Annotated in this window: 48 protein-coding genes (2 of these 48 cut by a window edge); 25 read left to right on the top strand and 23 right to left on the bottom strand. The window is 68.7% G+C overall.

The window, feature by feature from the left end; translation table 11 throughout:
* The 3 genes in view from ACFWF2_RS03385 to ACFWF2_RS03375 are tightly spaced (at most 26 nt apart) and all read left to right on the top strand, a layout consistent with a single transcriptional unit that may run on beyond the window.
* Nucleotides 1-126, top strand: partial view of an NAD(P)/FAD-dependent oxidoreductase gene (locus ACFWF2_RS03385; RefSeq protein WP_379304152.1) — the 3' end only. 417 nt of this gene lie to the left of the window's left edge; the window shows 126 of its 543 coding nt (coding positions 418-543); its start codon lies off the left edge, out of view; the stop codon is at nt 124-126.
* Complete coding sequence (locus tag ACFWF2_RS03380) at nt 123-1607, top strand: flavin-containing monooxygenase (RefSeq protein WP_379304150.1); 1485 nt, start codon at nt 123-125, stop codon at nt 1605-1607. The genes ACFWF2_RS03385 and ACFWF2_RS03380 overlap by 4 nt, the downstream gene beginning before the upstream one ends.
* Nucleotides 1608-1633: 26 nt before the next feature.
* On the top strand, nt 1634-2356 hold the full coding sequence (locus tag ACFWF2_RS03375) for an HAD family hydrolase (RefSeq protein ID WP_379304148.1): 723 nt from the start codon (nt 1634-1636) through the stop codon (nt 2354-2356).
* Between the two features lie 5 nt (nt 2357-2361).
* Here the strand turns inward: ACFWF2_RS03375 and ACFWF2_RS03370 are convergent, their stop codons facing one another.
* The 8 genes from ACFWF2_RS03370 to ACFWF2_RS03335 all read right to left on the bottom strand — a co-directional run bounded on the left by ACFWF2_RS03370 (nt 2362) and on the right by ACFWF2_RS03335 (nt 12873).
* Nucleotides 2362-2790, bottom strand: a complete 429-nt coding sequence (locus tag ACFWF2_RS03370; protein ID WP_379304225.1) for a cupin domain-containing protein — start codon at nt 2788-2790, stop codon at nt 2362-2364.
* A 236-nt stretch (nt 2791-3026) separates the two neighbouring features.
* The gene (locus ACFWF2_RS03365) at nt 3027-5180 is read right to left on the bottom strand and encodes an MMPL family transporter (protein WP_379304146.1); all 2154 of its coding nucleotides are present in this window, start codon (nt 5178-5180) and stop codon (nt 3027-3029) included.
* Nucleotides 5177-6382, bottom strand: coding sequence for a peptide synthetase (locus tag ACFWF2_RS03360; protein WP_379304144.1), 1206 nt, complete (start codon nt 6380-6382; stop codon nt 5177-5179). The genes ACFWF2_RS03365 and ACFWF2_RS03360 overlap by 4 nt, the downstream gene beginning before the upstream one ends.
* A 25-nt stretch (nt 6383-6407) precedes the next feature.
* Nucleotides 6408-7451: an NAD-dependent epimerase/dehydratase family protein gene (locus tag ACFWF2_RS03355; protein WP_379304142.1), complete on the bottom strand. Its 1044-nt coding sequence runs from the start codon at nt 7449-7451 to the stop codon at nt 6408-6410.
* Nucleotides 7448-9109, bottom strand: coding sequence for a fatty acid CoA ligase family protein (locus ACFWF2_RS03350; RefSeq protein WP_379304140.1), 1662 nt, complete (start codon nt 9107-9109; stop codon nt 7448-7450). Before ACFWF2_RS03350 ends, ACFWF2_RS03355 begins: the two co-directional genes overlap by 4 nt.
* Nucleotides 9106-10011, bottom strand: coding sequence for a hypothetical protein (locus ACFWF2_RS03345; RefSeq protein ID WP_379304138.1), 906 nt, complete (start codon nt 10009-10011; stop codon nt 9106-9108). The genes ACFWF2_RS03350 and ACFWF2_RS03345 overlap by 4 nt, the downstream gene beginning before the upstream one ends.
* Nucleotides 10012-10019: 8 nt before the next feature.
* Nucleotides 10020-11069: a 3-oxoacyl-ACP synthase III family protein gene (locus ACFWF2_RS03340; protein WP_379304136.1), complete on the bottom strand. Its 1050-nt coding sequence runs from the start codon at nt 11067-11069 to the stop codon at nt 10020-10022.
* 796 nt (nt 11070-11865) lie between these two features.
* The gene (locus ACFWF2_RS03335) at nt 11866-12873 is read right to left on the bottom strand and encodes an LLM class flavin-dependent oxidoreductase (RefSeq protein ID WP_379304134.1); all 1008 of its coding nucleotides are present in this window, start codon (nt 12871-12873) and stop codon (nt 11866-11868) included.
* Nucleotides 12874-13019: 146 nt separating this feature from the next.
* Here ACFWF2_RS03335 and ACFWF2_RS03330 point away from each other — a divergent pair, with 146 nt between their 5' ends.
* The 3 genes from ACFWF2_RS03330 to ACFWF2_RS03320 all read left to right on the top strand — a co-directional run bounded on the left by ACFWF2_RS03330 (nt 13020) and on the right by ACFWF2_RS03320 (nt 15550).
* On the top strand, nt 13020-13448 hold the full coding sequence (locus ACFWF2_RS03330; protein WP_379304132.1) for a DUF779 domain-containing protein: 429 nt from the start codon (nt 13020-13022) through the stop codon (nt 13446-13448).
* Between the two features lie 51 nt (nt 13449-13499).
* Nucleotides 13500-14165, top strand: coding sequence for a hypothetical protein (locus ACFWF2_RS03325; RefSeq protein WP_379304130.1), 666 nt, complete (start codon nt 13500-13502; stop codon nt 14163-14165).
* A gap of 149 nt (nt 14166-14314) precedes the next feature.
* Nucleotides 14315-15550, top strand: coding sequence for a cytochrome P450 (locus ACFWF2_RS03320; protein WP_379304128.1), 1236 nt, complete (start codon nt 14315-14317; stop codon nt 15548-15550).
* A 45-nt stretch (nt 15551-15595) separates the two neighbouring features.
* Here ACFWF2_RS03320 and ACFWF2_RS03315 read toward each other — a convergent pair whose 3' ends face one another.
* The 5 genes from ACFWF2_RS03315 to ACFWF2_RS03295 all read right to left on the bottom strand — a co-directional run bounded on the left by ACFWF2_RS03315 (nt 15596) and on the right by ACFWF2_RS03295 (nt 21630).
* Nucleotides 15596-16807, bottom strand: coding sequence for a cytochrome P450 (locus ACFWF2_RS03315; protein ID WP_379304223.1), 1212 nt, complete (start codon nt 16805-16807; stop codon nt 15596-15598).
* 99 nt (nt 16808-16906) lie between these two features.
* A complete protein-coding gene (locus ACFWF2_RS03310) occupies nt 16907-17326 on the bottom strand; it encodes a roadblock/LC7 domain-containing protein (protein WP_379304126.1) in 420 nt (139 codons plus the stop codon).
* Nucleotides 17323-18744, bottom strand: coding sequence for an ATP-binding protein (locus ACFWF2_RS03305; protein WP_379304124.1), 1422 nt, complete (start codon nt 18742-18744; stop codon nt 17323-17325). Before ACFWF2_RS03305 ends, ACFWF2_RS03310 begins: the two co-directional genes overlap by 4 nt.
* A 236-nt stretch (nt 18745-18980) precedes the next feature.
* Nucleotides 18981-20705 (bottom strand): FAD-dependent oxidoreductase, encoded by a 1725-nt coding sequence (locus ACFWF2_RS03300; RefSeq protein ID WP_379304122.1) that lies wholly within the window; start codon nt 20703-20705, stop codon nt 18981-18983.
* Nucleotides 20706-21003: 298 nt separating this feature from the next.
* A complete protein-coding gene (locus tag ACFWF2_RS03295) occupies nt 21004-21630 on the bottom strand; it encodes a TetR/AcrR family transcriptional regulator (protein WP_379304120.1) in 627 nt (208 codons plus the stop codon).
* 108 nt (nt 21631-21738) lie between these two features.
* Between ACFWF2_RS03295 and ACFWF2_RS03290 the strand changes: the two genes are divergently transcribed.
* Complete coding sequence (locus ACFWF2_RS03290; protein WP_379304118.1) at nt 21739-23658, top strand: acyl-CoA dehydrogenase family protein; 1920 nt, start codon at nt 21739-21741, stop codon at nt 23656-23658.
* Nucleotides 23659-23790: 132 nt separating this feature from the next.
* Here ACFWF2_RS03290 and ACFWF2_RS03285 read toward each other — a convergent pair whose 3' ends face one another.
* The 4 genes from ACFWF2_RS03285 to ACFWF2_RS03270 form a co-directional block, all read right to left on the bottom strand.
* Nucleotides 23791-25014, bottom strand: coding sequence for a diguanylate cyclase domain-containing protein (locus tag ACFWF2_RS03285; RefSeq protein WP_379304116.1), 1224 nt, complete (start codon nt 25012-25014; stop codon nt 23791-23793).
* Between the two features lie 152 nt (nt 25015-25166).
* The gene (locus tag ACFWF2_RS03280) at nt 25167-26600 is read right to left on the bottom strand and encodes a phytoene desaturase family protein (RefSeq protein ID WP_379304114.1); all 1434 of its coding nucleotides are present in this window, start codon (nt 26598-26600) and stop codon (nt 25167-25169) included.
* A gap of 33 nt (nt 26601-26633) precedes the next feature.
* A complete protein-coding gene (locus ACFWF2_RS03275) occupies nt 26634-28445 on the bottom strand; it encodes a DUF3556 domain-containing protein (RefSeq protein WP_379304112.1) in 1812 nt (603 codons plus the stop codon).
* A 91-nt stretch (nt 28446-28536) separates the two neighbouring features.
* Nucleotides 28537-29979 (bottom strand): class I adenylate-forming enzyme family protein, encoded by a 1443-nt coding sequence (locus ACFWF2_RS03270; RefSeq protein ID WP_379304110.1) that lies wholly within the window; start codon nt 29977-29979, stop codon nt 28537-28539.
* Between the two features lie 161 nt (nt 29980-30140).
* On the opposite strand from ACFWF2_RS03270, the gene ACFWF2_RS03265 reads away from it, so the two are divergent.
* Entirely contained in the window at nt 30141-31361 is a 1221-nt protein-coding gene (locus tag ACFWF2_RS03265) for a PucR family transcriptional regulator (RefSeq protein ID WP_379304108.1), read from the top strand.
* On the opposite strand, the gene ACFWF2_RS03260 is transcribed toward ACFWF2_RS03265, so the two are convergent.
* A complete protein-coding gene (locus ACFWF2_RS03260) occupies nt 31356-32615 on the bottom strand; it encodes a PucR family transcriptional regulator (RefSeq protein ID WP_379304106.1) in 1260 nt (419 codons plus the stop codon). The genes ACFWF2_RS03265 and ACFWF2_RS03260 overlap by 6 nt on opposite strands.
* A 245-nt stretch (nt 32616-32860) precedes the next feature.
* Here ACFWF2_RS03260 and ACFWF2_RS03255 point away from each other — a divergent pair, with 245 nt between their 5' ends.
* Both ACFWF2_RS03255 and ACFWF2_RS03250 read left to right on the top strand, forming a co-directional pair.
* Nucleotides 32861-33691, top strand: a complete 831-nt coding sequence (locus tag ACFWF2_RS03255; protein ID WP_379304104.1) for an alpha/beta fold hydrolase — start codon at nt 32861-32863, stop codon at nt 33689-33691.
* Entirely contained in the window at nt 33688-34149 is a 462-nt protein-coding gene (locus tag ACFWF2_RS03250) for a VOC family protein (protein ID WP_379304102.1), read from the top strand. Before ACFWF2_RS03255 ends, ACFWF2_RS03250 begins: the two co-directional genes overlap by 4 nt.
* A gap of 9 nt (nt 34150-34158) precedes the next feature.
* Here ACFWF2_RS03250 and ACFWF2_RS03245 read toward each other — a convergent pair whose 3' ends face one another.
* The gene (locus ACFWF2_RS03245; protein WP_379304100.1) at nt 34159-34554 is read right to left on the bottom strand and encodes a nuclear transport factor 2 family protein; all 396 of its coding nucleotides are present in this window, start codon (nt 34552-34554) and stop codon (nt 34159-34161) included.
* A 129-nt stretch (nt 34555-34683) separates the two neighbouring features.
* Between ACFWF2_RS03245 and ACFWF2_RS03240 the strand changes: the two genes are divergently transcribed.
* The 5 genes from ACFWF2_RS03240 to ACFWF2_RS03220 all read left to right on the top strand — a co-directional run bounded on the left by ACFWF2_RS03240 (nt 34684) and on the right by ACFWF2_RS03220 (nt 38406).
* Nucleotides 34684-35295 (top strand): TetR/AcrR family transcriptional regulator, encoded by a 612-nt coding sequence (locus ACFWF2_RS03240; protein WP_379304098.1) that lies wholly within the window; start codon nt 34684-34686, stop codon nt 35293-35295.
* 18 nt (nt 35296-35313) lie between these two features.
* Nucleotides 35314-36192, top strand: a complete 879-nt coding sequence (locus tag ACFWF2_RS03235) for a siderophore-interacting protein (protein WP_379304096.1) — start codon at nt 35314-35316, stop codon at nt 36190-36192.
* A gap of 86 nt (nt 36193-36278) precedes the next feature.
* Nucleotides 36279-36737 carry a MarR family winged helix-turn-helix transcriptional regulator gene (locus ACFWF2_RS03230; RefSeq protein WP_379304094.1) on the top strand — a complete coding sequence of 153 codons (459 nt, stop codon included), beginning with the start codon at nt 36279-36281 and terminating at the stop codon, nt 36735-36737.
* Entirely contained in the window at nt 36737-37114 is a 378-nt protein-coding gene (locus ACFWF2_RS03225; RefSeq protein ID WP_379304092.1) for a DUF5313 family protein, read from the top strand. Before ACFWF2_RS03230 ends, ACFWF2_RS03225 begins: the two co-directional genes overlap by 1 nt.
* Nucleotides 37115-37296: 182 nt before the next feature.
* Nucleotides 37297-38406: a glutamate--cysteine ligase gene (locus ACFWF2_RS03220; RefSeq protein ID WP_379304090.1), complete on the top strand. Its 1110-nt coding sequence runs from the start codon at nt 37297-37299 to the stop codon at nt 38404-38406.
* On the opposite strand, the gene ACFWF2_RS03215 is transcribed toward ACFWF2_RS03220, so the two are convergent.
* Entirely contained in the window at nt 38407-41310 is a 2904-nt protein-coding gene (locus ACFWF2_RS03215; protein WP_379304088.1) for a UPF0182 family protein, read from the bottom strand.
* Between the two features lie 62 nt (nt 41311-41372).
* Nucleotides 41373-42185, bottom strand: a complete 813-nt coding sequence (locus tag ACFWF2_RS03210) for an SAM-dependent methyltransferase (protein ID WP_379304086.1) — start codon at nt 42183-42185, stop codon at nt 41373-41375.
* A 93-nt stretch (nt 42186-42278) separates the two neighbouring features.
* On the opposite strand from ACFWF2_RS03210, the gene ACFWF2_RS03205 reads away from it, so the two are divergent.
* The 5 genes from ACFWF2_RS03205 (at nt 42279) to ACFWF2_RS03185 (ending at nt 48627) form a co-directional block, all read left to right on the top strand.
* Nucleotides 42279-43457 (top strand): cytochrome P450, encoded by a 1179-nt coding sequence (locus ACFWF2_RS03205; protein ID WP_379304084.1) that lies wholly within the window; start codon nt 42279-42281, stop codon nt 43455-43457.
* 224 nt (nt 43458-43681) lie between these two features.
* Nucleotides 43682-44032 carry a hypothetical protein gene (locus ACFWF2_RS03200; RefSeq protein ID WP_379304082.1) on the top strand — a complete coding sequence of 117 codons (351 nt, stop codon included), beginning with the start codon at nt 43682-43684 and terminating at the stop codon, nt 44030-44032.
* Nucleotides 44033-44126: 94 nt separating this feature from the next.
* A complete protein-coding gene (locus ACFWF2_RS03195; protein ID WP_379304080.1) occupies nt 44127-45998 on the top strand; it encodes a M12 family metallopeptidase in 1872 nt (623 codons plus the stop codon).
* A gap of 116 nt (nt 45999-46114) precedes the next feature.
* On the top strand, nt 46115-48106 hold the full coding sequence (locus ACFWF2_RS03190) for a trypsin-like serine peptidase (protein WP_379304078.1): 1992 nt from the start codon (nt 46115-46117) through the stop codon (nt 48104-48106).
* Nucleotides 48107-48222: 116 nt separating this feature from the next.
* Nucleotides 48223-48627, top strand: a complete 405-nt coding sequence (locus ACFWF2_RS03185) for a hypothetical protein (protein ID WP_379304076.1) — start codon at nt 48223-48225, stop codon at nt 48625-48627.
* Between the two features lie 10 nt (nt 48628-48637).
* Here ACFWF2_RS03185 and ACFWF2_RS03180 read toward each other — a convergent pair whose 3' ends face one another.
* Nucleotides 48638-49390, bottom strand: coding sequence for a hypothetical protein (locus tag ACFWF2_RS03180; protein WP_379304074.1), 753 nt, complete (start codon nt 49388-49390; stop codon nt 48638-48640).
* A gap of 204 nt (nt 49391-49594) precedes the next feature.
* On the opposite strand from ACFWF2_RS03180, the gene ACFWF2_RS03175 reads away from it, so the two are divergent.
* The 5 genes from ACFWF2_RS03175 to ACFWF2_RS03155 all read left to right on the top strand — a co-directional run bounded on the left by ACFWF2_RS03175 (nt 49595) and on the right by ACFWF2_RS03155 (nt 57021).
* Complete coding sequence (locus tag ACFWF2_RS03175) at nt 49595-51376, top strand: peroxidase family protein (protein WP_379304072.1); 1782 nt, start codon at nt 49595-49597, stop codon at nt 51374-51376.
* Complete coding sequence (locus ACFWF2_RS03170; protein WP_379304070.1) at nt 51373-52467, top strand: catalase family protein; 1095 nt, start codon at nt 51373-51375, stop codon at nt 52465-52467. The genes ACFWF2_RS03175 and ACFWF2_RS03170 overlap by 4 nt, the downstream gene beginning before the upstream one ends.
* 92 nt (nt 52468-52559) lie before the next feature.
* Complete coding sequence (locus tag ACFWF2_RS03165; RefSeq protein ID WP_379304068.1) at nt 52560-55142, top strand: LuxR C-terminal-related transcriptional regulator; 2583 nt, start codon at nt 52560-52562, stop codon at nt 55140-55142.
* Between the two features lie 39 nt (nt 55143-55181).
* Entirely contained in the window at nt 55182-56285 is a 1104-nt protein-coding gene (locus ACFWF2_RS03160) for a PQQ-dependent sugar dehydrogenase (protein WP_379304066.1), read from the top strand.
* A 79-nt stretch (nt 56286-56364) separates the two neighbouring features.
* Nucleotides 56365-57021 (top strand): CatB-related O-acetyltransferase, encoded by a 657-nt coding sequence (locus tag ACFWF2_RS03155; protein WP_379304064.1) that lies wholly within the window; start codon nt 56365-56367, stop codon nt 57019-57021.
* A gap of 15 nt (nt 57022-57036) precedes the next feature.
* On the opposite strand, the gene ACFWF2_RS03150 is transcribed toward ACFWF2_RS03155, so the two are convergent.
* A protein-coding gene (locus ACFWF2_RS03150) for a DUF6670 family protein (protein ID WP_379304062.1) crosses the window boundary here: on the bottom strand, nt 57037-57671 show its 3' portion. 382 nt of this gene lie beyond the right edge of the window; the window shows 635 of its 1017 coding nt (coding positions 383-1017); the start codon falls outside the window, past its right edge — the gene reads right to left on this strand; the stop codon is at nt 57037-57039.

The following is a 57671-nucleotide window of genomic DNA, read 5'->3' as shown; positions in this document are numbered from 1 at the left end:
CTTGGCGTGCGTACGGTCGACGGTATCGAGCATCGGGTCGACGCCATCGTCTACGCGGAGGACGCCGAGCATGTCGTCCGCACCGTCGCTCGTCCCGGTCGCGCTCGGATGAAGGAGATCGCATGACCACCACCGGAATCGACCACGAGATCATCATCGTCGGCGCCGGATTCTCCGGGATCGGCGCGGCGATCGCGTTGCGCAACGCCGGATTCGACGACTTCCTGATCGTCGACGAAGCCGACGGTGTCGGTGGAACCTGGCATTGGAACACCTATCCCGGTGTCGCCGTGGATATTCCGTCGTTCAGCTACCAGTTCTCCTTCGAGCAGCGCACCGACTGGTCCCGGGTGTACGCGCCGGGCAGTGAACTCAAGGCCTACGCCGAATCGTGCGTCGACAAATACGAGCTGCGACCGCGAATTCGGTTCGGCACCACCATTCTCGGTGCCGACTTCGACTCCGATGCCCGGCGCTGGGTCCTGCACACCGACGACGGCGGCGAACTGACCGCGCGTTTCGTGATCAGCGCGACCGGTGTGCTGACCCGGCCCAAACTGCCCGACATTCCCGGCATCGAGAGTTTCGCCGGTGTCACCATGCATACCTCACGCTGGGATCACCGGCAGGATCTGCGCGGCAAGCGGGTCGCGGTCATCGGCACCGGCGCTTCCGCGGTGCAGGTGATTCCCGAGATCGCCCCGGAGGTCGCGCACCTGACGGTGTTCCAGCGCACGCCGATCTGGTGTCTGCCCCGCCCCGACATGCCATTGCCGCTGCCCGCCCGCCTGGCCTTGAAAGTCCCCGGTGGGCGCACCCTGACCCGGCTGGTGAGCCAGACCTACGTCGAATTCACCTTCCCCCTCGCCGCCCACTACCACCGCTCGCTGCCGACCGCCGCGATCGGGGAACGCGCGGGCCTGGCGCACCTGCGCCGCCAGGTGAAGGACCCGGCCATCCGTGCCGCGCTCACCCCGAAATACGCGCTCGGCTGTAAGCGTCCCAGCTTCTCCAACGATTACCTGTCGACCTTCAACCGCCCCGATGTCACCCTCGAAACCACGGCGATCGACGAGATCACCCCCACCGGCGTGCGCACGGCGGCAGGCGTCGAGCACACCGCCGACGTCCTCATCCTCGCCACCGGCTTCAAGGTCATGGAATCGGGCAACATGCCGACCTACGACCTGCACGGCGTCGGCGGCCGCGACCTGGAAACCTGGTGGGACGAGAACCGTTTGCAGGCTTACGAGGGCGTGAGTGTCCCGGGGTTCCCCAACTTCTTCTCCATCATCGGCCCCTACGGCTACAACGGCGCGTCCTACTTCACCCTGATCGAGAACCAGACCCGCCACATCCTGCGCTGTCTGCACCACGCCCGCAGCACCGACGCCGACCGCATCGAGATCAGCGAAGCCGCCAACGACCGCTACTTCCGCGAAATGCTCGCCCGCCGCGGCGGCCAGGTGTTCTGGCAGGACAGCTGCGCCACCGCCAACAGCTACTATTTCGACAAACACGGCGACGTCCCCCTCCGCCCCGCCTCCACCCTCGAAGCGGCCTGGCGCAGCGCCCATTTCGCCCTCACCGACTATGTTTTCACCTGACCTGCCGTCGACAGAGAAGGGATCCCATGCCGATCCGCGGTGTGCTGTTCGATGTCGACGACACCCTGTTCGACTACTCGGCCTCGGAAGCGGCGGGTCTGCTCGCGCACCTGCGTGAAGACGACCTGCTCGACCGGTTTCCCGATCCCGCCGCTGCCGTTGCCCTCTGGCGCGAGATCACCGAGACCGAGTACTCCCGCTTCGCCGAAGGGGAACTGACTTTCCCCGAACAGCAGCGCGCCAGGGCCCGCGGATTCCTGTCCCATCTGCGGCGAACGGCACCGTCGGCTATCCCCGAGCCGGAGGCCGCGGCGTGGTTCACCGGGTACGACGCGCACCGCCGCGCCGCCTGGTCGGCGTTCCCCGACGCCGAACCGGTGCTGCGGCACCTGACTCCCGGCTACCGGCTCGGCATCGTCTCGAACGCTTCGGTCCCGCAGCAGCGCCGCAAGCTCGACGCGGTCGGCCTGCTCGACTACTTCGGTGACCTGGTGGTGTGCAGCGAAGAGCACGGCGCGGCGAAACCGGCACCCAGCATCTTCCTCGCCGGCTGCGCACTCCTGGAACTCGAACCGCACGAGGTCGCGTTCGTCGGCGACAAATACCTCATCGACGCGCTCGGCGCGCACGATGCGGGCCTGCGCGCGTGCTGGCTCGACCGCGCGAACATCCGCAACCAGACGGCTGTCCGCCAAGGCATCCACGTCATCGATTCACTCGAACTGCTCCCGTCCGTCCTGACGGGATAGCCGCCTCAGCTGCGGAAGTCCGCGAAGTCGAAGCCCGGTGCGACAACACAACTCACCAGGACCTCGTCGTCACCGCTGGGCCGCGCGGCCTGCCAGTGGCCCGCGGGAACCACGTACTGCACCCGGTGACCGGTTTCGATCAGCGGGCCGAGGGTCACCTGCTCCACGGTGTCCGGTGCGTCGCCGTCCCCACCCAGACTGAGCTCGAGCGGCCCGCCGCGATGCCACAACCACACCTCGTCGGAACGCACCGCGTGCCAGATCGACTGCTCGCCGGGCGGGAGGAGGAAGAGGATTCCCGTGGCCGCTGCCCGCACGCCCGGATAGCCGTCGGGGGTGAAATCGTGGGCGGTACGCCAGGTTTCGCGGTACCAGCCGCCTTCGGGATGCGGCAGCAGGTCGAGCGTGGCGGCGGTCGACGGCCGGTGCAGCAGTTGCGTATGCCGGCCGGCGGGCCCACGCCGGGCCCAGCGAACATCCGCGACGGCATCGACCGGGACGTCCTCGGCGTTCGGTGAAATCCCGGTCGTGGTGAGTACCAGTACCTGCGGGGCACCGGGCAGAGCGTCGGCGGCGAGCAGTGCCGTCTCGTCGTCGTCGACGAGAACCGCGGTGTCGTCGATCCGTAGCCGGTCACGGGTCGACTGCCACCGCTCGAGTGTTGTCACGATCATCGGCGCGCTCCTTCTGCTTCTCGGTCGAGTGCCGCCTCCATGGTGCTCTCCTCGGTCGCTCGAAGCACGGTGGCGTCCGATCTGTCGAGCGCGCGCGACGGCAACCACCAGTTGGCTGGGCCCATCAGCTGGACCAGGGCGGGGACCAGCAGCATACGGACCAGGGTCGCGTCCAGGACCAGGGCGATGATCATGCCGAGGCCGAGGAAGCGCATCGGGGTGAGCGGGGACAGGGCGAAGGCGCCGGTGACGAGGATGAGCAGGACGGCGGCGGCGGTGATGACGCGTGCGGTCTTGACGGTGCCGACGCGGACGGCGGTGGCGGTGTCGGCGCCCGCGCGGTGGGCCTCGGCCATGCGGGAGAGCAGGAACACCTCGTAGTCGGTGGACAGGCCGAACACGACCGCGATGATCAGGACCAGCATGCCCGCGGGGATCGGACCCGCGGTGATGCCGAGCGGATCGGCGAGGTGGCCGTGGTAGAAGATCGTGGTCAGCACGCCGAAGGTGGCGGCCAGACTGAGGAACGCCATCGCGACGGCCTTGAGCGGCAACATGATCGAGCGGAAAGCCACGGTCAGCAGCACCAGGGTGGCCAGCACCATCATCGCGATCATCAGCGGCATCCGCGCGACCATCGAGTCGACGGTGTCGGCGGTCGCCGCGGTGTCGCCGCCCACGGCGAGGGAGGTGCCCGCCGGTGGTTCGAGCGCCCGGATGGCGCCGACGGTGGCGGTGGCGTCCTCGCTGCGGTCCGCGGCGGTGAGGAAGACGTGCGCGACGACGAAGTCATCGGCGCGGCCCACCCGCAGCACATCACGGACCCCGGTGATCGCGTCGACGTCGTCGAGTACCGCGGTGACCGCACCCGGCTGCGGCGGGGTGCCGCCGACCCCGCGGATCACCACGGTCGCGCCACTGGCCGCGGCGGGAAACTTCGCGGTGAGTTCCTCGACGGTGCGCCGCATCTCGCTGTCGGGCGGCAAGGCGCGATGGTCGATGTCGCCGAGCTTGATCCCGGTGAGCGGCGCGGCCAGGACGAGCAGGATCGCGCCGACGACGAGTGTCACGGCGCCGGGCCGCCGCAGCACGCCGTCGACCACCCTGGTCCAGAAACGTTCGGTGCGGGTCGTCGGCTTGGCGCGACCGATGCGGGCGCCGAACAGTGCCAGCAGGGCGGGCAGGACCGTCAGCGAGAGACCGGCGGCCAGCGCGACCGCGGCCACGGAACCGATTCCCAGCGAACGCAACACCGCCTGCGGAAACACGAACGTCCCCGCGAACGCACACATCAGCAGCAGCGCGGACAAGGCGACGGTACGCCCGGCGGTGGCGTAGGTGCGGGCGATGGCGGCGGGAACGTCGCGGCTCTCGGCGTACTCTTCGCGAAACCTGTTGACCAGGAACAAGCCGTAGTCGATGGCCATGCCGAGGCCGAGCAGCGACGCGATATTGACGGCGAAGGTGGTGACCTCGGTGGTCTCGGTGAGCAACCGGATGACGCCCAGTGAACCGGCGACCGCGAGCACACCGACCAGCACGGGCAGCGCGCCCGCCAGCACACCGCCGAAGACCAGCACCAGGATCAGCAGCGTCAACGGCAGCGAAATCGACTCCGCCACGACGAGATCACGCTGCGACCGCTCGACGATCTCGGAGTTGAGCGCGCTGTACCCCGACAGCCGGGTCTCGATGCCCGGCACACGCAATGCCTCGGCGATCGATGGATACGCGGCAATGCGCGCGGTGTCGTCACCGGCGGTGAACACCACGGCCACGGCCTGCCGCCGGTCATCCGAGACCAGGAAGTTCTTCACGGGCGGGACGGCGGTCCAATAGCTCTGGACCGGCCGGGCCAGCAGCGCCGGATCGATCCGCTCCAGCGCCGCACCGACCCGCGGGCCGATCTCGTCGACGGTCCGGCCCTCCGGCACGGTGTACAGCGCGACCACATCGGGACTCTGTGGTCCGAGATGCTCGGTGACCAGCCGGTCCACCAGCGCCGACTCACTGCCCTGATCGGTGAACCCGCCCGCGCTGAGCCGCTGGGTGACGTCGGCGCCGAACGCCGCGCACAACCCGATGAACACGACGACAGCGGCCAGCACCGTGCGCGGGCGAGCGATGACGAGACGAGCCAGCGTGGTCACCGCGACCGGTCCACCGAATCCTGCGCGGCGAATTCGGATTCGAGCATCGCCACGATCCGGTCCAGCAGTGCGTCCAGTCGCGCCTCCACCCCGTCGCCGTTGCGCGCCGACACCGTCAGGTCGGTCCGGCCGTCGAATTCGGTGAGCCCGAACAACAGCGGCATCGCGACGCTGTGCTGGGGAAGCACGTACAACCCGGTGGGCTGGAAGCCGGGCACGGCGAGCTCGTCGGCGGTGAACCGGCCCATGTGCGACACGGTGGCCGACGCCAGGTTTCGGCCGAATCGCGCGCCGAGCCAGTTCGTCGTATGCAGGACACCACGATTGACGACATCGGGCACGAGCGTGATCCGCGTATTGGCCAGCTGGTTCAGCTCGCGCCGCTCGTGCAGGCCGGTCTTGATCTGATCCTTGATCTGCGTCCAGTCCCGGCCGGGTTCGATGTCGAGGAACAGCGGCAGGGCGAGATTGGCGGTCGAGCGCAGCTCCGGATCGTGTCTGCGCAGATCGACCGGCATCATGATGCGCGAAGTCCCCGGTGTCTCGGCCGCGAGCAGCGCGCAGACCCGGGCCAGCGCAGCTGGGCCCGCCGCGTCGATGCTCCTGTGCCGCAACAGATGCCGGGCCACACCCCGCCGCTGCCTGCCCCGGCCGACCGCGCTGCGATAGCGCGGCACCATCGCCGCCGGCTTGCCAGGGACTCCGATCCGCGGCACGAGTTCCTGATCGGCGATCGGGTCCGGCTGGGGGATCGGCTCCTCGCCGCGCAGCGCGCGCAGCACATTCCGCACCCACAGCACCATGCCCATGCCGTCCATCACACCGTGGAAGACCCGGAACACCAGCGTCACCGGAGCGCCGGTCAGCAGCAACACCTCGACAGTGGTGTCCGGCGTCGGCCCGATCGGGCTGGTGAGCACGGGATCCGTCTCGAGCGCGGGCGCGCGCAGCACGTGCCCGCGCACCACCCGCACCGCGGGGGTGGTGCCACTGTCGACCCATTCCGCGCCGCGGCGGACCAGGCGTGCGCCGGGGGTCACCGCCGCGGCGGCGGCCACCGCCCGGCCGAGCCGGGCGGGGTCGATCTCGCCCGCACCGGGGATGACCAGCTGCATCAGGAACGGCGGCGCGAGATCGCGCATGGGGAAGTACATGCGTTCCGTCGTCGAGATCGGGCGGCGGAAGGTGGTGCTGCCGTTCATGATTGCCTCCGGTATCGTGCGGTGACTAGCGCAGGTGCCTGGTGAGCGTCTCCACGCCGCCGACGGCGTCGAGCCAGGTGAGGAACTCGGTCAGCCCGGTGTCGCGGTCCGTGACCGGCGCATAGCCGAGATCGCGGCGGGCAGCGCCGGTGTCGTAGGTGGCGCTGCGCGTCATCAGGGCGACGGCGTAGCGCGACAGCGGCGGCGACCAGCGCTGCGCCACGGCCGGTATCCGCCAGACGGTCTCGATGGCCGCGACCACGGCGCCGAGAACCCGGGGGTTCGGGCGGCGCGACGGCGGCGAATAGCCCAGCCGGGTCGCCACCTCGCCGAGAAAGCCCCACACATCGGTCTTCTCGGCGTCGGCGATGAAATAGGGCTTGCCGCCCGCGGTTTCCGCGGTGACGGCGAGCAGGCACGCGTGCACGATGTTGTCGACGTGGCACAGCGAGGCCTCGACCGCGCGGCCGTACGACAGGTCGGGCAGCGAACCCGCCGCGGTCCGGCCGAGCAGCCGCACGATCGGACCCGAACGGTCGCCCGCGCCCCAGATCGCCCGTGGTCGCAGCGCGACCGTGGTGAACCTGTCGGTGTTCGCGGCGAGCACGGCACGTTCGGCGGCGGCCTTGGTCTCGGAGTAGAAGTTCAGATAGCGGCGCGGATACGGCAGCGATTCGTCGACGTCGAGCTGATCGCCGCCGTCGCGGTCCATCAGCGCACTGGGACTGGACACGAAGACGAACCGGGTGGCGCCGCTAGCGCGGGCCGCGGCGAGCAGCAGCTCGGTGGCCGCCACGTTCTCCGCCCAGAACCGAGCCCTGGTACCGCGCTCGTCGACCCGCGCCGCACTGTGGATCACGACATCCATGCCCTCGACGGCGCGCACCAGCGACGCCGGGTCGGCCAGATCGCCGTGCACGACCGTGACACGCTCCAGGGCCGAGCCGAGATCGTCGAGAACGCTGGTGGGCCGCACCAGGATCGACACATCGTGCGCGCCGTCGGCGACGAGTGCGCGCACGAGCGCACCGCCGAGGAATCCGGACGCACCGGTGACCAATACCTTCATCGTCGCGACTCCAGTCGTTTCGCCGCCCAGCGGGCGAGTTCTTCGCGGCCGATCTTGGCGTTGTGCCGGATATCGACGGGGAACCGGGGATGAACGAGGAACTCGCTGATCGGCTCCACGGTCTCGAATTCCACGGCGCGCGTGCGCAATCGGGTCTGCACCGCAGTCGGATCGGCGCCCGGTTCGAGCTCGACACACAGCACCGGCCGTTGCGCACCGCGCGTGCCGACACCGACGAGCGCGGTCCGTGCCACCCCGGGCACCACGTTGAACACCTGCTCGACCTGCACGGTGAACATCGGCCCGTGCGCGGTCTCGAGTCGCTGACTCTTGCGCCCGCAGAACCAGATCCGGCCCTGCTCGTCGATCCAGCCGAGGTCGCCGGTGCGGTGCCAGGTCCGCTCGCCGTCGGCGATCTTGCCCGCCGCGTTCGCCGCCGCGGGCCAGTAGTAGCGGGTACTGACATTCGGGCCCGTCACGACGATCTCACCCACCGCGCGCGGACCGGCGGGACGATCCGCGTCGTCCCAGGTCGCGACCGGGCCGTCGGTGATCGCGAGCAACCGCACCTCGACGCGATCGGCCGGACGGCCGATACACGTCCCGTCACCCTGATGCGCCCGCTCGACCAGACCATCCAGGAGTTCCCTGGATTCGATCGTCGACATCGGCAGGGCCTCGGTCGATCCGTATCCCGCGTAGATCTGGGCGTCGGGGCTCAGCACCTCGCGCAGGCCCGCCACGCACCAGTCCGGCACCGGCGCTCCGCCGGAGAAGACACTGGCCAGCGTGCTCAGCTCGGCAGGCTGCGCGCGCAGATGCGCGAGCAACGGAATGAGCAGGGCGGGGGAGGCGAACAGGGTGCGGACGCCGAACCGGTCGATCGCGTCCACCACATGCGCCGGATCGGTCGAGCCGACCTTGCTGGGAATCAACGGCGGGAGCACACACCGCGATCCGAGCAGCAGGTCGAGCACGCCGACCAGCGGCAGGGTGATCAGGGACGTCTCCGGCGGGGTGTTCCCCCTGGCGGCGTGTACCTGCTCTACCATGGCGGCCAGATTGCCGTGCGTGAGCTCCACCGCCTTGGCCGGACCGGTACTGCCGGTGGTGAATCCGATGATCAGCACGTCCTCGGGCGCGGCGGGCGAGCGCTCCGGCAGCGTGCCCGACGGCCTCCGGCCCCACGCGCGCAGGGTCGGACCACGCCAGAACCAGCGCCGTCCGACCGTGAGCGTGGTGCGCACGCCGCGGAAACTCCGCGCGAACAGCACCCGCAGGGCATGTGCCTGCGGGATCCCGATGAACGCCTCCGCTTCGACCGCGCGCAGACAGTGCACCATCCGGCGCACACCCATCCCCGGGTCGATCACCACCGGTACCGCGCCGATCTTCAACAGCGCGAACAGGATCGCGTACAGCTCCGCACTGGGCAGCACGAGCACGATGGTCCGTGTCCCGCTGCCCACCCCCGATCGGAGGAGCTGCTGGGCGATCGCGTCCGACCACTGGTCGAGTTCACCGTAGGTGATCCGGCGGTAGTCGGGCAGACCGGCGGGTGTCTGCCCGTCGGGGTAGATCACCGCCGCCCGGTCCGGTTCCGCGGCGGCGAAGCGCCGGAAATCGTCGATGGTCTGCCAGTAGGTCGCCGTCGTCACGCGGCGGTCTCCGCGGGGAGGCGGTAGAGCGCGGCGGCCGCGGTCGGACCGGCGCCCGCCGCGACGAACAGCACGTGGGTGTAGCCGGTCAGCGAGTGCTCGGCGATCGCGCGGTCGTAGGCCAGGGGCAGCGAGGCGGTGTGCGGGTCGCCGTCGGTCAGGTCGGGTGTGCGCACCGCGTCCTGGTCGATGCCGAGGGCGTCGGCCAGTCGCTTCGGGAAATGCGGTGTGGGAGTCGAGGCGATCAATGCCAGACTCGCGCGGCCGGTCCCGGCCTCCTCGATCGCGGCGCGCGCTGCCTTGCTCGCCACGTCCAGGATCCGGTCTTCGAAATCGGCGTCGCGCTCGACGGTCATCAGGCCGCGCCCGGCCGTGCCCATGGTCGCGGTGTCGACGTAGGCCTTCTCGGCGGGACTGCCCGTCGACCTCGCCGAGTGGACCGGCCCGAAGCCTTCCGGACCGTCGACCTGGTCGAGCAGCAGCGCGGCACCCGCGGTGGCATAGGGGAATGCGGCATCGGCCGTGCCGCGGGTGAGCGACGGGTGGGTGTCGCCCGCGACGATCAGCACGTGCCCGGTGCTCCCGGTCGCCAGCACCGATCCGGCGACCCGGACGGCATCGAGCACGCCGACCGCGCCGTTCATCAGGTCGAAGGAGAACGTCCGCGCGTCGTCGCGGGTGTAGTCGAGCCCGATGCCCGCCGCCTTCTGGATCAGCGCGGAGACAGCCGGTTCCACTGTGTTCGAGTCACGGAAGATCCCGGTATTGATCAGCACGCCCACCTGGTCGGGCCGGATACCGGCCCGCTCCAGGCACTGCCGCGCCGCGCGGCCGCTGTGCTCGACGATGCTGTGGGTGTCGGCAGCCCTGTCGGCGCCGGTGGCTTGGATACGCACGCCCATGACGAACCTCAGACCTTCAGCGAAGAGATGGTGGTGGACAGGAAGCCGGCGACCACGCCCGAAGCGGCGGGCACCATGAGCAATTTCGACCCTGCCTCGATGCTCTGCTCGGACAGCTGGTCGTGCAGCACGATGAAATGCGAAGTGGTCGAGGTATTTCCGTACTTCTCGATCACATTCAGATCCGGCGGCATCGGTGCGCCGAACTCGCGCGCGGCGACGCCGTTCATGAACGGCACGGCCGCGGCCCCGAACTGGTGATGAATGATGTAGTCGAAGTTCTCGTCGGCGAAGCTGCTGCCCCGCTCCTCGAGGAACGTGCCCTGCGCGTCCGGCCACAGCAGGAACCTGGCCTCGTTGTGCATCTTGCGGTTGTCGGTGTAGAGCGCGACGCCCGCCGACTTGTCGCTGGGCATGCCAAGGCACAGATGCGAATGCTCTGCCGCGGTGAACAATTCGACGTAGTGGATCATGTCGGCCTCGTCGACGGCCTGGTCGAGCACGACCGCGCAGCCGGAGTCGCCCACCGACAGCGACGCGAACTGCAGGTCGTACTTCTCGGAGATCTCGTCGACCGCGGTGTCGGCGATCGGGGTGATCGACTCACCGCTGACGACCATGCCGTTGCGCACCACGCCGGCACGGATCATCCGGTCGAGAATGTAGGTGCCGGTGAGCATTCCGGCGCACGCGTTCGACACGTCGAAGGTGATCGCCGCGTCGGCACCGAGCGCCTGTGCGATCGTCGAGGCGAAGGAGGGCTCCATGTACATCCGGGTGCCCTGGTTGCTGCGGGTGATCGAACAGGAGATGATCACATCCAAGTCGCCTGCGCCGTACCGGGACCGGGACAGGCAATCCTGCGCGGCCCGCATCGCCAGCGCGAACGAATCCTCGATGCTGTCCGGCCGCGTGTCACGTACGCGGCGTTCCTTGATCCCGGTGATCTTCTCGAGGTCGAACGAGGGTGGCACTTTCAGACGGGAAATCAATTCCGCGGTCGAAACGATATTCGACGGAAGATATGCGCCGATCGATTCAAAACGTGAATGCAACACGTGAACTCCTGAACGTCTGTGAGTGCGCCTGGGATCAATTCCGACGGTCGGTGCGACGGAACATTACCGGAGAGTAAGCGTTGTCCAGGAAACGATCTGAGCGGTCCACGGCCGCTCGGCGGTCCCGTAAACACGTATATGTGACTGAAAGTCACATTTTATCGGCAATCTTGAAATCTTAGGCGACATGCACTGGTTATGCGCTGCTTTACGGCGTACGGCTATGTACCGGCTATCGATGCCAAGTGGTATGTTCCGGAGGTCGTGTGCCGGGCGATCGAGGGTTCGGCGTGAGGGACCTCACGTCAGGGCGCTCGGCAGAATATATGGCGCAGACCGCTCAGTTTGTCTCGTGCGCAGAAGTGTCGGCGCGAAGTTTGTCGCACGAGGAAAGGTGGTGTCCGCGTCGGTGCCGCCGAGTTTCGACCGGTCGGTGCCCCGGCGGTGGGTGTAGCCTCGGCCGCACTGCACGGCGGGCCCGTTCCCGGCTGTCCGGCTACGGGTTCGCGGAACCGATCGGGAAGGAGGCGCCGGATGACTCCGCCGCTGCAACAGGTCATCATTCTCCTCACCGGGATCCAGGCCGCGGGCAAATCGACGGTCGCCCAGCTGCTGGCCGAGCGGTTGCCCCGATCGGTGCATGTGCGCGGTGATCTGTTCCGGCGCATGGTGATCAACGGCCGCGAGGAGATGGCGCCGGAACCCTCCGCTCTGGCTCGACACCTCGGAGCAGACGCCGGAGGAGACCGTCGAGGAGATCCTGGCCCGCGCCTGGGCCGAGGCCGCGGCCGGGTAGCTACCGGAGCGAGCGGAGGCCGGCCAGCCGCGCGAGGCGCCGATGCGAGTCGATCCGCGCTTCGCGGTCGAAAGTGCTGGTGTGCACGAGGATTTCGTCGGCGCCGGTGTGGGTAACCAACTGGCCCAGCGCCGCCGAGACATCGTGCTCGGTGCCGTGGATCTGGTCGCCGAGCGCCTGCTCGAAGAAGCGGCGCTGGCGCTCGGTCATCGTCGCGGCGTCGACCTCCTCGGGAGAGATCAACGCGGGAAACTCGCCGTGGGTACGTGAGTAGGCACTCGACCACGCCTCGGGCAGCAGGAGCCGGTGCGCCTGCTCGGCCGAGTCGGCGATCATGACGGTCGCCGAGACGATGACATACGGCTGTTCGGCCTGCGCCGACGGGCGGAACTCGGCCCGGTAGCGCTCGATCGCCTGCACCATGGCCGCGCGGCTCCCGGCCTGGGCGATGACCAGTGGCAACCCGAACCGCGCTGCCCGCTCCGCGCCGGAACCGGTCGCCAGCAGGAACGCGGGGATCTCGGCGTCCTCCGCGGACCTCGCATGCACGCCGAACCGGCCCGAGCCGAAGTAGTCGAGGAGGTCGGCCAGGTCGCCATCGAAATCCTCGGCGTCCACACGGTCGCGCGCCAGCGCTCTGCGGACACCGTCGGTAAATCCGACCGACCGGCCGAGGCCCATATCGATCCGGCCGGGGAACAGCGAGCCGAGCACGCCGAACTGTTCGGCGACCACCAGCGGCTGGTGGTTGGGCAGCATCACCCCGCCGGTACCGACCCGGATCCGGTTGGTCGCCGCCGCGACCGCCGCCGCCAGCACCGTCGGCGCCGTCCCGGCGACTCCGCGCACGCTGTGATGTTCCGCGACCCAGAAGCGGTGATACCCCCATTTCTCGGCGCGCACCGCGAAATCGACGGTGTCGCGCAGCGCGTCGGCATGGGACTGCCCACGTCGTACACGCGAGCGATCCAGGATCGAGAGGCGGACCGAGTCCGGGAGCGCAGTCATACCCGTTGTCAACGCAGCGGGCCGCGCGGGATTCCACGAACTCGTCACAGCTTCGCAAGATTCGACGGGCGCCAACCCTGGACCAACCTTGGCCATCGATAGTGTCTGGCGAACCCGACAACCTCGAGAACTTTGCAAGGAGCACCATGCCCTACCAAGCCGGGTCCGGACACCGTGATCGCCATCCGCGCGTGCACACGCCGAACCACCGCCACCGCGCGGTCGACACTTCCGAAGACGCCCGCCACGTCCTGCAACTGCTGACCGTGATGCACGGCCCGGTCGTCCTCTACCTGCCGGCCGACTCCGATGGGCACACGCCGATCTGTCTGCGCCGCGGCGACTTCCACGCTGATTCCGACGATGTCCTCGCCGGTCAGACGGCAGGCCCCACCGAGTTCTGGATGGCGGGCCACTTCCACGTCGGCCTCGAGGACATCGACGTCAGCATCGCTGTCCACAGCGCTCCCGGCTCGGACCGCCGCACACCGTCGCTGGAAGCCGCCTGTGGTTTCCGCTTCGCGCTGCGCATCCACGCCGGCGGCGCGGCCGATCTCATCGAGGAGGCCTCCTAGCCGTACGCCGATCGTCGGGGGGTTGTCGGTGGGTGTGGTTAACCTGCCGGAATGGTCGGAGTGGATACGGCGTTGCGGCGATTGACGCGAGAGGCGGGAAAGCTGCTGGCGCCCTACGGCTTTCAGGGTTCAGAGGCCAGGTGGGTGCGCGTGGCACCGGGAGGGGTGGCGTCGGTCGGCCGTAGCCGGACCGTGCGGACGTGGACGGACGGGCAGCAAGTGGTCCGTTTCGGGTTGGAAGTGAGTGCTACGCCGACGAGTTGGTGGGAGTTCTGTGCCTGGCGCGATGGGCAGCTCGGCCGCCCACCCGCGATGCTCGAGGAGGCGACCGGTCCCGGGCTGATCGATGCGCGCGGACTGCAGGCCGAGCTCACCGAATGGTGGTCCCTGCGTGTCGATCCGGCGCAGGAAGGGCAGCACGCCCTGCAGGCCGATGTCGAGCTGATTCGTGCCGAGCTGCCGCGGCGGGTGCACGCGTATGCGCGCCGGGCTCTGCGACTGCTCGAACCCGACTGCTACCTGGACGAGCTGCTGGCCGATCCGGACCCCGGAATCGCCACCAGGGAGGCGATCGTCGTCCTGCTCGCGGACCGCGGACCGGGCGCACAGCTGGAAGATGCGCTCGCGCAGCTGCATCGGGGCATCGAGCAACACGGCGGTGCGGTCCGAGGCGCGAATGCCCTTGCCTACGTGCGAGATCGGGCATCGGTAGCCTGACCGATCGGTTCTCCGGACTGCCGGACTCGCTGCGATGGACAACAACGACCGGTAGCATCGCTGACCGGATCGGAAAATATAGTCCAGCAGTATGTTTCGATGCGATCGCCTGCATTGGGGTCCGGGAAACACCGGTGATCGAGAGGTTCATGGTGGAATCGGTAACGAGTCGGTTGGTAATCGATACGACGGGGGAGGACATCCAGGGCGAGATCACACGTATCCGGGAGCAGGGTCGGGCAGCTCTGGTCGAGCTGCCCGGTGGCGTGGAGGCGTGGTCGATCACCGACGCCGCGCTGCTGGAGAAGCTGCTGACCGATCCGCGGGTGTCCAAGGACGCCAGCCAGCATTGGCCCGCGTTCGTCGCGGGTGAGATCCCCGCCGACTGGCCGCTGTTCCTCTGGGTGGCGGTGGCGAACATGTTCACCGCGTACGGTCCCGACCACCGGCGACTACGCCGCCTGGTGGCGCCCGCGTTCACCGCGCGCCGCACCGAGGCCATGCGCGAGCGGGTCGAGCGGATCACCACCGACCTGCTCGACGAGCTGGCGCGGACGGCGCCGGGCGAGGCTGTCGATCTGCGCGAGCATTTCGCGTATCCGCTGCCGATCCAGGTGATCTCGGAGCTGATGGGCGTCCCCGAGTCGCTCAATCCCGGCCTGCGCACGTGTGTCGACGGCATCTTCGACACCACGCTCACCCCGGAGCAGTCCCAGGCCAATTACATGGAGATGTACCGGATCCTCGGTGAACTGGTGGCCCTGCGCCGCGAGCAGCCCGGTGACGACATGACCAGCCTGCTCGTCGCCCAGCGCGACGACGACGAGGACGGTCAGCTCACCGAGGAAGAACTGATCGGCACCCTGCTGCTGGTCATCTCCGCGGGACACGAGACCACCGTCAACCTCCTCGATCAGGCGATCACCGCGCTGCTCACCCACCCCGATGTGCTCGCCGAGGTCCGCGCGGGTGCGATCACGTGGGCGGATGTGGTCGAGGAGTCGCTGCGGTACGAGTCACCGGTCGCGCACCTGCCGTTGCGGTTCGCGGTGTCCGACATCGAGATCGACGGTGTCCGCATCGCGCAGGGCGAGGCGATCCTGGCGAGCTACGCGGGCGCGGGCCGTGACCCGAAGCGCCACGGCGAGACCGCCGACGAGTTCGATCCCACCAGGGCCGACAAGTCCCACATGGCTTTCGGCTACGGCGCGCACCACTGCCTCGGTGCGCCGCTGGCGCGGCTGGAAGCGCTGGTCTCGCTGCCCGCGCTGTTCGAGCGGTTCCCGCAGATGAGTCTGGCTGTTCCGGTCGATGAGCTGGGCACGGTGCCCAGCTTCATCTCCAACGGTCACCGTCACCTGCCGGTGCGCATGCACGGCGAGTAGCCGCCGAGCGGTCCCTGCTCGGTGTGAGCAGGGACCGTACAATGCTCACCGCATCGACAGCGGGGGCGTCTTCGGGAACTGGACCGGCAGTCCTGCCAGTGCCCGGTGGAAAGGCCCCGGCCGCCACACCAATTCGTGCTCCGGCACCGCCAGCTCGAGTTCTGGCAGTGCGTCGAGCAGCTGATCGATCGCCTCCTGCGCGATCAGGTACGCGGGGGACTTGGCGGGGCAGCCGTGCGGGCCGGTGCTCCACGCCAGGTGTGCCCGGTTGTCCAGGAAGTCACCGGTGCCGATCGCCGGATCGTTGTTGCACGCGGCCATGCTGATGACGACCGGCTGATGGGCGGGCAGCCACACGTCGTCGACGAGGATCGGCTGGCGCGGGTAGGTGGTGCAGAAGTTGGCCATCGGCGGATCGGTGTAGAGCACCTCGTCGAGAGCGTCGCGGGTGGACAGGCTGCCACCGAGCAGGCTGCCCGCGAATCGCTGGTCGGTGAGCATCAGCCGGATGGTGTTGAGGACCAGATTGAGCATCGGCTCGATTCCCGCGCCGTACATGGTCAGCAGCTGGTTCATCAGCTCTTCGTCGTTGAGCTGCTGCGGATGCTGGACCAGCCGGGTGGTGATGTCGTCGCCCGGCGCGGTCTGCTTGAGCCGGACCAGGTCGTAGAGGGCGTCCTCGAGCATCTGCGCGCCCTGGACCGCGGTGTCGCCGCCCTCGAACATCTGCGCCATCCCGGTGGCGACCCGCCCGCCGATCTCCTCGGGCACACCGAGCATGGCGTTGATCGTCGCGAAGATGACGGGAAAGGCGTACTGGCTCAGCAGATCCGCGCTGCCGTCGGTGCAGAACGCGTTGATCACCGGCATCGCGATCTGCTCCACCGTGCGGTGCAGCCGGTACAGATCCACACCGGCCAGACCGGCGACGGTCACCTGGCGGTACCGGACATGCTCGGTGCCGCTGGTCCGAATGGCGTTGGGGCGGTAGCACATCATCGGCAGCACGGGGCAGTCCGCGGGAATGTCGCGCTGCCACATCCGCGGATCGGCGGGGAAGTGGTCGGGATCGTTGAGGATCTGCACCGCCGTGCGGTAGCCGATCACCAGGGTGGCGGGGACGCCGGGCACCAGGTCGACCGGAACCAGCGAGCCGTACCGATCCCGCATGGTGCGATAGGCGCTCTGCGGGTCGGCGGCGAATTCCTCCGAGTACAGCGGTACCCGGTCCTGGCCGCCGCGCGAATCCGGCGACACCGGGTCTCTGGTGGGATCGGGGTAGAGCGATGCTTCGCGTTGCACAGCGTGTTGTCCTCTCGGTGGAACAAGATCGTCGGCGGAACCCCCCCGCGGAATTCAGAACGGTGATCGCTCACCGCGTCTCGGCGCCGTCCCCAGTTCCCGCCCCACCCGCGCCGCCAGCTCGTTCATCCGGTGGGCGACCAGGGCGAGGTCGACCTCGCTGCTCGTCGCGACACCGAGCTGGGTGCCCGCGCCCGCGGCGGTGATCAGGATCATGCCGTCGTCGTATTCGGTCATGCTCTGGCGTACCGGGTTTCCTGGGCCGCCGCAGAACTCGCCGAGCGCCTTACCCAGCGACCGCAGACCCGACGCGGCGGCCGCGAACCGCTCGGCCTCGTCGCGGGTGATCCCGGGGGAGTGCGCGACGCGTAACCCGTCGTCGGACAGCAGGACCGAGAAGCGGACGCCGTCGAGTTCGAGATCGTCGAGTAACCACGCCAGGCGGTTGGTGCTGTCTGCGATCGGCATGCTCATCGGTTGTTCTGACCTTCCGTCGATTGCTCGGCCGCGGCGCGGCCGTGTCGGGAACCGCTGTGCCAGGCGGCAACCAGTTCGGGCCTGCCCGGCGTCTCGGCGGTGTTCGCGCGGTCGTCGAGCGGGGCGACCGCGCGGCGCCTGCGCTTGGGAAGTCCGCCGGTGGTTCTGGCGTAGTCGTCGGCCTCCGGTTCAGGAGCCTGCACGGCGGGCACCACGGCAGGCGGCCGGTGCTTCCCGGTGGTCACGGAGTCGTGCGTCGCGATGGAAACCGGTTTGCGCGCAGCGGGTTCAGGGGTGTCGAAGTCGATCCGGCGCGCGTCGGCGGCACTGACCAGCAGGGCCGCGGGGATGAAGACCATGGCCCTGGTGCCGCCGTAGATATTGGGTCCGTCGACATAGGCGGCGAAGCCGTAGCGGCGGGCGAGCGCGGCGACGCCGGGAAACCCGACCCTGGGGGAAGGGCCGAGCGAGTTGATGTCGACGGTGCGCTCGCCCGACAGCACCTGCCGGGCTTCCTCCATCTGTTCCTGGCTCATCCGCACGCCCGCGTCGTCGATGATCAGGGTGACGCCGTGGTGGCCCTCCTGGAAGGAGATGTCGACGAACGACGACGGCGGCGAATAGCGCAGCGCGTTGTCGAGCAGCGTCGCCACGGTGTGCACCAGCGGCTCGACCGCCCGGCTGACGATGACCTGATCGCAGTTGCCCGCCCGGATCCGCAGGTAGTCGCGCACCCGGCTGGTGGCGCCGCCGACCACCTCGGTGACGGTCTGCTGCGGCCAGCGCCTGCCGGGCAAGCCACCGGAGACGATGACGTAGGACTGCGCCTGCCGGATCATCTGCTGCACGGTGTGGTCGATGCGGCTCAGGGTCGCGTAGACCTCGTCGTTGCGGTTCTCCCGCAACGCATTACTGACCACCTGCCCGACGTCGGCGCCGAGACTGACCACCGTGGTGCCGAACGCGCGCACGGCGCTGTTGGTCGCCGCGCGCGCGTCGGCGGCGACCTGGGCTCGCGCCCCGGCCTCCGCCGTCTCGACCTGCGCCGCGGTCCGCTCCTCGGCGAGTCGCTCGACGGCGATCCCGGTCTCGTGTTGCACTTGGCGCAGGTCATCGGCGTGCGCGACCGCGATCCTGGCCAGCTTCTGCGCGAAGGACGAATCCTGCAACAGGGCAGGGACTTCGGCCGTGACCACCGGCTCGCTGTGCTGGCGGACGGCGTCGGTGATCCTCGGCAAGGTCAGCTCGACGAGCCGCGTCATCGACTCCTCATGGGCATAGAGCTCACGCTCCGCCACGTCCAGGCGAGTGCGGACCCGGCGCTCGTTGCGCAGCGCGAGAACCGCTACCGTCACCGCTCCCAGCAACACCAGAGTTGCGATACCGAACAAGAACACCGCGAGTGTCGGAGTCATCGGTTCCTTTGTCGTCACCGACCGAAGAGCCCAGGTGGCCGGAACCCCGCCGGGCGGTCCGGCGAGCCGCGTCGCCGACGTTCGCTATTCGAAGTGGTTGTACCGCTGCACCATTCGATACGAACAAGGGTGAGTCGGGTCCTGCCCGATCTCGCTTACCCCTGCGCTTCCGGCGATCCCGCACACCCTAGCAGTGCTTTGTTCCGCTCTCGAAATATGTTGGTGGGACCGAGTATTCACATGACCGGCCAGAGGGGAAGTCGCAGCGCAGCGGGAGCGGCGGCGGGCACGACGGGATGCCGGGGCGCGACCGGTGCGATGCGCCGGTAGGTTTCGCCGATCGGCGGCCGCGGGTCGGCATCACCGTTGTTGGGCCACAGCGAGGCAGCGCGTTCGGCTTGCGCGGCGATCGTGAGCGAAGGATTGACACCGAGATTCGCCGAGATGGCCGACCCGTCGACGATGCTGAGGGTGGGATAGCCGTGCACCCGGTGGAACGGATCGATGACGCCGGCCTGCGCATCCGTCCCGATCACGCACCCGCCGATGAAGTGCGCGGTGACGGGGACGTTGAACACGTCGGGCCAGGTGCTGCCCGGTGTGGCGCCGAGCTTCTCCGCGACGCGGCGGGTGGCCTCGTGGCCTGCCGGAATCCAGGACGGGTTCGGTTCACCGTAGCCCTGCTTGCTGGTGAAGCGCCGGCCGAACAGACCGCGACGGGTGTAGGTGGTGATCGAGTTGTCCAGGCTCTGCATCACCAGCAGGATCAGTGTCCGCTCGCTCCAGCGGCCGGTGCGCAGCAGCCGCGGCGTCAGCATCGGGTGCCGCAGCGCGGTGAGCAGCACGCGGGCCCACCGTGGCAGCCGATGGCCGCCGTCGACGAGGTAGGTCTGCAGCAATCCCATGGCGTTGGAGCCCTTGCCGTAGCGCACCGGCTCGATATGCGTGTCCGCGGTGGGATGGAACGACGAGGTGATCGCCACGCCCGCGGTGAGGTCGCGCTCCGGATCGACGGTGGTGCGCCCTGCGCCGAGGATGGCCTCGGAATTCGTGCGGGTCAGCACGCCCAGCCGGTCCGACAGGCCGGGCAGCACCGCGGTGTCGCGCATGCGGAACAACAGATTCTGGGTGCCCCAGGTGCCCGCGGCCAGAACCACCTGCCGCGCCGAGATGGTGGCGCGGCGCTTGCGTAACCAGGCGCCGGTCCGTTGCGTGTCGACCACCCAGCTGCCGTCCGGTTGCGGCCGGATCGCGGTGACCGCTGTCATCGGAAGGACCTGCGCGCCCGCGCTTTCCGCCAAGCCGAGGTAGTTCTTGACGAGGGTGTTCTTCGCGCCGTGGCGGCATCCCGTCATGCATTCCCCGCACTCGATGCAGCCGGCGCGATCAGGCCCGACACCACCGAAATAGGGATCGGCGACGGTCCGTCCCGGCTCGCCGAAGTAGACGCCGACCGGTGTCGGCACGAAGGTCTCGCCGACGCCCATCTCCTCGGCCACCGACCGGATGACGCTATCGGCCGGTGTCAGATGGGGATTGGTGACGACACCGAGCATCCGCCGGGCCTGGTCGTAGTGCGGGGTGAGCTCGGCCTCCCAGTCGGTGATATCGGCCCATTGCTTGTCGCCGAAGAACGCCGATCCCGGTTTGTAGAGGGTGTTGGCGTAATTGAGTGAGCCACCGCCGACTCCCGCTCCGGCCAGAATGAAACAGTCGCGCAGGCGGTGGATACGCTGGATTCCGAAACAGCCGAGCCGGGGCGCCCACAGATACCGGCGCATATCCCAGTTCGTCGTGGCGAAATCGGCATCCGCGAACCGGCGGCCCGCTTCGACGACACCGACCCGGTAGCCCTTTTCCACCAGACGCAGTGCGGTGACGCTGCCGCCGAACCCGGAGCCGACGATCAGCACATCGACATCGAGCAGGTGATCAGGATCGTCGGCGATCTGTTCCAACACCGTCCAGACACTAGGGCCGAAGCCCGCGCCGGATCGGATGGTCACCGGGAGTTGGCGGAATTCACCATGAGCGCCGAGTGTGGGCTGTCACGGGCAACAGTTCCGCCGTCCTCGGCTGCGCAGTCCCGGTCCGCGAGGCGGCCGATTCTCCTATTGTGGGAAGCGCTTCGCGAGTCGATGCCATCGCGATGACCTCGCGCATGATGGGCACCTGGCTGGCCGCCGAGATCGCCGCACGCGACCGCGCGGTGATCGACGCGGGCTGAGTCGACGAATGGCGTTGTGCCGCAGAGAAGTATCAGGCCGCGCGCATCGCCCGGTAGACGGCCGAACCGACGAAGGCGCCGAGTGTGTCGGGGTCCCACTCGGACTCGTCGGCAAGCAGTGTCCGCACCGCGCCTTCACCCGCCGAGACCCACAGCTCGACGAGGGCGGGCAGTTTGCGCTCGGCATCCTCGACACCCCAGGCGTGCAGCGTCGGCCGTAGCAGTTCGGTGCAGCGGGAGACGGCCAGGCTGCGGCCACGCCCGAAGAAACCGGCGACCGCGGGGTCGGGGTTGCCGTAGAGCAGCCGCCACGCGGACGGCCTGCTCGCCGCCTTGTGCAGCAGCGCGCGGTAGCCTTCGGCGAACACCGACTCGTCGGCGTCGGTCGTCCGCGGCGGCAGCACATCCAGCACGCCGGAGATCAGGAAGGCCTCCTCGCGCTCGATCAACGCGTCGATCAGCTGGACCCGATCGGGGAAGCAGGAATAGACGACGGGCCTGGTCACCGCCATGTGCTCGGCGACCGCGCCCATGGTCACCGCGGCGATGCCTTCCTCGGCCGCGATGGCCAGCGCGGCGTCGAGGACCTGCGGGCGTCTGCGCTCCGGACCCAGATGCGCCGCCCGTTCTCGCCGCCGCACGGCCGAATCGCTACCCATCCGTCCACGATAGCAACTACGAACCTCTTTCTACGTCAATGTAGAAAAATGCTACATTGATGAATGAATCCGTCCGGCGTCGCTGGACGCACGCACGAGGAGCCGACGATGTCCCAGCTGTTCAACCCGAAGAACTGCGATTTCGCCCAGTTCGACCCCGAGACCCGCAGGCTGCTGCGCGCGGTCGTCGACTGGTTCGAGGCCAGGGGCAAGACCCGGCTGCTCCAGGACGACAAGGAGCAGGTCTGGCCCGCGGACTTCCTGGACTTCGTGAAGCGGGAGCGCCTGTTCGCGACGTTCCTCACCCCGGCGGCCGAGGCCGACGGCGATCCGAACAAGCGCTGGGACACCGGCCGCAACGCGATGCTCAGCCAGATCTTCGGCTTCTACGGCATGACCTACTGGTACGTCTGGCAGGTCACCATCCTCGGTCTCGGCCCGATCTGGCAGAGCGGCAACGCCGCGGCCAAGAAGAAGGCGGCCGCGCAGCTCGATTCCGGTGAGATCTTCGCCTTCGGGCTCTCGGAGAAGGAGCACGGCGCCGACGTGTACTCCACCGACATGATCGTCGACCCGCAGCCCGACGGCGGGTACTCGGCCACCGGCGGCAAGCACTACATCGGCAACGGCAACCTGGCCTCGATGGTGTCGGTGTTCGGCCGCCGCTCCGACAAGCCGATCATCGACAGCGCGAAGGCGCTGACCGGCAAGCCGACCGAAGCGGATTACGAGGGGTATCTGTTCTTCGTCGCCGACAGCCAGCACCCGGCCTACAAGCTGCACCGCAATGTGGTCAACAGCCAGATCTATGTCGCGGCCTTCGAACTGGACAACTATCCGGTCGCCGAGGCCGACATCCTGCATCGCGGTGAGGACGCGTTCCACGCGGCGATGAACACCGTCAACGTCGGCAAGTTCAACCTCGGCTTCGGTGCCATCGGCGCCTGTGAGCACTCCTTCTACGAGGCGATCGACCACGCCGAGAACCGGATTCTCTTCGGGCACAAGGTGACCGAGTTCCCACAGGTCCGCTCGCTGATCGCCGACTCCTACGCGCGCATCGTGGCGATGAAGCTCTACAGCGAGCGCGCGATCGACTACATGCGCTCGGCCTCGCCGCAGGATCGCCGCTACCTGCTGTTCAACGCCATCGAGAAGATGTCGGTGACCCGGCAGGGGCAGCGCGTCATCGAGGATCTCGCCGACGTCATCGCCGCGCGCGGCTTCGAGAACGACATGTACTTCCCGGTCGCGATGACGGCCATGTTCGGCCTGCCACGACTCGAGGGCACCGTGCATGTGAACATGGCGCTGTCGCTGAAGTTCATGGCCAACTACATGTTCCACCCGGCCGACGCGGGACTGGCCGCGCTGCAGTCGATTCCCGGTGCCGCGGTGGCGCCCACCGGTGCCGCGCGGGCAGTCACCGGCGCGCTGAGCTGGTCGAGCCGCAAGCTGGCACCGCGACTCGGGTCGGTCGTGAAGCCGCTGGGCGCCGAATTCGCCAGCGCCACTTACGCTCCGGTGCCGACGCGGCGCGACACCGCCGACGACGAGTTCCTGTTCCGGCAGGGTCCCAGCAGCGGTCTCGGGCGGATTCGGTTCGCGGACTGGCGACCGGTGTTCGAGGATTTCCGTGACGTGCCGAACGTGGCCGTGTTCCTCGAGCAGGTGCTCGCCCTGCAGGGCCTGCTGGCCGCGGCGGCGCCGACGGCCGAACAGCAGAAGGACGTCGACTTCCTCTTCGCGCTCGGCGAGCTGTTCACCGCGGTGCCCTATGCCCAGCTGATCCTGGAGCAGGCGCGCATCGACGGTACCCACTCCGACGTGCTCGACCAGATCTTCGACGTGTTCGTGCGCACCTTCTCCGCGAACGCGGTGACCCTGCACAACAAGGCGACCGCCACGCCCGCGCAGCAGCGCAGGGCGCTCGATCTCATCCGCCGCCCCGTGGTCGACGAGCGGCGTTTCGCTCGGGTGCTCGACGAAGCGCGGTCGCTGGCCGGGGTCTACGAGATGAACTCCTAGGCATCAGAAGCTCGGCCGCGAACGCGAATTATGTTGCTGTGCAACATTATTGATAGTGTTCGCGGTGGTGGTGTGGCCAGCAGATCCCGCAGACCTGTTGCGCCGCACCACCTCCCGAGCCTACGGCGCCGTTCAGGATCCGCGGCGCACCGGATCCCAGCGTCGCAGGATCCAGCGGTTCTTGCCGAGCGCCTTGGCGGCGTAGAGGCAGTTGTCGGCCGCGGTCAGCAGATCGCTCGGCGCGCCACCGGCGATCCGCGACATGACGGCGCCCAGGCTGATGGTGATCTCGATCTGGTGGTCGGCGACCAGGAAGGGCTCCTCGACGGCCGCCTGGAGCAGGTGCACGGTCTTCTCGACACGCTCCTCGTCGGCGGGTGGCGGGAGTACGGCGATGAATTCGTCGCCTCCGATGCGCGCCAGCACGTCGGTCTCCGGATCGAGGCAGGCCTGCAGGCGTGCGGCGACCTCGATGAGCAGGCTGTCGCCGACGGTGTGACCGAAGGCGTCGTTGATGTCTTTGAAGCCGTCCATGTCCAGCGCGCACACCGCGGCCAGGTCGTCGGGTCCGGCCTCGGTGATGAGGGTGTCGAGCTGGGTGAGCAGATGCCTGCGGTTGGGCAGCGCGGTGAGCGGGTCGTGGTGGGCCTGCCAGTGCAATCGCTCGGTCGTGGTGCGATGCTCGGTGGTGTCCTCGCCGAAGCCGAGCAGGTAGAGACCGCCGGAGGCGGAGACACAGCGCGTCACCGTCCACGTGGCCCAGCCCTTGGCACCGTCCGGCCGGATGTATTCGCTGTCGAGGCGGATGGTCCCGTTCTCGGAGCGTTCGAGCTCGCCGTGGACCTGTTCGCGGATGCTGTGGACATCGACATCGACGTCGGCCAGTTCGAAGCCGGATGTGCCCTGTAGCTCGGCCAGGCTCTTGCCCGTCAGCCGTTCGAAGGCCGGGTTGGCGTTGATGATGTTGCCGTGGGCGTCGCCGATCGAGATGGCGATGGACGCGTGCCGGAACGCCGCTTCGAGCCCCTCGGTGGCCGGTGTCGCCGCCGCCAGCGCGCGGGCGAACCCGTGGCCGAAACCGCCCGCGACAACGCCGAACGCCGTCGTATCCGCACCGGCGTGCTCGCTCAGCTCCTGCAGAACCGGCATCGACCGGGCGATCACCACCGGATCGGTGCACCCGAGGCCGTAGACGGCCGCCCCGGCCCGCTCGGCGACGACGGGATCGGGCGCCCCGGTGGCCAGCGTCGCGAGCAGTCGATCCGTCCAGGTCTCGAGCGCCGCCACGCGGTGATCCGGCGGCACCGCACCCTCGGCCAGCCGCGCCGCCCAGCGCGCGGCGAAGTTGCGGGACATGTCGGCAGACCACCTCCTGGCCGAGCGGCATCGACTACCAGCTACACACCGGCAATCGAAACTACCACCACGGGTGGATCGGCTGGTGCGGGATCGCTCGCGCGGTGCGGTGGCACAGGACCGGCCAGGCCACAGGTCTGCCCGGAAGTGGATTACCCAGGGTGCGCGATCGACAGGCGCAATCGGCGGAATGCCCGCTCGGCGGCATTGGCGCCGCACATGCCGTGTGCGCCGGGCCCGGGTGGGGTGGCCGCTGAGCACAGGTAGTGGCCGGGGATGCCGATGTCATAGGGCTGCAAGGTTTTTCGTGGGCCGAAGATCAGCTGGGGGATGTCCTTGGCGCCGGTCATGATGTTGCCGCCGACATAGTTGGGGTTGTAGTCGGCGAAGCCGGCGGTGGTGCGGGTGGTCAGGCCGACCACGCGGTCGCGGAAGCCGGGCGCGAAGCGTTCGAGCTGGGCGATGATCGCCGCGGTGGCGTCGCCGGTGTAGCCGTTCGGGACGTGGGCGTAGGTCCACACCGGGTGCACCGAGCCGGCCGAGCGCTGGGGGTCGGCGAGGTACTGCTGGCCGACCAGGACGAACGGGCGATCGGGCATCCGGCCCGCGTGGATGTCGCGTTCGCTCGCGGCGATCTCGGCGAACGAGCCGCCCAGATGCACGGTGCCCGCGCGGCGAGCCGCCTCGACGGTCCACGGGACGCCGCCCTCGACCGCGAAGTCGACCTTGAAGGCGCCGGGGCCGTAGCGGAATCGCCGGTAGGCGCGGGCGATTCGGGCCGGGAGCCGGTCGCCGATGATCTCGGCGACCGCGGTCGGTGCGACATCCCAGATGGTGAGGTCGGCGGGTGGCAGGTCGGCGAGAGTGCGCACCCGGACACCGGTTTCGATCTTTCCGCCGTGATCGGCCAGTAGCGCCGCCATGCTGTCGGCGATCTGCTGGGAACCGCCGACCGCGACCGCCCAGCCGTAGCGGTGTCCCGCGGTCAGGATCCCCAGCCCGACGCTGGCGCTCAACGGCCGTTCGAGCGGGTGGAACGCATGGGCGGCGACACCGCCGAACAGGGCGCGGCCCGGTTCGGTGCGGAAGGCGCGCGCCAGCAGGGTGGCGGGCGCGGTCGCGGGAATGCCGAAGCGCGCCAACCGGATCGGATGCCGCGGAATCCGCAGCAGCGGCCGCATGATGTCGGCGCCGGTCTGGTCGTAGCCGGCGACCGGCCCCTCGAACAGCGTGCGCCACAACCGTTCGTCGGCGCCGAGGCCGGCGGCGGTCTCGGTGACCGAGCGGTGCAGCACACCGGCGGTGCCGTCGTCGAGCGGGTGGACGCAGTCGAGTTCGGCCCATGCCCACCGCAATCCGTACCGTTCCAGATCGACATCCCGCAGGAACGGCGACCCCACGGCCATCGGGTGGATGGCCGAGCAGTGGTCGTGCAGCAGACCGGGCACGATCGCCTCGCCCGAGCGGGTGCCGCCGCCGATCGTGTCGGCGGCCTCGAGCACCGTCACCTCCACGCCCGCCCTGGCCAGGGTGATGGCCGCGGCCAATCCGTTGGGGCCGCTGCCGACCACTGTCGCCGTTGTCATCGACTCGTCCTCTCGTTCTCGATCCGCGCTCGCCTATTCGGCGGGCTGGGCCACGGTGTCCTGGTGCGGGGCGACCGTGCCGGTGACGTCCGCACGCCGCCACGTCACCCGGTGCGGGATGGGCCCGTTCGGCAGCCACGGCATGGCCTCGACCGCGTCGGCGACCTGCCAGGTACCGCGTTCGAGCACGCCCAGCGCCGCGTCGACCACCATGTACTCCTGCGTGTCCTTGTGGATCGGCTGCGACTCCACCCACACCACGATCCATTCTCCCGGTGCGAACCCGACCCGTGCCTGCACCGCGTCGATGAGATCGAGGTTGTGCAGGTGACCGTCGCCGAAGTTGAAGCCGATCAGCGAGTTGCAGGCGAACTCGGCCTCGCGCACGGTCCAGCGGTCGATGTCGGGAATGTGCTTGTACAGCAGCGAGAACAGCCCGCGGCCCTGACTGTGCATCGAACGCCAGGCGATGGTCTGCTGCATGGTGATCTCGGCGATCGCCGGCGGGTACCCCATGGCCAGCAGCTGGTCGACCTGATTGTCGGCGGGGCGCTGCGCGATGGTGTTGAGCTCGGCTTCTGCGCCGGGCGCGAAGGCCCACAGCGCCGAGGCCCAGTTGCCCGCGTACTGGCGCATGGACGGCAGGAACGACACCAGATCCGGGCGCAGATTGCCCAGTACCGGGAAGAACGCGAGGCAGGCCGCGATCGCCACCGTCAGCCACGGCGAGGACATGTCGAACACCCCGTAGCCCGCCGAGTTCGGGAAGCCGAGGAACAGGAAGACGGTCAGGTAGGCGAACAGGATGTTCCACTCCAGCGGCACCGCCAGCGGGAAGGTGGAGGTGATGAACAGGTGGAAGACCACCATCATCACGACACCGGCCAGCGTCAGCCAGTAGTTCGTCGCGAACAACAGCACGATCGGGGTGATCACCTCGACGGTGGTGCCGCCGACGTGCGCCATGAACGAGGCGACGCGCGAGGGGCGGATATCGCGCGGGAAGTCACGGTAGTGGGCGCGCTTGATCGACCGGAACGGCATGGACGGGCTGTTGGACACCATCGGCGGCACCACATTGGTGAAGTGCTTGCCGAACTTGGAGGCACCGGCGCCGACCCACACGATCACGATCAGCAGCTTGGCGGCGATGATCATGTCGGTGAACGGCAGCACCGCGAAGAACAGCAGCGCCGGCAGGTATTGCTCGCCGCGTGCGGCAAGGAAGATCGTCTTGTCGCGCAGTCCGCACAGGACGTACAGCGCGATCGGCGCGATCAGCAGTGCCGGGCTCACGAGTCCGGAGGTGTTGTCGGGCAACGCTTCCAGCAGCGAGGCGGTAGTCGTTCCCGGTGCCAGCAGCGCGACAAACAGGGACGCGAGGAAGCCGAGGTACAACACCACATCCAGCAGGGTGCGCGAGTGGCCGTTGGTGAACGGCACCCGATGCCACGGTCGCAGGCGGATGCTGCCCAGCCGGGCGAAGTACAGCACGCCGCCGGTCATCGGCTTGAACTTGCCTGCCAGCGGTCCCCACGAACCGGCGACACCGACCGCTTCGAGCAGCACGGTCCACAGGACCAGCTTTTGGTAGACGATCGGCTGGTTCCACCACTGCGCCACATCCCAGAACGGGCCGGTGCCGGAGGTGGCGGTGGCGATCAGGACGCCGCCGAACATGTACAGCACAAGCAATTTCGCGATGTAGATGGTGTGGATCATCTTCGGCGTGCCGAATCCGTATTCCGCCCAATGCAGTGCCAGTGTTCGCATGCGTTCCCGCAGTGGTAGATCCAGAAATGTGTCGGTGTCCACCGGCGGGAAATCTCCCGTCTTGAATCCCATGGCTCGATCCCTTTCTTCCCTGATTCCGGGCGCGGACCACCGCGACCGAAAGTCTGTCTTTCGTTCGAATGTGCTTGCGGTGCAGAACTGCTCAGACGCGTGCGGCCATGGCCCGCAGCTGCTTCTTGTCGATCTTGCCGACCGGGTTGCGCGGCATCTGGGCGGTCAGCACGATCGCGGCGGGCACCTTGAACGTGGCCAGCTCCGCACGGCAGTGCGCGGTCAGCTCCTCGACGGTGACCGTGGTGTGCGGCGCGGCAACCACATGGGCGACCGGCACCTCGCCGAGCACGGCATCGGGCACACCGACGACCGCGGCTTCGTGGACCGCCGGATGCCGGTAGAGCGCGTTCTCGATCTCCTTGGGGTACAGGTTCTCCCCGCCACGGATGATCATGTCCTTGATCCGGTCGACCAGGACCAGGTAGCCGTCGGTGTCGAAATAGCCGACGTCGCCGGTGCGCAGCAGGCCCGCCACCACGGTCTTCGCCGTTTCCGCAGGCTTGCCGAGGTAGCCGCGCATCACGTTCGGGCCGCCGATCACGACTTCCCCTGGTTCACCGGGCGCCGCCGGCTCGCCGTCGGGATTCATGATCGTCACCGTCTGGCCGGGCAGCGGCACCCCGACGGTGCCCGGTTTGCGCTGGCCCGCCACCGGATTGAGGGTGGACGCGCAGGTGCCCTCCGACAGTCCGTAGCCCTCGACGATCGGCACACCGTAGCGCTGCTCGAAGCGGGCGATGAGTTCGGCGGGCATGGGCGCCGCACCGCAGATCGCCAGCCGCAGCGAGGATGTGTCGGGGCGCTCGCCGTCGGGCTTGGCCACCAGCATCGCGTAGATGGCGGGTACGGCCGAGAAATACGTGGGACGGACCCGTTCGACGGTGTCGAAGAACCCGGACGCGGAGAACTTGCCCGCGATGGTGGTGCGCCCGCCCGCCAGCAGCGGCGAGAGGACGCTGACGACGATGCCGTTGACGTGGAACAGCGGCAGGATCAGCAGGCTGTGGTCGCCGGCGTCCAGGCCGAGCGCGTCGATGATCATCGTGCACATGGCGGCGAGATTCTCGTGCCCGAGCAGCACGCCCTTGGGCCTGCCCGTGGTGCCGCTGGTGTAGATGATCAGCGCCAGGCCGTTGGACGGCGGCGCCGCGGCGACCGGACCCGCCGGCTCGGCCAGTGCGGCGACGTCGAGGGTGACCGCGGCCCGACCGGGGTCACCGATCACGATCTCGGCCCCGGAATCCTCGATCTGGTAGCGGATATCGTCGTCGGTGAGACCCGGGTTCACCGGCGTGATCGCGGCGCCGAGCCGCCAGGCGGCGAACAGCGCAACCACCAGTTCCGCCCGGTTGGGCAGCACGACCGCGACGACATCGCCGGGCCCCACACCCGCCCGGTGCAGGACCGAGGCTGCCGCCTCGACCCGCGTCAGGAACTGCGCGTTCGACAGCGCGATAGTGTCGTCGGCCACGCTGTGCCCGTGCGGGTCGGCCGTGGCTCTGACGTCGGGCAATTCGGCGATGTGTCGCATGATTCCTCACCGGAGACGGATGTGATCTGGATTACATATCTCAAGGTAGGGCGCGGATACGGCGCCGACTACGGGCCCGCGGACCAGCGTTGCGGCGAGGTGTTGTGCCACGAGCACAAACAGCGCCGCGTGCCCGCTCGCCGGGGGTACTGTCTGCGGCCATGGCTCTCGACAACGATCCGCTCGTGCGGGAGGTGGCGCTGCGGATCAAGACGGATCTGGAACGGTTGGCGCCCACGATGATCTCGATGTTCGTCGAGGTCATTCCGGAATTCCGGCACGACGACGAAGTGCGCAGGCTGATGGTGGCCAGCACCGATTCCAACCTCGCCGCGATCCTGGACATGCTGACCCTGGCCATCGGCCTCGACGACATCACCGTGCCGCCCGCCGCCGCCGAATACGCCCGCCGCTTCGCCCAGCACGACCTCTCGCTCGAGGCGCTGCTGCGCGCCTACCGGCTCGGCGAGAACATGTTCGTGCAGTGGACGATGACGCAGCTGGCCGAGCTGAACCCGCCCACCGACGTCGCCCTGGCTGCCGCGGCGCGCATCGCGTACCTGGTCAACAGCTATATCGACCAGGTGATCGAGGGCCTGATCGATATCTACGCGAGCGAGCGCCGTCGCTGGGACGCGCGCACCGACGCCGCCCGCGCCGCGCAGGTCCGCGCGGTGCTCGACGCCGACGATCTCGACGTGTCCTCGGCCGAGCAGATGCTGTCGACCTCGCTGCGCGGCTGGCACCAGTTCGCGATGCTGTGGACCCCGCCCGGCACCCGCGAACCCGGCGCGGTGCTGCGCGCGGGCACCGCCCTGCTGGCCGCCGCGACCGGCAAGACGCCGATGACCGTGGAAGCCGACGACCACAGCCGGTGGGTGTGGATCTCCTCGGTGTCACGCCCGGCGATCGACACCGGGGAACTGGTCCTTGCGCTGCGCTCCCAGCCGAATCTGTGTCTGGCCCTGGGTGATCCGGCCAGTGGCCTCGAGGGTTTCCGCCGCACCTTCCGCGATGCCCAGCGTGCGCGCACCGTCGCGCTGGCGACCGGCGGGCGCGGGCTCACCGAATACCGTGAGGTGGCGCTGTCCGCCCTGTTCACCGACCGCGTGCCCGAGGTGCAGGCGTGGGCGAGCCGGGTGCTCGGCGGGTTGATGGCCGAGGACGACACCGCCGCGCGTCTGCGCGAAACGGTCCGCGCGTTCCTCGACGCCCGTGGCAGCTACACCGACGCGGCCGCCCGGCTGCACGTGCACAAGAACACCGTGCACTATCGGGTACGCAAAGCCGAAGAGCTGCTCGGCCATCCGCTCACCGAACGCAGGCTCGACATCGAGGTGGCGCTGCTGGCCCGCGCGCAGCTGGGACTGCCCAGGTCATGACCGCGCCCTGAGATGCGCGCGGCGGTGCCGTGGCGGGTGGGTGTGGAAGCTGCGCGCGATCATCGCCGAGCGCAGCTGCCACAGGCCCGAGCCCTGCGTGGGGTCGAGTCCGGTGAGGTGGGCGACGCGGCGGATGCGGTAGTCGACCGTATTGGTGTGGATGTGCAGCAGCCGGGCGGTGCGCCGGCGGTTCATGTTGTTGGCGATGTGTACACGCAGCGTCTCGTAGAGCTCGGGGTGATTGTCCAACGGGCGCAGCAGTTCGCCGAGCTCGGCGCGGCCGGGGCCGGGGCGGGTCAGCTGGTATTCCAGGGCCAGGTCGGCGAACCGGTAGAGGCCGGGCGGGCAGTCGAGCCGTTCGACCATGTCCAGCAGTTCGTGTGCGCGCTCGGCCGCCGCCGGAATCTCGTCGGTGGCCGCGGGCATCAGCGCCGCCGTGATGTCGACGCGCGCGCCACGCGAGAGTGACTCCACGAGGGTGTCGAGGTCTTTGTCGGCCAGCAGATTCGCCGGAATCAGCAGGGTGCCGCCGTCGACCGAGAGCAGCCCCAGCGCGCGCTCTCCGCAGCGTTGTGCGAGCGCGGCCTGCACCCGGCGCAACCTGCGGCGGGCGACGACGGCGCCGTCCACCCGGGAGTCGTGTTCGTCGGGATGCGCCTGGATCCATAGCGCCAGCACCGAATACGCTTCCGCGACAGCGATTCCGCACTCACGGGCCATCGTCGTGGTCGGCTGTCCCGCGAGCAGTGCGGAGGCGAGCGTGTGGACCGCCGTGTGGTGTTCGCTCGCGACTTCACGGTGCTGCCTGACATAGGCGCGGGACACCGTGGTGCACATCAGATCCGAGGCGGCGACCACCTGGCGGAAACTGTCGAGCAGACTCGAACCGGTCGCCTCCGGCACGGCGGCGAACTTCATTCTCTGGCGCAGACTTTCGTGGACGGCGTGCAGAACGGTATCGACCGGTATCCCCTCGTGCGCCCATCCCGCGGCGGCCACCGCGAGCTGGTCCGCCTTCTCCGCGACGTCGTGGCCGTCGAGGATCCCGCCGGCGATGTCCACGCAGATCCGGGTCACCGCGGCGTTCTCGCCCGCGGTCGCGTCACCCGGCCGGGGCCGGTGGGCCGCGGCGTCGTCGGCGACATGGCCGACGAGCCTGCCCGGGCGAGTGCGCAGGTCGCGCATCGGCCGCGAGATCGGTGGATGCTCCAGGTGGATGGTCATCGTCGACTCCTCCTCGATGGCTGTGCGCACGACTGTAGGCTGAGCGACCGCTCATCTTCTACTCCTCTTTGGCAACGACTAGCCGCTCGCTTCGCGATGCTCTGACCTGCGAATATGTCGCGAATGACGGCTGACGGCGAAATCTGGATCGGCATTTCGGAGACCGATGCTCAGTTTTGTTTCGGGCAATGGCAGAACTCCGCCACGAACCTGTCACCGTTGTCGGTTAGCGTGAGTGACACCACAACGATGTGGAGGGAAGGGGGCATTACGCGATGCCATTTTTCGATGCCGGCGGAACCTCGATCGCCTATGACGAGGCGGGGGCGGGGCCACCGGTCGTGTTCCTGCACAATCTCGGCGGGGATCGCTCCATCTGGCGTGCCCAATTCGACGAGCTGCGGCAGTCGCACCGGGTACTCGCGATCGACCTCATCGGGTACGGCGATTCGGACGCGCCCGACGACGGCTACACCCTCGAGAACTATCTCGCCATGCTCGAGGCGTTCTTCGCCGACCGGGACCTGCGGGACGTGACGCTGGTCGGGCACTGTTTCGGCAGCGCGCTGTCGCTGCTGTTCACCCGGAAACACCCCGAACTGGTGCGCTCGCTGATACTGAGCAGCCCGCTCACCCCCGCCACCCTCCGCCCGACCCGCACCGGGCTGGCCGCCCTCCTCGGCCGGTACCTGCACCTGGACTCGCTGCTGTCGATGGTGCGGATCCCAGGCCCGATGGCCGGGCTGATCGTCGCGGAGCAGATCGGCACCGCCGGACCACACACCGACGAGACCGCCGCGCACCTGCGGACCCGGTGGACCGAGCGTCGCCGGCTGATGGTGACCGCCGCGATCTCCCGCCAGATCCCGCGACTCGCGCAACTGGATACCTTCTCTCCACCCACCGATTTCCCGCCGATCACGACCGTCTGGGGCACTCGCAACAAGGTGCTCTCGGCGCGGGCGGGCGCCACGCTGAACAAGACACTGCAACCGGTGCGGGCGATCGAGGTCGACGGCGCCGGACACCTCGTCATGGTGGAAGCGCCCGAAACAGTCACCGCCGCCATCCTTTCCGCGATCGACTACGCGAATGGAGCACGATGAGCCGCCACATCCAGATCACCTTCGACGCGCACGACCCGAGGGCGCTGTCGACTTTCTGGCGCGAAGCGCTGGGATACGTGCATCCCGGCCCGCCCGGCGTGGAACTGCCCCCTGGCGCCGATCCGCTGGCCGCGTGGGAGGAGTTCCTCGCCCGGATCGGTGTGCCGGAGGATCAGCGCAATACGAGGTCGGCCATCGAGGACCCGGACGGGCACGGCCCGCGTGTGTTCTTCCAGCAGGTACCCGAGGGCAAGGTTGCCAAGAATCGCGTCCACTTCGACGTGCGGGCCGCGCCGGGCCTGTCGGGCGAGGAGCGGATGGTAGCGCTGGAGGCGGAATGCGAACGGCTCGTCGTCCTCGGGGCGACCCGGATACAGCGATTCGAACCCGACCCGCCGATGAGCGCCGGCTTCATCGTCATGGCCGACCCCGAGGGCAACGAGTTCTGCCTGGACTGATCCTGTGGCTCAGGCGGTCTCGGCGGGAACGGACAACGCGGCCTGCATCGCGACACCGTCGACATAGGTGTGCTTCTCCCGCACCGCACCGTCCTCGACGAGCACCACATCCGCGATGTCCACATCGACGACGCCACCGGTGACCGAGGTGCCGGACAGCTTCCACTGAACCACCCAGAAGTCGTCGCCGACCCGGAGATCGACCATGGTGAACGTCAGATCGGGGACCAGCGCGAAGGTCTCCGCGGCGGCGGTGCGGATCTCGGCGCGCCCGTGCGCCGGCTTGCCGCCGGAGTGCAGGTGGAAAATCGAATCGGGCGTGTGCAATTCGACGATGCGGTCGGGATCACGGTCGGCCCAGCAGGCGTGATAGCGCTCGAACAGATCTTTGGTGGCGTCGGACATGGTCTCCAAGCCCCTTCCAAGATACAAACAGGGTGACTGTATGTTCCCGGAACGCGGTGTCACCGGTCAAGGGTCGAAGGGCCTCGGATCTGACGTGACCCCCTTGCTGCCCTAGACTTCGACGTCGCCATGAACCCTGACCGCCGAACCCAGGCCGAACGCTCGGCAGCGACGCGTTCCGCCGTCGTTCGCGCGGGGCGAGAACTGTTCGGGCAGTACGGGTATGGGGCCGTGAGCACGATCGCGGTCGCGGAGGCGGCTGGGGTCAGCCGCGGTGCGCTCTATCATCAGTTCGGCGAGAAGCGCGATCTGTTCGAGGCGGTGTTCGAGGATCTCGAGCGCGACCTGGTCGAGGTGATCGCCACCGCGGTCGCCGAAGCGCGGTCCGCCGATCCGGTGGCGAGTTTGATCGTGGGGTGCCTGGCGTGGCTGCAGGCGTCGACCGCCCCGGAGGTGCGGCGTATCGCGCTCCTCGACGCGCCGGCGGTCCTCGGCTGGAGCCGGTGGCGCGAGATCGAGCTCAGGCACACGATCGGTCTGGTGGAGAACGCCCTGGCCGGTGCCATCGCCGCTGGTCGCGTCCGTGCGCAGCCGGTGCGGCCGCTGGCGCTCGTTGTAGTCGGCGCCCTCGACGAGGCGGCGCAGTTTCTGGCGAACAGCGAGGATATCGAGGACACCGCGGCCGTTCGCTCGGTGATCGAGCAGCTGATCTCCGGTCTGGCGGTCGACCCGCAGGAGTAGCCAGGTTAGCCTTGCCTAATGACCACTGCCGCTGCGAATCGTTCGACCATGGCCTACGCGACCCTGCGGGTTCGTCGCGTCGTGCGGCTGACCCCGCGCATGGTCCGGGTCACGCTCACCTGTGCGGATCCCGCCGCGCTGGCGGACGCGGGGCCCGATCAGTACACGAAGCTGTTCTTCCCGCTGCCGGGGCAGGGGCGTCCGGCCGTGCCGCCGCCCGTCGACGACGCCGTTGGCGGCGTAATGAGTTGGTACCAAAGGTATCTCGCCATGCCCGACGAGATCCGGCCGCCGATGCGCACCTACACGATCCGGGCGCAGCGACCCGCGCTGCGCGAACTCGACATCGACTTCGCGCTGCATCCCGACCATGCCGGGCCCGCCTCGGACTGGGCATCCACGGCCGCGCCCGGCGACGAGATCGGTCTGCTCTGCCCGCCGCGGGCGCTGTACAGCCCGCAGCCCGATCCCGCCTGGCAGTTGCTGGTCGGCGACGAGACGGCGATTCCGGCGATCGGCGCCATCGTGGAGCATCTCGACGCGGGTGTGACGGTACGGGCGTTCATCGAGGTCGCGGGACCGCAGGACGAGCAGCGGTTCGACACCCGCGCCGACGCGCGGATCGAGTGGGTGCACCGCGGCGACCGCGCCCATGGGGATGCGGTCGTCGAAACAGTCTGTGCCGCAGAGCTTCCCGAAGGCGTGCCCTACGCGTGGATCTCCGGCGAGGCGAACCTGGTGAAGCTCACGCGGCGCAATCTCGTCCGGGATCGGGGGATCGACAAGCGCGCGATCACGTTCACCGGCTACTGGCGGCAAGGCCGCACCGAGGAGGACAACGGCCGCGAGAAGGTGCGCCGCGCCGCTGCCGGGGAGCCGCTGGTCGACGAGGACTGACCACCGGTCCATATAGTGACGCCACTAATAGTTATTGCACTAACTATTAGTGGCATAATACTGTGTGGACGAAGGAAGGTGGAACCATGCAGGAGCTCGACGACCCGCTGCGGCTGGACCGGCAGGTGTGCTTCGCGCTGGCGGTGGCCAATCGCTCGGTGCTCGCGGTCTATCGGCCGCTGCTCGAGCCGATGGGGCTGACACACCCGCAGTACCTGGTGATGCTCGCGCTCTGGGGCGAGGCGCCGATGTCGGTGAAGTCCGTCGCGGAGGCGATTCAGCTCGACTCGGCGACGCTGTCGCCGCTGCTCAAGCGGCTCGAATCCGCCGGTCTCATCACCCGCCGCCGCGATCCGCACGATGAGCGCACGTTGCTCATCGACCTCACCGAGGCGGGACAGACGCTGCGCGGGCAGGCCGAGCAGATTCCGCCCGCCGTCGTCGCCCGGCTCGGCGTGAGCCTGGCCGATCTGGAAGAACTGCGTGATGTCCTCGGCCGTGTGAACGCGGCCGCGCTGCGCGCAGCCGAAGCGAGGGAGCAGTGATGACCGGCTCGACCCCGAACCTCTGGCAGCGACTGCGCTACGTCGGCGGTGCCACGCTGCCGCCGTCGATGGCGGACTGGGTGCTGAACGACCTGACCGGGCCCGGTGCGACCCGCCGCTACCTGATGCGGTTCCTGCTGCCCGTCCTGCCGGTGCTGTGCCTGTTCCTGCTGGTGCCGGGGCCGCTGTGGATCGGGCTGTCGATGATGGCACTGCTGTACCTGCCGCTGATCTACTTCACCGTCGCGCTGGTCTACGTGTACCGGCGGCACCGCCTGGTCAGCCACGGATTCGACCCCGAGCTCGCCGATGCCGCCGAGGTTCACCGTGCCGAAGCCGAGCGCATCGCCTACGAGACACGCCACAACCGCGCCTGACCTGGGGATCCGATGCCGGGACTGTCGGCTCGCCGCGATCGCGGGTAGCGTCCGAGCAGACTCGTTCACGCACCTCCACACCCTGGCTCGGGCAGTGTGCAACCGCCGCGAGCTCGTGCTGGTTGTGTGACCGGGTTCGTCCGGTGACACCAGGCGAGCTCAGTGAGTGGAGGAGGGTGGCTGTGGGTGACTTCGCGGATGTGCCGACTGTGGGGGTCGAAGAGGAATTCCTGCTGACCGACCCGGGGACCGGCGCGCCGGCACCGAAGAACGCCCAGGTCGCCGAGACGGCGCGGCGGGCGGGGATCGATCTGCAACTGGAACTGACCCGCTGTCAGGTGGAGACGAGCACCGGGGTGCATTCCGACATCGGCGAGCTGCTTGCCGAGCTGCGCACCTCGCGGCGCGGGGTCGCCGACTGCGCGGCCGAGCACGATGCCCGGCTGCTGGCCGTGGCGGTTCCGCCGACCGTGCCCGAGGGGTACCCGGTGACCGACACGCCGCGCTACCAGCGGATCGCGCACACCTACGGCATGCTCGCCCACGAGCAGGGCCTGTGCGGCTGTCACGTCCACGTCGCGGTGCCCGACCGTGACATTGCGGTACAGGTCAGCAATCATGTGCGTCCCTGGCTGCCGCTGCTGCTCGCCCTGACCGCGAATTCGGCGATCTACCGCGGCACCGAGACGGGGTACGCGAGTTGGCGCAACATCCTGTGGCGGCGCTGGCCCAGCGCAGGCCCGCCGCCGTATTTCGACTCGCTGGCCCAGTACGAGTCGCTCGTGGCCATGATGCACGCCAGCGGCAGCATTCTGGACAAGAAGATGGTCTATTGGGACGTCCGCCTGTCGGAGTCGTTCCCGACCGTCGAGATACGGGTGAGCGACATTCCGGCCACGGCGGAGGAATCCGCCCTGCTGGCCGCGCTGATCAGGAGCATGGTCACCACGGCGCTCCGGTCGATCGCCCAGGACGAGCCCGCGCCGCCCGTGCCGGGTGAGATGCTGCTCGCCTCCTACTGGAACGCCGCGCACTCGGGATTGGACGGAAACGGCCTGCACCCGGTCCGGGGCAGCGTCGTCCCGTACCGTGACCTGCTCGCCGAACTCGTCGACCGCATCGAACCCGCGCTGCGCGACTGCGGCGATCACGCCTTCGTCACCGACGCGATCGCCGCCCTGAGCAAGCGCGGCAACGGGGCACAACGGCAGCTGGTAGCGATGCGGGCACGGCGCGATGTCACCGACGTGGTGGCGGAACTGGCGCAGGCGACTCTCGAAGGCTGCCCATAGTCACTTGTTCGGGCGCAGGATCTCGCCGAGTTGCTGTTCGAGCCGTTCCAGGGCGGCACGGGCCGCTTCGAGCTCGGCCTCCAGCCGGGCGATCGCCGCCTCGTCCACCTGCGGTCCGACGGGCGAGGTCTGCGGCTGACCGGGTGGTGGCGCCACCGGTCGGCCAGGTGGTGGTGGCGCACCGGGACCGCCGCCGGGCGCGGTCGCCATATTGCCGGTCTCCGGGCCGAAGACCTGGTCGAGTGCCTCCCCGAGGGTCGGGGCGTAGCCGACCCTGACCCCGCCGGTACCTGGCTCCCGGTAACTGACCAACACCCGTGCCAGCTGTGGGAACGTGGAACCGTTCTGCGCTGTCGAAATCCGTTCGGTGAACAGCGGTTCGACATAGAGCACCCCGCCGTCGGCGATCGGCAGCGTGATCAGGTTGCCGTACTGGATCTGGTTCGAGCGCTCGAGCAGCGTGCGCTCGGAGGCCACCCTGGTATCGGAGATCATCGAGTTCTGAATCTGTTGCGGCCCCTGGGTGAGCGTGTCGGTGGGCAGTTGCAGAATGTGGAACCTGCCGTAGTTCTCCGGGTCGGAGCGCACGGAGATATAGGCCGACAGGAACTCCCGCCGGAATCCGACCATCGCACTGGCCAGCCGGAACGACGGCTCGGCGGTCACGGGGTCACCGAGCAGGACGTAGAACGGTGGCTGTTGCGGATTGGCCTCCACCGTCGGATCGCTGGGCACCGACCAGAAAGCGTTGTTGGTGAAGAACTCTCGCGGTTCGTCCACGTGGTAGCGGGCGAGCATGTCGCGCTGGATGACGAACAGGTCCTCGGGGTACCGGAAATGCGCGCGCAGATCGGGGCTGATCGCGGACTCGGGTTCGACCGTGCCGGGGAAGACCCGCATCCAGGTCGCCAGCACCGGGTCCTGCGCGTCGACCTGGTAGAGGGTCACGGTGCCGTCGTAGGCGTCGACGGTGGCCTTCACCGAGTTCCGCACGTAGGAGATCTCCTCGGGATTGCGTGGCGGTCCGGCGTCGTCGTGGTGCAGGGCCTCCAGGGAACTCCGTGCGGCGTAGGGATAGCCGTCGATCGTGGTGTACGCGTCGACGATCCAGACGATGCGGCCGTCGACGACCGCCGGGTACGGATTGTTGTCGACGGTGAGCCACGGTGCCACCAGCTCGACGCGTTCCCTCGGGGCGCGATGGTAGATGATCTTCGACCCGGGTCCGATCGCCTTGGCGAAGAGGATGTTTCGCTCGGTGTAGTTGGTGGCGAAGGCGAGCCGGTTGAGCCAGTTGCCGATCGGCACGCCACCCGCGCCGGCGTAGGTGTATTTCGTGGCGTCGGTGTCGTATTCGCGCGGCTCGCTGCCGCCGCCGACGATGGCGTAGTCCGGATCCGTCCTGGCGATCACCTCACCGAAGTAGATCCGCGGCTGTTCGACCGGGATGATCTGCTGCCCGGCATGCTGGGAGGCGATGTCGCTGACCGCGTAGATCGGATAGCCGCTGTTGCTCGCCGAACTGTCGGCGGCGGCATCCCGGACCGCCGCGTTGACCCGGTTCGCCGGCGCGGCGACGAACCCGTCGCCGTGGGTGTAGACCGTGTGCCGGTTGACCCAGTGCGACTGGTTGCCGCTGAGCGCCCCCGGCGTCAGTTCCCTGGCCGCGACCACGTAGTCGCGCAGGCGGCCGTCGATGCGGTACCGGTCCAGATCCAGGTGATCGGGGAAGCTGTAGAAGTTCTTCAGCTGCTGCTGCTGGGTGAAGGTCCGCGAGAGCACGCGCGGATCGAGCAGCCGGATATCGGCGATGGTGGTCGCGTCGGCGGCCACGCGCGGTGGCTGCGTGGAGCCGACGCCCGGATACGGCTGATAGTCGACCCGGTCGCCGCCGATCCCGTACGCCTGGCGGGTCGCCGCGATATTGCGTTCGATGTACGGGCTCTCCATGTCGGCGGCATTGGGGCGCACCGAGAACTGTTCGACCACCAGCGGCCAGACACCACCGGCCACGATCGAGGACAGCAGCAGCAGGGCGGCAGCCATCGCCGGGATCCGCAGGTCGCGCAGCACGACCGCGGAGAACACCGCGACGGCGCAGACCAGCGCGATCGCGAACAGGACGAGGCGGGCGGGGAGCACGGCATTGATATCGGTGTATCCGGCGCCGGCGAAGGTCGGTTCCCTGCGCTCGCTCGACAGCAGGATGTACCGGTCGAGCCAATACGCGGCCACCTTCATGAGCAGGAACAGCCCGAGGATCACCGCGAGCTGGACGCGGGCCGCCACGGTGATACCCAGCGATTTGCCGCTGACCCGCAGCCCGCCGAACAGATAATGGGTAGCCAGATTGACCAGGAACGCGAAGATCACCAGGGCGAAGAACCAGCTCAGGACGAGCCGGTAGAACGGCAGATCGAAGACATAGAACCCGATGTCGTGGCCGAACTGGGGATCGTGCACGCCGAATGCCCCACCGCGCAGGAACAGTTGCACCGTCTCCCAGCGCGACTTGCCGATGAGACCGCAGATCAGACCTAGGCCGACGGCGATCCCCAGGCCGAATCGCAGCGGCCACCGCGCCACCACGCGCCGGATTTCGCCCAGCGGATCATCCTCCCGTGCGGGCAGGAACGCCGGACGCGACCGGTACGCCAGCCACATCGCGGTGAAGACGACGACGCTGACGAGCGCGGTGATCACGGCGAACAGCGTGAGCTTGGTGAGCAGCACGGTCGACCAGACAGTGCGGTAGTCGACCTCGCCGAACCACAGCCAATCGATGTAGGTGTGGACGAGGCGCGGCACCACCAGGATGACCACGAAGAACACCGTGACCGACGTCAGCAGCAGGCGAAGACCTCGGGGCAGCTGTCCCGATTCAGTGTCGTCGCGAGCGCTCATCTGCCACTCCCGTGACCACGTCGGGCCGCACGACCGACACTGGCCACCGCCACCGATTCTACCTAGGGAATACGGGCCATCCCGCAGAGCATCGACACCGCCTCCTTGCGCGGATGCGGGCGCCACTCGGTGGGACGCCAGTCGATCACCGAGGTGATGCCGGGGGAGACCAGGTCGAGGCCGTCGAAGAACCGGGCGAACTCCGCGGTCGAGCGGAGCCGGAACGGGACGCCGCTGCGCTCGTTGGCCTCGATGGTCGCTTGCAGGTCCTCGGCGGACAGATGGTCGTCGGTGGCATGGGTCATGGTCAGGTAGCTGCCCGAAGGCAGTGCCGCACAGAGTTGTCCGACCACGTCGTAGGGCTGCATCTCGTCGGTCAGGAAGTGCAGCACCGCGCAGAGCATGAGGGCAACCGGCCGGTCCAGGTCGAGGGTGCCACTCAGCGCCGGGTGCTCGAGGATCGAGGCTGGGTCGCGCAGGTCGGCGTCGATGTAGGCGGTCGCGCCGCTCGGGGAGCTGTCGAGCAGGTCGCGGGCGTGATAGAGGACGATCGGGTCGTTGTCGACGTAGACGACCCGCGATTCCGGGGCGATCGCCTGGGCCAGCTCGTGGACGTTGCCCGCGGTCGGCAGCCCGGTACCGATGTCGAGGAATTGCCGGATGCCTGCCGTGTCGACGAGATACGGGATCGCGCGACGGAGGAATTTGCGGTTCTCCAGGACGGCGAAATGGATCGACGGAAACGCCTCGGCCACCGCGTCGGCCGACTTGCGATCGGCTTCGAAATTGGCACTGCCGCCCAGCCAGTAGTCGTACCGGCGGGCCGGGTGTGGTTTGGTGACATCCACCCGATCAGCGGCGGCTTCGAAGTCCACGGCGCGCGTCCTCTCTCTCGACTACGGTCGTCCCTGTTCAGCCCGACACGAGACCGGTGGTGGCGTTGTCACGTCGCCGCGAAAGGCACGGCCATGCCCCTGCAGTTCAGCCCCTACGACTTCGCTGTCCATGCCGATCCGTATCCGTACTATGCCAGGTTGCGTACCGAGGCCCCCGTCTACCGCAACACGACCGACGACTTCTGGGCGTTGTCGCGACACGCGGACGTCAAGGCGGCGTTGCGCGACTCCGACCGATTCTCGAGCGCCAACGGCCTGCGCATGGAGCCCGCGTTCTGGGGACCGCAGGCGGAGAAGTTCTTCTCCTTCGTGGCGATGGACCCGCCCAAGCACACCAGGATGCGCGAGCTCGTCGTCCGCGCGTTCACCCAGCGCCGGGTGCAGAGCCTCGAACCGCGCCTGCGTGAAATCGCCCGCCGCACACTGGAACCACTGCTCGCGCGCGGCAGCTTCGACCTGATCGCCGACTTCGCTGGCCCGTTCCCGACCGATGTGATCTCCGAACTGGTCGGCGTGCCGGAAGACGATCGTGAGCTGCTGCGCAAGCTCGGCATGGAGATCATGTACACCGACGCGGAGTCGACCGATCTGCGGCCCGAGGCGATGCAGGCGATCGGCGCGCTCGTCGGCTACTACACGGAGCTGACCATCGCCCGTAGCCAGAATCGGACCGATGATCTGCTGTCGGGTCTGCTCGACGCGGCCGACGGCGACGACCGGCTCACCCCCGAGGAGATCGTCGGGGTGCTGATCCTGCTCGTCGGCGCAGGCATCGAGACGGTCATGCTGACCCTGGGCAACGCGTGGCACACCGCCGCGCTGCACCCCGATCAGCGCCGCGCCGCCTTCGACGGCCGGATCGACGACTGGATCGCCGAGTCGATGCGCTACGACCCGGCGACCCAGGGGCAGCTGCGCACCACGACGGTGCCGGTCGAGCTGCACGGGGTGCAGATCCCGGCCGATGCCCGCGTACTGCTGCTCACGGGATCGGCCCACCGCGACGAGTCCGTCTTCGAGAACCCCGACGTCTTCGACCTGGACCGCGACACCAGCGCCTCGCTGGCCTTCGGCGCAGGCCGTCATCACTGCCTCGGGATGAACCTGGCCCAGCTGGAGCTGCGGGTGGCGTTGCAGGAGATCGTCGCCGCGGTGGCCGACTACGAGATCGATACCGGCAATCTGGTGCGCATCCACTCGTCCAACAACCGGGGCTTCGCCTCGCTGCCGACGACGGTGACGCTGCGCTGAGAGCGCACTGGGAACGGCCCGTCCACCATGGTGGACGGGCCGTTCGGTGTTCCCGCCAGGGGCGGGCCCGCGGTTGTGTGACTGCTCCCAAAAACGCGGGGACGCGGTTGCACTGACCCCCGGCGGGCGCCTCGACCCGGCTCTCGACGTGCTGGTGCTCGAGGAGTGGGAGTGCCACCACGTCGAGATGCAGGCGCTGATGACTATCCGCCTACGCTCGAAGTATGGCCGCCGATGTTCGCCGGATCCGGGGTTTCGTCGTCCTGCCGCCGGACGCCCCGGTGACGACGGCGCGCATCGCCGTCGAACTGCGTGACGTGACCTATGCCGACGGCGCGGCACCGCTGATCGCCGAGACCGTGACCGTCGGTGTCGCGATCGAACCCGGCGCGCGGATTCCGTTCGACCTCACGGCACCGGCGAGTCCGGCGGGTACCGCCTTGGGGCTCGCCTGCCAGATAGACCGAGCGGGCGACGGCGTGCTGACCGCCGGGGACCTGGTGTCCACGCAGGCGATTCCGGTGCCGTCGCACGGGTCGGTGTCGGCGGTGATCATCCCGGTGCGCCTGGTCTGAGCCGGCGTGATCGGGTAGCGCGCTACGCGTGAGTCCGGGATGCCATCGGCCCGACACTTCCCTGACAGGCGACGATCCAGAGGAAGTGCGGCCCATGATCATCGAAGACACCGTCCCGGCGAGCGCCGACATGGACGACACCGGCGAATTCCATTCCGGTCCCGAAGCGGGGACGACGCTGATTCCCAGCGCCAACCACGGATTCCGCGAAGTGCCCTACGCGGCCGTCGACGACCTCGCGATCTTCGAAGGCGACATCGTTCTCGGCACGCTCGCCGAGATCGCCGCCCGCCAAGGGCAGGAGGGCATCGCGATCTCGGGTGCGAATTTCCGGTGGCCCAATGCCGTGGTCCCCTACGAGGTCGATCCGGCCCTGCCGGGCCTGCAGCGGATCACCGACGCGGTCGCGCACTGGAATGCCCGCACCAGACTGCGGTTCGTCCCGCGCACCGGCGTCCACGCCGACTATGTGCGGTTCGTGCCGAGCACGGCGAGCCGCTCGCCGGTCGGCAGGCAGGGCGGCATGCAGACCATCGAATTGACCGCGGGCGCGCCGACCGGGACCGTCATCCACGAGATGGGGCACGCGATCGGGCTGTGGCACGAACAGAGCAGGGAGGACAGGGAACGGTTCGTCGAGGTGCGGCTGGCCAATGTGACCGCGGCGAATCGGCACAATTTCGCCCAGCACATCACCGACGGCGACGATATCGGCGGCTACGACTTCGGCTCGATCATGCATTACCCGGCAACAGCTTTCAGCTCCGACGGGCAGGCCACGATCGTGCCGCGGGTGACCCTGCCGCCCGGGGTGACGATGGGGCAGCGCACGGCGCTGTCGGCAGGCGATGTCCAGGCCGCGCACACGATCTACCCGAACTGGTCGGGTGTCGGCGATCGGTGGCGCAGTATCGGCGGCGTATTCCCGCGCACCGCACGGGTTTCCGCGACCGCCCGGCGCGCCGACCATCTCGACCTGTTCATCACCGGCAACGACGGCCGCGTGTACACCTCCTGGTGGCATGCGGGTTCGGAGTGGTCGGGAGCGGGGGACCGCTGGCGCACTATCGGCGGGATCTTCCCGGCGGGCGCCGTGGTGGCCTCGGTGGCGCGGACGTCGAACAACCTCGATGTGTTCACCGTCGGCAACGACGGCCGCGTCTACACCTCGTGGTGGCAGGCGGGTTCGGACTGGTCGGGCATCGGTGATCGCTGGCGCAATATCGGTGGCGTTTTCCCCCGCACGGCAAAGGTTTCCGCGGTCGCGCGTACCGCGAACAATCTCGATCTGTTCATTACCGGCAACGACGGGCGGGTCTACACGTCGTGGTGGCAGCAGGGCAGCGACTGGTCGGGCATCGGGGACCGGTGGCGCAATATAGGCGGCGTGTTCCCGCCGAACGCGCCGGTGGCCTCGGTGGCGCGCACATCGAACATTCTCGATCTGTTCATCACGGGCAACGACGGGCGGGTCTACACGTCGTGGTGGCAGGCGGGTTCGGACTGGTCGGGTATCGGGGATCGCTGGCGCAATATCGGCGGTGTCTTCCCGGCCGGAGCGCCGGTGACGGTGGTGGCGCGGACATCGAGCATTCTCGATCTGTTCATCACCGGCAACGACGGCTGTGTCTACACCTCGTGGTGGCAGGCAGGTTCGGACTGGTCGGGTATCGGGGATCGCTGGCGCAATATCGGCGGTGTCTTCCCGCCCGGAGCGCCGGTCGCCGCGGTGGCTCGCACCTCGACCAATCTCGATCTGTTCATCACGGGCAACGACGGCCGCGTCTACACCTCCTGGTGGCAGGCGGGTTCGGACTGGTCGGGCATCGGCAACCGCTGGCGCAATATCGGCGGGGTCTTCCCCGTCGGCGGGCCGGTGGCGGCCGTGGCCCGCAGCGCGGGCGAACTGGACGCGTTCACCACCGGCAACGACGGCCGGGTCTACACCTCCTGGTGGGAGCAGTAGCCACCGCCACCGATGCCGGTCACGGGAATTCGAGTGGTCGACTACTCGTGATCGGCACCGGGCACCACGCTCACCCTGAGAACGCCAGCTGCATACTTCTCCGGGCGAGGTGACCCATGGATACCGACAGCGCAACACGCACCGCCGCATGGCGCGAACAGATGGACGCCGCGGCACGGCGCTTCGCCAGGAGCGCCGAGGAACGCGACGAGGTGACCCGCAAACGCAAGGCGACCGAATCCGATGTCGTCGACACCGACGAACAGATCATCGCCCGCGCCGACCGGCTGTTCACCAGCGGCGAAGTGCCCGTGCAGGCGGCGGTCGACCTGGGCAGACAGGAACCGCTCGACACCATCGGGTCGCTGGAACGCATCATCGGCTTCGCCAACGACCTCCAGGCCGTCAACTTCCTGACCCGCGGCGCCCGCGCGGCGGCCGCCGTCGCCCGGATCACCCTGACCCACAACAGCCGTGAGGTGCCGATGGGCACCGGTTCGCTGGTGTCACCGCAACTGTTGCTCACCAACAACCATGTGCTGCCGACGGCGGACAAGGCCGAGTCGGTCGTGATCGAGTTCGGCGCCGAGGCCGGTATCGACAATCAGCACACCCCGGTGACGAAGTATCGGCTCGCGCCGAACGACTTGTTCGTCACGAACAAGCATCTCGACTACACGCTGGTGCGGGTGGCGCCGGGACCCGACGGGGTCGCCCCCGGCGCGACATTCGGCTGGAACCGGTTGATCGCCGACACCGGCAAGATCGTGGTCGGCGAGGCGATGAACGTCATCGGTCACCCGCAGGGCAGGCTCAAGGAGATCTCGATCCGCGACAACCGGCTCGACCTGCAACTGGACGACTTCCTGCACTACACCTCCGACACCGAACCGGGCAATTCCGGCTCGCCCGTCTTCAACGATCAGTGGGAGATGGTCGCGCTGCACCACGCGGGCGTCCCGAAGAAGGACGACACAGGCCGGATGCTGCGCAAGGACGGCAAGGTCTGGCAGAGCGGCGACGGCGACGACGCGATCCACTGGGTAGCCAACGAGGGCGTCCGGGTGAGCGTGCTGTTGCGGGATCTCGGCAAGCAATCGTTCGATCCGGCGCAGCGAAGGCTCCTCGACGAACTCGGGCCCGACGCGGGTTTGTCGGCCGAAACCGTGGTCGCCGACGTGACAGCGCCTGCGCCACAGCATATCTCGGCAGTCGAGGCGGCGGTGGTGCGCGGCGTGCAGGGCAGGCCGAGCGCGTTCGGCGGGCGGCGCAGTGTGGTGTTCCTGCACGGGCGCAGTCAGCAGGGCCGCGACCCGGCCGACCTGCGGCGCGCCTGGACCGCCGGACTGAACAAGGGCCTCACCCTCGCCGACCTGAGCCCGATCGACCCCGCCGACGTCCACTTCCCCTTCTACGGCGACCAGCTCGTCGCGAGCCTGGGCGCGCGGGAATCGGTCGTCGACACCGGCTCGGAGCTCTACGAGAGCCTGGTCGCCGAGGCGGCGCGGCGCGCGGGCATGCCCAGCGCCGGTGACGTCGCCACCGATCCGATCGCGGAGGAACGGTTCGGCGGGTTCGGCTCGGTCGTCCTCGGCCGGGTGCGCGACCAGCTCGGGTGGATCGCCGCGCGCAGTGGCCTCGATTCGCTGCTCATCGGGGCAATTTTCAAGGATGTCGCCGCCTATCTGGACGACGAGCGGGTGCGTAAGGGCGTGCTCGACACCGTGCTCGCCGACATGCCTGTCGGCGGCGAGGTGATCCTGGTCAGCCACAGTCTGGGCACCGTCGTCGCGATGGACCTGCTCACCCAGCTGCCACGGGAACTGGACGTGCGCCTGCTGGTGACGGCGGGCAGCCCACTGGGCCTGGACGGGGTCTACGGCAAGCTGCTCAGCGGCGGCGCGAGCAGGCCAGAACGGGTCGGTGAGTGGCTCAACACCTGGTATGCCGGTGATCCGATCGCCATCGGCTGCCCGCTGCGCCCGGCGTGGGGCAACGACCTGCGGGATCTCCCCGTCGACAACCCCAAGGAACGGGCGCACGACATCGCCGAATACCTCGCGCACGCGGCGGTGGCGGCGACGATCGGACGGACACTGTCCGCCTGAGGCGAGCCGGTGCGGTGTTGCGGATGTGGGGTAGTGCGTTACGCGTTCGGACGGGCCGGTCTGCGCGAGATGATCGTTGCGCAGGGTTTCTCCACATGGTTCGAAAGGACAGGGAGATGGTGGTTTCGGAGATGGAAGACGCGGTCCTGGCAGCCAGCCCGGATACCGCAGAGGAACTGTTCGAGGAGACGAAATCGCAGGCCGGTTATCGCGACAACGGCGTCGGGATCAGGGGAGTCGGCCACCGGAATGTCTCGTCCATCTTCTGGGCGCAGCGCGTGCTGCACACCCATGGCACCGGCGCCTGGGTGTTCGGATTCCCGAACACCCAGGTCGGGGCCGACAGCCAGGTATCGGTCACCATGACCGAGCTGGATGTCAACGGCATCCCGTTTCTCGGACACGCGACGATGCAGGTCCGCAATGTCGTCCCGCATGCCGACGGCACCATGACGGTGCGGTACCACGTCGGCTGGGACGCCAACCTCAGGGTGCTGTTCAACTTCATCATCGTGAACTGACGACACCGCACTACTCGGCGCGCACCGACCCAGCCGCTGTCAGCGCGCCGAGTACCTGTTCGGTCTTGGCGGGCCCGGTCGCGATGGACAGGCCGTGCCCGCGCACGGCGGCGTGGAGCCGGCGCTGTACCTCGAGGGCGCGCGCATGCAGTTCCGCCGGTGATTCACCGGGCACGGGCGTCACCGTGAGCGCCAGCTCGAACAGGTCGAGGCCGCCGACGGTCCAGCGTTCGGCGTCGACCTCGAGGCCGCCGAGGTGCACCTTCGTCCACCTAGTCGACGCGACCGGACCCATCGCCCGCAGGTGCTCGACCGCGACCCCGGGGGGCGTGCAGCTCACCACGAACTGGCGCTGAGCGGAGTCGAGGGCCTCGGTGACGTCCTCACCGCGCAGCGCGCCCACCCGCAGCGAGCCGGGTGGGCGTTTGCTCACCACCGAGGCCGACAGCACCCGCTCCTCGCCGCACCAGTCGCCCTTGATGCGGTACCGCACCGCCTCGTCGGTGAACGCCGACGCCCAGCGGCCCATCAGCTGCGATTGCTCGCACGGCCGCAGCGTCACGGTCAGGTCGTCGCGCTCGCCGCTACGCAGCCGGATGGCGATCCGTCCGGTCAGGGCAGGCGCATCGCAGGCATCAGGGCGAGGAGGTTCGGCGAACCACACGTCGCGGCTGATCGCGGCGGCGTTCGTACACCCCAGCCGGGTTTGTGCGTCGACGAGATCACCGTCGAGATTGACCTTGATTTCGATCGGAGTAGTCACCTGAGCAGCGTGACCCATCGACCCGCTGCCTGGCGCGCGTAATTCGCTACTCGATTGCCGGGAGTCGCCGCGGCGGCCCCGCGTGTGACCGCACCCGATGGGCGAGTAGTCCACTACCCGTGACAGGGGCCTGCCCGTGCCGGACACTGATTTCCGACCAGTTCTCGTACGCCGCGGTTCGAGCCAGCCACGTGGAGGTTCTCGATGGTCAAGACGACTCCGTTTGTCACCCGTTTGGCGGTCGGGGCCGCCGAAGCACTGGATCGGCGCATCGGCTGGTTCCGCTTGCCGCCGCCGCTGGGGCTGGCCGTCCTGGTCGGGCTGCGCAGCCGGCTTCGCGCGCAGAATCTCTTCGACACCGGCGGGCATCCGGGCGGACCGCTGCCACCGGACGAGGCAGGCGAGCACCACGGCGCGCGCACCGTCGACGGCGCCTACAACAACCCCGCCGACCCGAGGACAGGATCGGTCGGCTGCCGGTTCGGGCGCAACTTCCCGCTCGAGCACACCCACCCGGAGGACTCCGCGCGGATTCTGGAACCCAACCCGCGCCTGATCAGCACCCAACTGCTGACCCGCGACCGGTTCCAGCCCGCCACGACCCTGAATCTGCTGGCGGCGGCCTGGATCCAGTTCGAGGTGCACGACTGGTTCGACCACGACGACGCCGACACCGAGCCGTTCACGGTGACACTGGACGCGCGGGATCCGTGGCCGGACCCGCCGATGACGATCCCGCGCACCGCCTCGGTGCCCAGCCCCGAACCGGGCGGTCCGCCGACCTACGTCACGGTGGAGAGCCACTGGTGGGACGCCTCCCAGATCTATGGCAGCACAGCCGAATTCGCGGCCGCCATGCGATCGGGCAAGGGCGGCGAACTCGTCATCGACGAACTGGGCCTGCCACCATTGGACGCGGAAAGCCTGATCGCCTTGTCGGACGCGGCGGCCAACGCCTGGGTCGGACTGGCCCTGCTGCATTCGCTGTTCCTGCGCGAACACAATGCCATCTGCCGTCGCCTGAGCCGTCGCTATCCCGACCTGGACGACCAACAGCTCTACGACACCGCACGTCTGGTCAACTCGGCCCTCATGGCGAAGATCCACACCGTCGACTGGACACCGGCCGTCATCGCGCATCCCACCACCGTCGCGGCCATGCGCGCCAACTGGTTCGGCGTGCTCGGCGAGCGGGTGGCCCGCCGGTTCGGCAGGCTCGCCGGCAACGAAGTGCTGTGCGGCATACCGGGATCCGCGGTCGACGACCACGGCGTGCCGTTCTCGCTGACCGAGGAATTCGTCTCCGTATACCGGATGCATCCGCTCATCCCCGACGAACTCGTCGTCCGCAGCCTCGCCGACGACAGCGTCCTGGCCGAGTATCCGCTCCCGGAGCTGGGCGTCGCCCACATTCGCGAACGCCTCGCCGAGACGCCGATGGACACGCTGCTCTACTCGTTCGGCCGCGCCAACCCCGGCGCGCTGACCCTGCACAACTATCCACGGCACCTGCAGAACCTCACCCGCCCCGGGCATCCGCTGCTCGACCTGGCGACCGTCGACATCCTGCGGGTCCGCGAGCGGGGCGTGCCGCGCTACAACGAATTCCGCAAGCAGCTGCGACTGCCGCCTGCCGCCTCGTTCGACCAGCTGACCGACAACCCGCAGTGGGCCCGCGAACTCGAGCAGATCTACGGTGACGTGGACGACGTCGACCTCATGATCGGGCTCTACGCCGAGCCCAAGCCGCCCGGTTTCGGCTTCAGCGACACCGCGTTCCGGGTGTTCGTGCTGATGGCGTCGCGGCGGCTGTCCGCCGACCGGTTCTTCACCACCGACTTCCGGCCCGAGGTCTACACCGAGGCGGGCATGGCGTGGGTGCGCGACAACTCGATGCGCAGCGTCCTGCTGCGCCACTTTCCCACGCTGGCGCCCGCGCTCGACGGCGTCGCGAATCCGTTCGCGCCGTGGAGGAGCCGACGATGACCTACCTGCGCTACCGCGACGATATCGAACACCCGCGGCCCGACGAAGAGCAGGACATCGACAAGATCATCGCGGTCCTGCGCGACAACAACGAACGCGCCTACCGCAAGTACAAGCGCGGCTTGCGCGACGCGCACGCCAAGAGCCACGGCATCCTGCGCGGCGAGCTGACCGTGCCCGCCGGCCTGCCACCCGAACTGGCACAGGGCCTGTTCGCCACTCCGGCCAGGTTCCCGGTGATCGCCCGGCTGTCGAGTACCTCCGGCGTGATCCGCAGCGACCAGCTGCGCGGTGTCCGCGGGCTGGGGATCAAAGTGCTCGGCGTGCACGGGCCGCGGGCGTTGCCCGACGACGAGGCAACCACGCAGGACCTCATCATGGTCACCCACCGGGAATTCCTGTTCGCCGACGCGCACGCCTACCTGACGAAGGGCATGCCGACCGCCTGGATGCTCGCGCGGTTGCCCGACCCGGTATTGCAGACCGGCAGTAGCGTTCTCGCCGCCCTGGACCAGCACGTGCTGCGGCGGATCGGCCGGGGGGTGCCCCCGAACCTCGGCGTCTTCATCGCGCCCAACACCCACATCCTGGGCGAGACGTTCTACACCTCGGCGCCCGTGCGCTACGGCGACTACGTGGCCAAGCTGCTCTATGTTCCCGTGTCGCCGGAAGTCGTCGCGTTGCAAGGACAACCGGTGAGTGCAGAGTCGGGAGTGAACGTCCATCAAAACTCCGTCATCGACTTCTTCGCCTCGCACAGCGCCACGTACGAGCTGCGCGCGCAACTGTGCACCGACACCGCAACCATGCCGATCGAGGACGCCACCGTGCCGTGGCCGGAAGACGCATCGCCGCACCGCACCGTGGCGACCATCCGCTTCGACATCCAGGATCCCTATACGCCCGAACGGCGTGCCTACGGCGATGATGTGCTGTCGTTCAACTCCTGGCGCGGTCTCGACGCGCACCGTCCGCTCGGCTCGATCAACCGGCTCAAGCAGCGCGTCTACGAGGCGTCGAGCAACTTCCGCCACGACGTCAACAACGCGCCCCGGCTCGAGCCACGCGACGCCACCGAACTGCCGCGATGACCATCGCCGTCCCCGTCCGTCCAGCCCGGAAATTAGTTGCACCTGCACAGATTCGTTGTGACACGGCCGGGCGGGAACTAGAATTTTGCTGTATGGGCGAACTGTGGCAACTGCTTCATCGCCCCGCCGAATACGACGCCGTCCGTACAGCTTTGACCAACGGCAACACCGGTGGTGTCGTGCTCGTCGGCGCCGCCGGAATCGGCAAGACCACCCTGGCGCGGCTCGTCACCTCCGTGCTGCCGAATCCTGTGCGCTGGGCGGCATGTACCGCCTCGTCCCAGGCCATTCCGCTGGGCGCGTTCGCGCCCTGGATCGCCGCGTCGGCCTCACGCGACCCGCTCGCGCTGCTGCACTCGGCGCGGGAGAATCTGCTCGCCGACCCCGGCACCGTGATCGGCGTCGACGACGCCCACCTCCTCGACACACTGTCCGCGACGCTGGTGCACCAGATCGCCGTGGATCGCAGCGCCCGCATCGTCGCCACGGTCCGCACCGGGGAAACCGTGCCGGACGCGGTCACCTCACTGTGGAAGGACGGCTACCTCGAACGCATCGAGCTGACGCCACTGACCAAACAGCAGTGCGTCGCCCTGGTCGAGACCGTCCTCGGCGGCACCCTGGAAGGGCTCAGCGCCGACGTCATGTGGGAATCCTCCGGTGGTAACCCGCTGTTCCTGCGCAATATGGTCGAGGGCGCGGTCGAGGCGCGCACCCTGACCGACACCGATGGCGTCTGGCAGCTGCGCGGGCCGACCGCGGTGCCGTCGGGGCTGGTCGAGCTGCTCGAGGAGCGGCTGACCAGGGCAGGTGAGCCGGTGCTCGAGGCACTGCGGATGCTGGCCGTCTACGAACCGCTCGACATCGACATCCTGACCGAGCTGGTCGGGGTGGGGGCCGTCGACACGGCCGAGCTCACCGGCATGATCCGGGTCTGCCGACACGGCCCGACGGTCGACGTCCGGTTCAGCCATCCGCTGCTCGGCGAGGTGATCCGCCGCCGGGTCGGCACCGCCGCGGCCCGTAGGCAGCGCGGCCGCATCGTCGAGACACTGCGCGACCGCGATCTGAGCACGCCCGCGCATCGGATCCGGCTGGCGCAGCTGTGTATCGACAGCGATCAGCCGATCGACATCGTCGTGCTGATCAACGCGGCCAAGGACGCGGTGGCCATGTCCAACCTGCCGCTGGCCGAACGCCTCGCGCGCGCCGCGTGCGAGCGCTGCGGCGGGCTGCGCGCGGCCGAACTGCTGTCGCGGGCACTGCTGTGGCAGGGCAGGCCGCACGAAGCCGACGAGATCCTGGCCCGCTTCGACCCCGACCGCCTCGATCCGCTGCAACTCGTCCAGTGGGGCGTGCTCAGGGCGGGCCTGCAGTTCTGGTCGCTGGGCGATGTCACGCGTGCCCGTGACCTGCTCGACCTGCTCGCCGCCCGGGTGGAGTATCCCGCGCTGCGGCTGACGGTCGATGCCTTCGGCGCGGCGATGGCGGTGCACGAGAGCCGGATCGCCGTCGGTATCGAGACCGCCGAGCGCGTCATCGCCGACCCGGATTCACCGTGGCAGGCTGTCGATTTCGCCGCCTTCGCGCTCGGTCTGGCGATGCCGGTGGCCGGACGCGGCGCCGATTTCGCGCCGATCGCGGCCCGGATCACCGCCGAGCAGAAGTCCACCGACGGCATCGTCCGGGTCATGGTGAGGTACGGCGACGTGCTGGCACTGACGACCATCGGCGAGCTCGACCGCGCCGAGCAGCGGGCTTCCGAGTACCGGGAGTTCTCCTCGGCGGGCCAGTTCATCGGGTGGGCGATCGCCAGGATCGCGGTCGCCGTCGTCGCCACCTATCGCGGCCGGTTCCGGGAAGCGATCACCGCCTTCGAACAGGCGCTGGCGGCGCTCAACGCCGAAAGCTCCCTGGCGTGGAAGCTGCCTGCCCGGCTGCTGCTGGCGCGGGCCTATGCGGCGCTGGGCGAGGTCGAGCAGGCCGAACGAGTTCTCGCCGATGCCGAGGAACACCGCGGCGCCCACATGGCTCTGCACGAGCCACAGCGGTTGATCGCGCGCGCCTGGGTGGCCGCCGCCGAGCACAGCCAGCACGCGGCGATCGAGCTGGCCCGCAAGGCGGCCGACCTCGCGCACCGCACCGGCCAGTACGCCCTGGAGGCCGAGGCGCTGCATCATGCCGCCCGCTTCGGTGACCGCACCGTCGCCACCCGGCTGGCGACGGTCGCCGCCCGCATCCAGGGGCCGGCCGCGGGCATCTACGCTCGCCATGCCGCCGCCTTCGCCCATGCCGATACGCGCGAGCTGGCCGCCGTCAGCCTCGAATTCGAGACCACCGGCCTGCTGCTGGCCGCCGCCGACGCGGCAGCGCAGGCCGTCCCGATCCACGACCACGCGGGCCAGCGCCGCCCCAGCGCCCAAGCCGCCGCCCGCGCCCAGGCCTTGGCCGCCCGCTGCGACGGCGCCTGCACCCCGGCCATCACCGCCGCCGCGCGCCCGCTCCCGATCACCGAACGGGAACGCGAGATCGCCGCGCTCATCGGTCGTGGACTGTCCAACCGTGCCATCGCCGAACGGCTCTGCGTCTCCGTGCGCACCGTCGAAGGTCATATCTACCGGGCCTGCATCAAGCTCGACGCCTCCGATCGCGAACAACTCGCGAAGCTGATCTGAAGCGCCGTGGCTGTCGCGACTGACCGTCCGCAGGAAGCGATGTCGCGCCGACGCCAGCGAAACATCGTGGGCGCCATACTGATCGCCTGCGCGGCGACTTCCTGCACGAGCGACGAGCCCACTGGTCGAGCACCGCTCACGGCGATCGTCACCGCTCCCGCACCGAGCGTGCCCTCCGGTGACCCCGACCTGGGCGCTCCCGAGCAGGTGGCACGCGGGATCGACGTCCCGTGGGGCCTCGCCTTCCTGCCCGACGGCACGGCGCTGGTGGCCGAACGAGATTCCGGGCGAATTCTGCGCGTGGCGCCGGGCCGAGAACCGGAGTTCTTCGCCGAGGTGCCCGGCGTGGTCGCGCGCGGCGAGGGTGGACTGCTCGGCCTCGCCGTCGCCCCTGACTATGACCGAACCCGGTATGTCTACGCGTATTTCACCGCCGAGGACGACAATCGCATCGTGCGGTTCCGGCCAGGAGAACCGGCAGAGGTCGTGTTCGGCGGAATCGCGAAGGCGGGCAACCACAATGGCGGCCGCATCGCCTTCGGGCCCGACGGCATGCTCTACGTCGGCACCGGCGACGCCGGCCGGAGCGGGCTGTCCCAGGACGCCGCGAGCCCCAACGGCAAGATCCTGCGGATCACCCCCGACGGCGCACCGGCGCCGGGCAATCCGACCCCCGGCTCGCCGGTCTACAGCCTCGGCCACCGCAATGTGCAAGGTCTGGCCTGGGACGGCACGGGCGCGCTCTACGCCGCCGAGTTCGGCCAGAACCGGGTGGACGAGCTCAACCTGATCGAGCCGGGCCGCAACTACGGCTGGCCCGAGGTCGAGGGATCCGGCGGTGCGAGCAGTGGTCTCACCGACCCCCTGCTCACCTGGTCGACCTCGGAAGCCTCGCCCTCCGGCATCGCGATCGCGGGGAACACGCTCTATGTAGCCGCTCTCCGCGGTGAAAGACTCTGGACCGCAACTGTATCCAACGGCACCGCCACGAATCCCCGCGATGTTCTCGATGATTCCTACGGCAGACTGCGCACCGTCGCCGTGGCACCGGACGGCGCACTCTGGCTCACCACCTCGAACACCGACGGCCGCGGCGACATTCGTGACGGGGACGACCGTATCCTCCGCTTCCCGGCCCGCTGATCGTTGCGGACTTCGGTACTACCCTGCGGGCAAGGCCTCGCCGAATCCCCGGTCGGCCATCCATCGAAGGAGTTTCCCGATGCCGGACAGTCCCGCGTTGGTTCCCGCCGACCCGGCCGTGCTGCATCCGATGCCAGGCCAGCCGCGCGTGGTGCTGCTGAAACCGCTGGTCACCTCGCCGTTGATCGAGGTCGGGGAGTTCTCCTACTACGACGACCCCGACGATCCGACGGCATTCGAGACGCGCAACGTCCTCTACCACTACGGGCCGGAGAAGCTGATCATCGGGAAGTTCTGCGCCCTTGGCACGGGCGTGCGTTTCATCATGAACGGCGCCAACCACCGCATGGACGGCCCGTCGACGTTCCCCTTCCCGACCATGGGCGGCTCGTGGTCGGATCATGTCGATCTGCTCACCGGCCTGCCGAGCCGCGGCGACACCGTCGTGGGTAACGACGTCTGGTTCGGCAACGGCGCGACGGTGATGCCCGGCGTGCGGATCGGGCACGGCGCGATTATCAGCACCGGTTCCGTTGTCACCTCCGACGTGCCCGACTACGGCATCGTCGGCGGAAATCCGGCCCGCCTCATCCGATCTCGCTACAGCGACGAGGACATCGCCCGCCTGCTCGCCGTCGCCTGGTGGGACTGGCCGCTCGACCACATCACCGCGCAGGTGCCGACGATCATGTCGGGCAGCATCGCCGACCTCGAAGCCGCCGCACCGCAGCGCTGATCCGCCGCGGTGGGGCTACGCGTTGCCGATCTGTTCGACGTAGCCGGTGCCGCTGATCGCTGTGCCACGGAACGTCCCGGTGTAGCGGTAGCTGCCGACGTAGCCGCCGGTCATGCCGTAGATGTAGTCGTCGTTGGCGACCGCGTCGATGTGGATCAGCGGTCCGCCGTTCTCGTCGTCGACAGCCCAGGTGAACGCGGTGCCCAGGGTCATCTCCCGGCCGGCCGGGGTGTGGCGGGGCGTCGGTTCGCGCTCGGTGATCCGGTAGTGGTAGCCGTCCTCGTAGACCCCGCCATGGTCCTCGCGGGACCGGACGTAGACGGCCTGCTGCAGGGGAACACCCAGCGGCCCACGGACTTCCACCATCAGCACCTGGGTGTCGGCGTCGATATTGATGATCTGGTAGGTGAAGAAGCCGATGAACAGATCCACCGCGACGGCGCGGGCGTATTCGAGCGTGCTGAGTCCGGACAGGTCGTAGCGCGTGCCGTGATGCTCGACGGTGCCCTCGTACTCGCACAGCAGCGACCAGTGGTCGTACAGCCCGCCGCGTAGCTTCGCGAAATGCGCGACCTTGTCGGTGGCGCGGACTCGCAGATCCGCCCGGAACTCCGGATTGCGATAGGCGACAGTGAAATGAGGGTAGGTGC

The organism is Nocardia sp. NPDC060259 (assembly GCF_042728775.1).
In the GTDB taxonomy this organism is placed as follows: Bacteria; Actinomycetota; Actinomycetes; order Mycobacteriales; family Mycobacteriaceae; genus Nocardia.
Note: the sequence above shows the minus strand (reverse complement) of the source record. Positions and strands in the feature narration are given on the sequence as shown.

Bases quoted from the DNA above. Each gene is read 5' to 3' on its own strand.
- ACFWF2_RS03330 (WP_379304132.1), top strand. From the start codon at position 13,020: ATGCCCTACCAAGCCGGGTCCGGACACCGTGATCGCCATCCGCGCGTG.
- ACFWF2_RS03185 (WP_379304076.1), top strand. From the start codon at position 48,223: ATGGTGGTTTCGGAGATGGAAGACGCGGTCCTGGCAGCCAGCCCGGAT.
- ACFWF2_RS03165 (WP_379304068.1), top strand. From the start codon at position 52,560: ATGGGCGAACTGTGGCAACTGCTTCATCGCCCCGCCGAATACGACGCC.
- ACFWF2_RS03190 (WP_379304078.1), top strand. From the start codon at position 46,115: ATGGATACCGACAGCGCAACACGCACCGCCGCATGGCGCGAACAGATG.
- ACFWF2_RS03200 (WP_379304082.1), top strand. From the start codon at position 43,682: ATGGCCGCCGATGTTCGCCGGATCCGGGGTTTCGTCGTCCTGCCGCCG.
- ACFWF2_RS03305 (WP_379304124.1), bottom strand. From the start codon at position 18,744: ATGACTCCGACACTCGCGGTGTTCTTGTTCGGTATCGCAACTCTGGTG.
- ACFWF2_RS03250 (WP_379304102.1), top strand. From the start codon at position 33,688: ATGAGCCGCCACATCCAGATCACCTTCGACGCGCACGACCCGAGGGCG.
- ACFWF2_RS03280 (WP_379304114.1), bottom strand. From the start codon at position 26,600: ATGACAACGGCGACAGTGGTCGGCAGCGGCCCCAACGGATTGGCCGCG.
- ACFWF2_RS03290 (WP_379304118.1), top strand. From the start codon at position 21,739: ATGTCCCAGCTGTTCAACCCGAAGAACTGCGATTTCGCCCAGTTCGAC.
- ACFWF2_RS03380 (WP_379304150.1), top strand. From the start codon at position 123: ATGACCACCACCGGAATCGACCACGAGATCATCATCGTCGGCGCCGGA.
- ACFWF2_RS03345 (WP_379304138.1), bottom strand. From the start codon at position 10,011: ATGGGCGTGCGTATCCAAGCCACCGGCGCCGACAGGGCTGCCGACACC.
- ACFWF2_RS03240 (WP_379304098.1), top strand. From the start codon at position 34,684: ATGAACCCTGACCGCCGAACCCAGGCCGAACGCTCGGCAGCGACGCGT.
- ACFWF2_RS03335 (WP_379304134.1), bottom strand. From the start codon at position 12,873: ATGACTGCGCTCCCGGACTCGGTCCGCCTCTCGATCCTGGATCGCTCG.
- ACFWF2_RS03245 (WP_379304100.1), bottom strand. From the start codon at position 34,554: ATGTCCGACGCCACCAAAGATCTGTTCGAGCGCTATCACGCCTGCTGG.
- ACFWF2_RS03375 (WP_379304148.1), top strand. From the start codon at position 1,634: ATGCCGATCCGCGGTGTGCTGTTCGATGTCGACGACACCCTGTTCGAC.
- ACFWF2_RS03235 (WP_379304096.1), top strand. From the start codon at position 35,314: ATGACCACTGCCGCTGCGAATCGTTCGACCATGGCCTACGCGACCCTG.
- ACFWF2_RS03270 (WP_379304110.1), bottom strand. From the start codon at position 29,979: ATGCGACACATCGCCGAATTGCCCGACGTCAGAGCCACGGCCGACCCG.
- ACFWF2_RS03160 (WP_379304066.1), top strand. From the start codon at position 55,182: ATGTCGCGCCGACGCCAGCGAAACATCGTGGGCGCCATACTGATCGCC.
- ACFWF2_RS03320 (WP_379304128.1), top strand. From the start codon at position 14,315: ATGGTGGAATCGGTAACGAGTCGGTTGGTAATCGATACGACGGGGGAG.
- ACFWF2_RS03255 (WP_379304104.1), top strand. From the start codon at position 32,861: ATGCCATTTTTCGATGCCGGCGGAACCTCGATCGCCTATGACGAGGCG.
- ACFWF2_RS03275 (WP_379304112.1), bottom strand. From the start codon at position 28,445: ATGGGATTCAAGACGGGAGATTTCCCGCCGGTGGACACCGACACATTT.
- ACFWF2_RS03215 (WP_379304088.1), bottom strand. From the start codon at position 41,310: ATGAGCGCTCGCGACGACACTGAATCGGGACAGCTGCCCCGAGGTCTT.
- ACFWF2_RS03195 (WP_379304080.1), top strand. From the start codon at position 44,127: ATGATCATCGAAGACACCGTCCCGGCGAGCGCCGACATGGACGACACC.
- ACFWF2_RS03325 (WP_379304130.1), top strand. From the start codon at position 13,500: ATGGTCGGAGTGGATACGGCGTTGCGGCGATTGACGCGAGAGGCGGGA.
- ACFWF2_RS03310 (WP_379304126.1), bottom strand. From the start codon at position 17,326: ATGAGCATGCCGATCGCAGACAGCACCAACCGCCTGGCGTGGTTACTC.
- ACFWF2_RS03360 (WP_379304144.1), bottom strand. From the start codon at position 6,382: ATGAACGGCAGCACCACCTTCCGCCGCCCGATCTCGACGACGGAACGC.
- ACFWF2_RS03170 (WP_379304070.1), top strand. From the start codon at position 51,373: ATGACCTACCTGCGCTACCGCGACGATATCGAACACCCGCGGCCCGAC.
- ACFWF2_RS03155 (WP_379304064.1), top strand. From the start codon at position 56,365: ATGCCGGACAGTCCCGCGTTGGTTCCCGCCGACCCGGCCGTGCTGCAT.
- ACFWF2_RS03175 (WP_379304072.1), top strand. From the start codon at position 49,595: ATGGTCAAGACGACTCCGTTTGTCACCCGTTTGGCGGTCGGGGCCGCC.
- ACFWF2_RS03355 (WP_379304142.1), bottom strand. From the start codon at position 7,451: ATGAAGGTATTGGTCACCGGTGCGTCCGGATTCCTCGGCGGTGCGCTC.
- ACFWF2_RS03265 (WP_379304108.1), top strand. From the start codon at position 30,141: ATGGCTCTCGACAACGATCCGCTCGTGCGGGAGGTGGCGCTGCGGATC.
- ACFWF2_RS03295 (WP_379304120.1), bottom strand. From the start codon at position 21,630: ATGGGTAGCGATTCGGCCGTGCGGCGGCGAGAACGGGCGGCGCATCTG.
- ACFWF2_RS03205 (WP_379304084.1), top strand. From the start codon at position 42,279: ATGCCCCTGCAGTTCAGCCCCTACGACTTCGCTGTCCATGCCGATCCG.
- ACFWF2_RS03230 (WP_379304094.1), top strand. From the start codon at position 36,279: ATGCAGGAGCTCGACGACCCGCTGCGGCTGGACCGGCAGGTGTGCTTC.
- ACFWF2_RS03225 (WP_379304092.1), top strand. From the start codon at position 36,737: ATGACCGGCTCGACCCCGAACCTCTGGCAGCGACTGCGCTACGTCGGC.
- ACFWF2_RS03285 (WP_379304116.1), bottom strand. From the start codon at position 25,014: ATGTCCCGCAACTTCGCCGCGCGCTGGGCGGCGCGGCTGGCCGAGGGT.